3 protein-coding genes (1 of these 3 running past the window's edge) are annotated in these 57671 nt (G+C 51.9%); all 3 read right to left on the bottom strand.

Translation table 11 applies throughout. The features are described from left to right. Positions 1 to 21677 carry the 5' portion of a non-ribosomal peptide synthase/polyketide synthase gene (locus AACQ83_RS13735; RefSeq protein WP_112878116.1) on the bottom strand. Its footprint begins 14728 nt before the window's first position, so the window shows 21677 of its 36405 coding nt (coding positions 1-21677); the start codon lies at positions 21675 to 21677; its stop codon lies off the left edge, out of view. A 1192-nt stretch (positions 21678 to 22869) separates the two neighbouring features. Beyond that, a complete protein-coding gene (locus AACQ83_RS13730) occupies positions 22870 to 39240 on the bottom strand; it encodes a non-ribosomal peptide synthetase (RefSeq protein ID WP_112878115.1) in 16371 nt (5456 codons plus the stop codon). A 1323-nt stretch (positions 39241 to 40563) separates the two neighbouring features. Beyond that, positions 40564 to 57671 (bottom strand): non-ribosomal peptide synthetase (locus AACQ83_RS13725; protein WP_112878114.1); only part of this gene is annotated, 17108 nt, incomplete at its 5' end.

The raw sequence follows: 57671 nt of genomic DNA, 5'->3' as shown, positions 1-57671 counted from the left end.
ACCAGCTCCTGCCCGTCACGGATCAAGCGGATCTTGCCGCCACACAGTAAAGGCAGGTAAAGACTGGTGACGGTGGCATCAAAGGCTAGCGGTGACGAAACGATACTATCGAATTGCCTTTCTGTGAGGTAATCACTCAGCGCCCATCGCAGGTAGTTGCAGACCCCTCGATGTTCCAACATCACCCCTTTCGGTGTCCCCGTCGAACCCGAGGTATAAATGATATACGCCAGATGTCGTGAGGTTAATTCAGGTAGTTGCGGGTTGTAGTCCGGCTGGTTAAGCCGCGCATTTGGGTCAAGTACGGTGAGTTCTGCCAATGCCTGCTCACCCAACGCAGCGCGTCCGGCCTTATCCGCCAGCAAAATAGTTGGCGCGGCATCAGTCAGAACATACGCCAGACGCTCCGCCGGATAGGTTGGGTCCAGCGGTACATAAGCTCCCCCCGCTTTCAATACGGCCAACACTCCCACCACCATTGCCGGTGAGCGTGCCACGCAAATTACTACCCGCTGATCGGGGACGACACCCAATGCAATCAATTGGTGAGCCAGCCGGTTAGCTCGGGCATTCAGTTCCTCATAACTGAGGGTCTGTTCTTCATAAACCAGTGCCGTGGCATCAGGATTTTTCTCTGCCTGACACTCGAATAACTGATGAACGCATAACTGCTCAGGATAGACGGTTTCAGTCTCGTTCCACGTTTCCAGCAACAGCCTCCGTTCCGTTTCAGGCAGAATATTCAGTATCCGTACCGGCGTTTCCGGCACCTGTTCAAGCACCTCTACCAAACTTTCCAATGCCTGCTGCATATAACCGCATAGTCTCTCCGGCTCAAATGGCTGCACGACCTGAGCAGTCAATCCCAAAGTAGAGCCACCATCCTCCACCGACAGCACAAACGGATAGTTAGTGCGCTCTTGCCCTCCCAAGAACTCAATGCCCTGCACGGCCTCATGCGGGGCCATCGGGTTCGCATTATGCCGGTAGTTCAACAGGGTACTAAAGAGCGGAATATCACCCTGTACACGACTGCAACGCTGGGCCAATACCAGCGACGCATGCTCATGCACCAGCAATCCAGCCAGCCGGATATGTGTTATCTGTACGCTGTCTCGTACCGGGGTATCATCGATATCCAGCCGCAGCGGCAAGGTATTAATAAACAGCCCCATACCACTGTCGGCACCGTCTCCCGCCTGCATACGTCCAAACAGTACAGTGCCGAACACGACTTTCTTCTGACCACTCGTATGCGACAACACCTGAGCCCAAGCTAAATGACACAACGCCGCCAGACTGACGCCCAAATGTCTCGCCTGATGACGCAAACGGTCATTTAACTCGGCCGGCAACGTCCGATGGGATTCGACCACCAGCGAGCCATCACGATGCACTTCCGTCAGCCCAAACGGCAGGGTCGGTTCATCGACCTCCGCCAGCATGTCAGTAAAGAAGCGAGAGTGTTCTTCCTGACTCACCCCCAGCCGGACCTGGGCCACCAGATTGCGGAAAGGCGTCGGCGTAGGCAAGTTGTCCTCTTGATCCGTCAGATAGGCTTGGACTTCGCGGTGCATCACTTCCATCGTTTCATGGTCGCCGATCAAATGATGCTGCAATTCCTGCAACAACCAACGACCATCCGTTTCCTGAGCGATGACAAAGTGCAGCAATGGCGCCTGTCTCAAATCGAGACGATACCGACGCGGATCAAAACGCCGGGCTAGCTGCTCACTGACCGGACCGTCAGCCGGGTCCAGAACCAGTTCAGTCACTGATAATGGAGCCTGACGCCAGACTACTTGAGCCGGGACTGACAAGCCTTGCCAGATAAAGGAAGTACGTAAAATGTCGTGCCGATCAACAGCCTGTTGAATCGCCGCCAGATAACGATCCAACAGCGCCCGGTCAGCAAAGGCCATCTGCCCCGTCAACAGATACGGATCACCTTCATTCGCCAGTAGATGGTGGAACAAAATGCCATCCTGCAACGGCGACAGCGCATAGATATCCTGAATATTTTTGAGCCCGCCCGGTATCTGCTCAACGATAAAGTCAATCTCTGTCTGAGTCAGATCAATTAACGGCAGCAGATCCGGTGTCAACGCCACCGTATCCAGCGTAATACGGTTGTCAGGCACCGGGATTTCATCATGCTCAGCCAGAGACTGCGCCAGAACACGAAGTGTTGGGTTCTGGAATAGCGTTTGTACCGATATCCCCAGACCGATACGCCGCAATCGTTCAATCATCCGTACAACGAGCAATGAATGACCGCCGAGCGCAAAGAAGTTGTCATGTCGGCTAATCTGCCCAATGCCCAGCAACTCACGCCAAACAGCCGCCAGCATCGTCTCTATCTTCCCTTGCGGAGCTTCATAGACCTGACGAGCAAACGCTTCCTCTCCCGGCACCGGCAATGCCTGGCGGTCCAGCTTACCATTCGGGGTCTGCGGGAAAGTATCCAGACGTACAAAAGCCGCCGGTATCATGTAGCCGGGCAAAATAGCACTCAAATGGGTACGTAAGCTATTAACCAATTCATCATCTGCTTGCGCCGCCACATAGGCAACCAGCCGTTTGTCCTGCCCGTCATCCAGCGCCAATACCAGCGCTTCGCGTACCGCAGGATACTCTGTCAGCCGGGCTTCAATCTCTCCCGGTTCAATACGGAAGCCGCGAATTTTAACTTGATAATCATTACGGCCCAGGAATTCCAGCTCGCCATCCGGCAGGTAGCGGGCTAAATCCCCGGTGCGATACATCCGCGCACCGGATACCGCACTAAAGGGATCGGGCAGAAAACGCTCCGCACTTAATGCCGACTGGTTAAGATAACCCCGCGCCACCCCGACGCCGCCAATATACATTTCGCCGGAGCAGCCTAATGGCACCGGTTGCCCCTCTTTGTCCAGCAGATAGACGCAGGTATTTTTAATTGGCCGACCGATAGAACGATCATCCGCCGGCGAGACGACTTCTTTACAGGTCGCCGTCACGGTATTTTCCGTCGGACCATACGCGTTCAATAGCCGGGGCAGATGACCTTCCTGCTTAAACCAATCCTGAATGGCGTTCTTTTTGACCGCCTCACTGCCAATGATGATGAGCCTGAGACACTCCGGTAGCGGTGATCCGTTATCGCCGGCCGCCAGTTCAGACCAGAATAAGGTCGGCAGGAACATGACCGTGATACGATGTTGCCGGGTTAAGGCAATAAATTCCGGCATCGAAGTCAGCCAGCTATCATCTCGAATCACCAGCGTAGCCCCGTTGCATAATGACGAGAAGCACTCTTCCACTGAAACATCAAACGCAAAAGCAGCAAATTGCAACACTCGATCTTGTGCGCTGACGGCATAGTGTTCGTTAACGCCCAGATAACGTTGATACACCGCTTGATGTTCTACCATCACCCCTTTCGGCTGCCCGGTTGAGCCCGAAGTATAGATGACATAAGCCAGATGCTGTGGCGTCAACGCAGAGACCTGCGGGTCGCTGTCAGGCTGGTCAGGCAAGAGATTCGGGTCCAATACGGTCAACCCCGAAAGCGCCTCCTCACCCAATACTGTCCGCCCAGTACTATCCGCCAGCAAAATAGATGGCGCGGCATCAGTCAGGATATAAGACAGACGCTCACCCGGATAAGCGGGGTCCAATGGCACATAAGCTGCCCCGGCTTTCAACACCGCCAGCACGCCCACTACCATCGCAGGTGAACGTGTTACACAAATCACCACCTGCTGATCGGGTATTACACCGAGCGCAATCAGTTGATGAGCCAGTCGATTGGCACGGGCATTCAACTCTGCATAGCTGAGAGTTTGTTCCTGATACATTAGCGCTGTAGCATCAGGATTTTTCTTTACCTGTTGTTCAAACAACTGATGAATACATAACGGGTCAGGATACGGGGTTTCCGTGGCGTTCCAAGTTTCCAGCAATAACGTGCGTTCATCCTCAGGCAGAATGCCTAGTGTCCGTACCGGTGTCTCCAGAGCCGACTCAAGCGCCCCCACCAGATTTTCCAGTGCCTGCCGCATATAGCCGCATACTCGTTCCGGTTCATATGGCTGGACAACTTCAGCCGTTAACCCCAGTGCATCACCAAAATCTTCCACCGACAAGGAAAACGGATAGTTACTACTCTCTTGCCCACCAAGGAATTCGATACCACTCATGGTTTCATCCGAAACCACCGCCAATGAGTTATGTCGATAGTTCAACAAAGCACTAAAGAGTGGCATTTCACCCTGTACCCTGCTGCAACGCTGGGCTAATGCTAATGAAGCATGCTCATAATCTAACAATTCGGCTAATCGGGCGTGTGCTGCCCGTACACTGTCCTGTACCGGGGTATCATCGATATCCAGCCGCAACGGCAAGGTATTGATAAATAGCCCCATGCCACTGTCAGCGCCTTCCCCCGCCGCCATGCGCCCAAATAGCACGGTACCGAATACCACTTTCTCCTGACCACCGGTACGCGACAACACTTGTGCCCAAGCCAAATGACACAAAGTTGCCAAACTGACGCCCAGACGTCTCGCCTGACTGCGCAGACGATCATTCAACACCTGAGATAACATTTGGTGTGATTCCGTCATCTGCAAGCCATTACGATGCACCTCTGTCAATCCAAAGGGTAACGTGGGTTCATCCACCTCAGCCAGCATGTCGGTAAAGAAGCGGATATACTCTGCCTGATTAACCCCCAACCGTGCCTGAGCAATCAAATTACGAAAAGGTACCGGAACGGGCAGGCTATTCCCTTGCCCGATAAGATACGCTTGAATCTCCTGGTTCATGACCTCCATCGTCGTATGGTCGCCAATCAGGTGGTGCTGCAATTGCAATACTCGCCAGCGGCCATCGGTTTCCTGAGCCACCACAAACTGCAACAACGGCGCTTGATTCAGGTCAAGACGATAATGACAGGGATTAAAACGTTGAGTCAATTGATCACAAATCGCCCCATCAGCCGGGTCGAACATCAATTCAATGACCGATAAAGGTGCCTGACGCCAGACTACCTGAACCGGCACAGATAATCCCTGCCAGAGAAAAGCGGTCCGTAGGATATCGTGACGTTCAATCACCTGTTGCACCGCCGCCAAATAACGGTCTAGCAAAGAACGATCAGCAAACACCATCTGGCTGACCACCAGATACGGATCACCTTCGTTTGCCAGTAAGTGGTGGAACAAAATACCGTCCTGCAACGGTGACAGGGCGTAAATATCCTGAATATTAGCCACCCCGCCCGGCACTTGCCCTATGAGGCAATCAATATCAGCTTGAGTCAGATCTATCAGCGGCAACATCCCCGGAGTAAGTGTCGTCGTCGCTGGCGTAATCACATTCGGCGGCACCACCACAGCCCGGTGCTGTCCCAACGTTTGCGCCAGTTCAGACAACACCGGAGACTGAAATAGATCACGGACCGCCAGTGTCAGCCCCAGATGACGCAAACGTTCAATCATCCGTACCGCTAGCAGAGAATGACCACCCAGTGCGAAGAAACTATCGTGCCGACTGACCTGTTCAATATCTAACAACTCACACCAAATGGCCGCTAATGCAATTTCCGTTTCCCCTTGCGGTGCCGCATAAACCTGACGAGCAAAAGCTTCACCATCCGGTGCCGGCAAGGCTCGACGATCCAATTTACCGTTCGGCGTTAATGGAAACGCATCCAGCCGCACAAAGGCTGTTGGCACCATATAATCCGGTAAAATGGCGCTCAAATGGGTACGCAGGCTATTCGCCAGCCCATCATCCGCCGGCGCCACGACATAAGCAACCAGACGCTTATCTTGCCCTTGCCCCAATGCCAACACCACCGATTCACTCACTGCCGGGTGTTCCAGCAGTCGGGCCTCAATTTCCCCCGGTTCAATGCGGAAACCGCGGATTTTAACTTGTTGGTCGTTGCGACCCACAAACACTAAATCCCCCTCCGGCAGGTAACGGGCCAAATCTCCGGTACGGTACATGCGGGCACCCGATTGATCACTAAACGGATCAATCAGGAAACGTTCCGCCGTCAGTTCAGAGCGATTCAGATAACCTCGTGCTACACCGGCCCCCCCAACATACAACTCTCCTATTGTCCCCAACGGCACCGGCTGACCGTATTTATCCAACAGATAGAGAGTTAAATCTGGAATACGTGCACCAATAGGGCTGGTTATCTGTTCCACATCATGTGGATTCAGCTCCCGATAAGTCACATGAACCGTTGTCTCCGTGATGCCGTACATATTCACTAACCTTGGTGACGTCTCTTCACGCAGGTGATACCACGGTCGCAACATACCCGGATCGAGGGCTTCTCCCCCAAAGATGATATAACGCAACTGGTCTGACAATGGGTTGTCAACATAACTGGCAATAAAGGCTTTGAAAGCGCTCGGCGTCTGATTCAATACGGTGATACCGTGCTGACACACGAATTGATGTAGCTCTTGAGGGGAGCGAGCGATCGCGTGCGGCACCAGAACCAGTTTAGCGCCATAGCGTAACGCTCCCCATAATTCCCATACCGAGAAGTCAAACGCGATGGAATGGAACAGACACCAAACATCTTGCCGGGTAAAGTGATACCAGGATTCCGTCGCGTCAAACAAACGCTGGATATTACGATGCTCGACCATCACCCCCTTCGGCGTCCCGGTCGAACCCGAGGTATAAATTATATAAGCCAGATGTTGTGCGGTTAATGCCGGTACCTGTGGGTTACCATCCGGCTGATCAGGCAAAATATTAGGATCGAGCACAGTTAGCGCAGCAAGCGTCTTTTCATCCAGCGCACTACGTCCGGTATCATCCGCCAGCACAATAATCGGAGCGGCATCAGTCAGAATATGTGCCAAACGCTCCCCGGTATAAACCGGGTCCAACGGCACATAGGCACCACCGGCTTTCAGTATTGCCAATACTCCTACCACCATTGCCGGTGAACGCGACACACAAATCGCTACTGGCTGATCGGGTACAACGCCCAGTGCGATAAGCTGATGGGCCAACTGGTTAGCACGGGTATTTAATTCGGCATAACTGAGGGTCTGCTCTTCATACACTAATGCTATCGCGTCAGGGGTTTGCTCTACCTGTTGTTCAAACAATTGATGAATACACAATGTCTCAGGATAGGCGGTTTCCGTGGCATTCCAAGTTTCCAGCAACAACCTGCGCTCCGCAGGGGACAAGATATCAATTTCTCCGATGAGCTGTTGAGGGTTAGCCGCCATCGCTTGCAGCACCGCATGCAGATATTCCACCTGTCGTTCCATCGTCGCCGAATCAAACAGGGCGGTGGCATAATTCAACGCCCCAACAATCCTGCCCTCCTCTTCTGACAAGCCCAGTTCAAGATCAAACTTGACAACATCAACGGCTTGATCGACCGGTGAGACGGCCAGCTTCGGCAGTTCCCAGTCCGTGCTCTCATTGTTCTGCCAGGCAAATATCACCTGGAACAACGGCGTATGCGCCAACCGGCGCGGCGGCTGTACAATTTCCACCACCTGTTCAAACGGTAAATCCTGATGCTCCTGTGCCGCCAATGCGGTTTGTCGAACTCGCGCCAGCAACTCACTCACGGTCAACTCACCCGATAAATCCATGCGCAATGCCAGCATATTGACAAAGAAGCCAATCAACGGCTCCACTTCCTGACGACTACGGCCCGCGCTCGGTGTGCCAATCACCACATCGTCCTGATCTGACAAACGTGACAGAACCACCACCCAAGCTGACAACAACGTCATGAATAAGGTGACGCCCTGCTGCTCACTCAGACGTTTCAGGGCCGTTGTTAATTCCACATCCAGATCAACCAGCACGGCATCTCCGGCAAACGACTGCTCCAGTGGACGAGGCCGATCAGTAGGCAAATCCAACAGAACCGGTGCGTCAGCCAGCATTGCACGCCAATAGTCAGACTGAACCTGAATACGCTCAGCCGACAACCACTGACGCTGCCAGGCGGCGTAATCTGGGTATTGGATCGCCAACGGCGGCAATGGATCGGATTGCCCGTCCATAAATGCCGTATAGAGCGTGTTCAGTTCCTGTATCAGCACATTGGCAGACCAGCCATCGGAAATAATGTGATGCAAAGTCAGCAAAAACTGATATTCATCATCGGTGAGCCGGATGAGAGCCGCACGAATAAGTGGGCCACTTTCAAGATCAAATGATGCGTGGGCTTCCTCTACGCTCAGACGCTCAAGAATAACATCAGCATCCGGTATCCCGCGCAGGTCATATTGAGATAACAGTAAGCCACTATTTGGTGCCAACAACCGCATTTGCGGTTGACCATCAATAGAGACAAAGACAGAACGTAACGCTTCATGACGGGCAAATAAGGTATCCAATGCCTTCTGCCAAGCCATGATATCCAATTGACCACACAAGCGCAGGGCCATTGGGATATGATATGTCTCACTGACGCCCTCAAGCTGCGCCAAGAACCACAAGCGCTGTTGAGCAAATGATAATGGTAATTCTCCTTCACGGGATATCGGCACGATGGCGGGCAGGATAGTACCCGGTTGTCCCTTCCGGGCCTGCATAACCTCAGCAAATGCCTTTAACGAAGGAGACTTAAACAGGGTGGTTAATGGCAGTTCAATACCCAAAGCGGCTACCCGGTTCATTACCCGCACCGCCAGCAATGAATGGCCGCCCAGAGCAAAGAAATTGTCATGCCGGCTGATCTGTTCAACGCCCAAGACTTCACGCCAAATCGCCGCCAGCGCGATTTCCATTTCTCCCTGAGGCGCTTCATAAACCTGACGGGCCACGGCTTCATTGTCCGGCGTTGGCAACGATTGGCGATCCAGCTTACCGTTAGGTGTTAACGGAAACGCATCCAGCCGCACAAAGGCCGATGGCACCATGTAATCGGGCAATTGAATACTCAGATGTTCACGTACACTGTTAATCAACCCCTCGTGAGCTTCTGCCACCACATAGGCCACCAGCCGTTTTTCCTGCCCTTCCCCCTGTGCCAATACCACAGATTCACTCACCGCCGGGTGTTCCACTAATCGGGATTCAATTTCCCCCGGTTCAATGCGGAAACCGCGAATTTTAACCTGCTGGTCGTTACGGCCCAGGAACTCCAGATTACCATCCGGCAAATAACGGGCTAAATCTCCGGTGCGATACATCCGGGCATCCGGCACCTCACTAAACGGATCAATCAGGAAACGTTCCGCCGTCAAGTCTGGGCGATTAAGGTAGCCACGCGCCACTCCCACGCCCCCGATATACATTTCCCCCACCGTGCCCAACGGAGCCGGTTGACCATACTCGTCCAGTAAGTAAAGACAGGTGTTGGCTATCGGACGGCCAATACTTTCAATAATCCGGTCACCCCGCTGTATCGGCAACCAGGCAGAATAGGTTGTCGTTTCAGAAGGTCCATAGAGATTACATAACTGCTGTATTTGTGTTTCTGCAAAAATCTGCTCAATTAAGGCGCCCTTAAGCGGTTCCCCCGCCAGATTGACAGTATGAACCGATTCCATCAGCGCCTGAGCCTGCAATAACGGTTTCATCGCTGACGGAACTGAGTTGATCAAGGTTACCGGCAAGGCATGCTGCATCAATGACAGCGCATCTTCCACCAGATAAATCGCCGCGCCACGGGACAACGGCATAAAACATTCAAAAATGGACAGGTCGAAATTCATCGACGTTGAGAAAAGCACCTCGCGGATCGCTTCCGTTTCAAAAGCCTGCTGCGCCCAGTACAGGAAGTTAACCGTATTGCGGTGCTCAATCATCACCCCTTTGGGCACCCCAGTGGAACCAGAGGTATAAATCACATAGGCCAAATGCCGCGAAGTCAGCGCAGGTACCTGTGGGTTACTGTCCGGCTGTTCAGACAAGGTATTCGGGTCCAGCACTACGAGTCCGGTCAGCGTTTCCTCGCCCAATGCAGACCAGCCTGCCTTATCCGCCAGCACCACGGTAGGGGCAGCATCGGTCAAAATATGCGCCAGCCGCCCGCCAGGATAAGTCGGGTCTAGCGGCACATAAGCCCCGCCCGCTTTCATCACCGCTAACAATCCCACTACCATTGCCGGTGAACGCGACACGCAAATCGCCACCCGCTGATCCGGCTCTACCCCTAATGTAATAAGCTGATGGGCCAACCGGTTAGCATGAGCATTTAATTCGGCATAACTGAGGGTCTGCCCTTCACACACCAAGGCCACCGCCTCTGGCGTTTTCTCCACCTGTTGTTCAAACAATTGATGAACACATAACGTCTCAGGATAGACGGTTGCCGTGGCATTCCAAGTTTCCAGCAACAACCTGCGCTCTGCCGGAGATAGAATATCAATTTCTCCGACCGGCTTTTGAGGGTTAGCCACCATCGCTTGCAGCACCGCATGCAGATATCCCACTTGCCGTTCCATTGTCGATAGATCAAACAGAGCCGTGGCATAACTCAACGCCCCAACAATCCTGCCTTCCTCTTCTAACAGGTTGAGCTCAAGATCAAACTTGACAGCATCAACGGCTTGATCGACCGGCGACACCGCCAGCCCCGGTAATCCCCATTCCGTGCTTTCATTGTTTTGCCAGGCAAACATCACCTGGAATAACGGGGTATGCGCCAGTCGGCGCGGCGGTTGCACGATTTCCACCACCTGCTCAAACGGTAAATCCTGATACTCCTGTGCCGACAATGCGGTTTGCCGGACTCGCGCCAGTAATTCCGTCACAGACAGTTCACCCGATAAATCCATGCGCAACGCCAGCGTATTGACAAAGAAACCAATCAACGGCTCCACTTCCCGACGACTACGGCCCGCGCTCGGCGTTCCAATCACCACATCTTCCTGACCTGACAGGCGCGACAAGACTATCCCCCAGGCTGACAACAACGTCATAAATAAGGTGACACCCTGCTGTTCACTCAGGCGCTTAAGGGCCGTTGTTAATTCCACATCCAGATCAACCAGCACGGCATCTCCGGCAAACGACTGCTCCAGTGGACGAGGCCGATCAGTAGGCAAATCCAGCAGAACCGGCGCGTCAGCCAGCATTGCACGCCAATAGTCAGACTGAACCTGAATACGTTCAGCCGACAGCCACTGACGCTGCCAGGCGGCGTAATCCGGGTATTGAATCGCCAATGGCGGCAAGGGATCGGATTGTCCGGCCATAAACGCCGTATAGAGCGCATTCAATTCCTGTATCAGCACATTGGCAGACCAGCCATCGGAAATAATGTGGTGCAAAGTCAGCAAAAACTGATATTCGTCATCAGTGATCCGGATGAGAGCCGAACGGATAAGCGGGCCGCTTTCGAGGTCAAATGACGCGTGGGCCTCCTCCGTACTCAGGCGCTCAAGAACTTCATCAGCATCCGAAACTCCGCGCAGGTCATATTGAGATAACAGTAAGCCGCTATCCGGTTCCAACAGCCGTACTTGCGGCTGACCATCTACAGAGACAAAGATAGAACGTAACGCTTCATGACGGGCAAACAAGGTATCCAACGCCTTTTGCCAGGCCATGACATCCAACTCACCACACAAGCGCAGGGCCATCGGAATATGATAAGTTTCACTGACGCCCTCAAGTTGTGCCAAGAACCACAAGCGCTGTTGCGCAAATGACAACGATAATTCCCCTTCACGGGATATCGGCACAATGGCTGGCAGGATAGTATCCGGTTGCTCCTTTCGGGTCTGCATAGCCTCAGCAAATGCCCTTAACGAAGGGAATTTAAACAGGGTGGTTAGCGGCAATTCAATACCCAAAGCGGCTACCCGATTCATCACCCGTACCGCCAGCAACGAATGGCCGCCCAAGGCAAAGAAATTGTCATACCGGCTGATCTGTTCAACGCCCAGAACTTCACGCCAAATCGCCGCCAGAGCCATTTCCATTTCTCCCTGTGCCGCCTCATAAACCTGACGGGCCACGGCTTCATTGTCTGGCGCCGGCAGCGCTTGACGATCCAATTTACCGTTCGGCGTTAACGGAAACGCATCCAGCCGTACAAAGGCCGACGGCACCATGTAATCAGGCAACTGAATGCTCAGATGTTCGCGTAAACTGTTAATCAACCCCTCGTGAGCTTCCGCCACCACATAGGCCACCAGCCGTTTTTCCTGCCCTTCCCCCTGTGCCAATACCACCGATTCACTCACCGCCGGATGTTCCACCAACCGAGATTCAATTTCCCCCGGTTCAATGCGGAAGCCACGGATTTTAACCTGCTGATCGTTACGGCCCAGGAATCCCAGATTACCGTCCGGCAAATAACGGGCTAAATCCCCGGTGCGGTACATCCGGGCATCCGGCACATCACTAAATGGATCAATCAGGAACCGTTCTGCCGTCAAGTCAGGGCGATTGAGGTAGCCACGCGCCACGCCCGCTCCCCCAATATAAATTTCCCCCACCACCCCCAACGGCACCGGTTGACCATATTCGTCCAGTAAGTAAAGGTAGGTGTTGGCTATCGGACGGCCGATACTTTCAATGATCCTGTCACCCCGCTGTATCGGCAACCAGGCAGAATAGGTTGTTGTTTCAGAAGGTCCATAGAGATTACACAACCGCTCTATTTGCGTGTCTTCGAAAATCTGCTCAATTAAGGCGCCTTTCAGCGGTTCCCCCGCCAGATTGACAGTATGGACCGACGCCATCAGCGCCCTAGCCTGCAATAACGGTTTCATCGCAGACGGGACTGAGTTGATCAAGGTCACCGGCAGGGTATGCTGCATCAATGACAGCGCATCATCCACCAGATAAATCGCCGCACCGCGAGATAACGGCATAAAACATTCAAAAATGGACAGGTCGAAATTCATCGACGTTGAGAAAAGCACCTCACGGATCGCTTCCGTTTCAAAAGCCTGCTGTGCCCAATGCAGGAAGTTAACCGTATTACGGTGCTCAATCATCACCCCTTTGGGCACCCCCGTGGAGCCGGAGGTATAAATCACATAGGCCAAATGCCGGGAAGTCAGCGCAGGTACCTGTGGATTACAATCCGGTTGATCAGGCAAAGTATTTGGGTTAAGTACTGTCAGTCTGGTCAGCGCTTCCTCACCCAGTGCAACCCAGCCAGCTTCATCTGCCAGCACCACGGCCGGAGCAGCATCGGTTAGAATATGAGCCAGACGCGCGCCAGGATAAGCCGGGTCTAGCGGCACATAAGCCCCGCCCGCTTTCATCACCGCCAACAATCCCACCACCATGGCCGGTGAACGCGTCACACAAATCGCTACCCGTTGGTCAGGTACGACGCCCAGTGCGATAAGTTGATGGGCCAGGCGGTTGGCACGGGCATTTAATTCAGCATAACTGAGCGTTTGCTCTTGATACACTAACGCTGTCGCGTCAGGGGTTTGCTCCACCTGTTGTTCAAATAATTGATGAATGCACAACTGGTCAGGATAAGCGGCTTCCGTGGCATTCCAAGTTGTTAACAACAAGGTACGCTCCGCTTCCGGCAGAATTTCCAACTGTCGTACCGGCATTTGCGGGGCCTGTTCCAGCGCTGTCACCAAACTCTCCAGCGCTTGCTGCATATAACCGCACAAGCTTTCCGGCTCAAACGGCCGCACTACTTGAGCCGTCAGCCCCAGAGCATCACCAAAATCTTCTACCGATAGCATTAACGGATAGTTGGTCCGCTCCTGTGCGCCAAGAAACTCAATACCGTTCATCAAATCATCTGACGTTACCGGCAAAGTATTGTGCCGATAGTTCAGCAAGCTGTTAAAGAGGGGGATCTCACCCTGTACGCCGCTGCAACGCTGGGCCAGCGCCAGTGATGCATGTTCATGCGCCAATAATCCGGCCAATCGGGTATGGGCAACCTGCACACTCTCCCGTACCGGGGTCTCATCCATATCCAACCGTAACGGCAAAGTATTAATAAACAGCCCCATGCCATTGTCAGCCCCATCTCCCGCCGCCATACGCCCAAACAGCACCGTGCCGAACACCACTTGATCTTGCCCGCTGGTACGCGACAACACCTGTGCCCAAGCCAGATGACACAAGGTCGCCAGACTAACACTCAAACGTCGGGCCTGACTGCGCAAACGGTTATTTAGCTCAGGCGCTAACATCCGGTGAGATTCAGCCACCTGCGAGCCATCACGATGCACTTCCGTCAACCCGAACGGTAACGTGGGTTCATCCACCCCGGCTAACATGCCAGTAAAGAAACGGGTATGTTCCTCCTGACTCATCCCCAACCGGGCCTGCGCTACCAGATTACGGAAAGGTGCCGGTGTAGGCAGGCTCTCCTCCTGACCTGCCAGATACGCCTGCACTTCACGGTGCATCACTTCCATCGTTTCATGGTCGCCAATCAGGTGATGCAGCAGTTGCAACAGAACCCAACGGCCATCAGTTTCTTGTGCCACCACAAAACGTAATAGCGGTGCTTCCCTCAAATCAATACGATGCTGACGCGGATCAAAACGCTGGGTTAACTGCTCACTGACCGGACCATCAATCGGGTTTAGTGTTAGTTCCGTCACCGATAAGGTGGCCTGACGCCAGACTACCTGCGCCGGGACTGACAATCCTTGCCAGATAAAAACGGTACGCAGAATATCGTGGCGATCAACCACCCGCTGAACCGCTGCCAGATAACGATCCAACAGCGCCCGGTCAGCAAAGGCCATCTGACTGAACAATAGATAGGGATCACCTTCATTCTCCAGCAAATGGTGGAACAAAATGCCATCCTGCAATGGCGACAGGGCATAGATATCCTGAATATTGGTTACCCCTCCCGGCACCTGCCCGACGATGCAGTCAATATCAGCCTGAGTCAAATCAATCAGCGGCAACATTGCCGGCGTCAACTCTGTGGTTGCTGGCATAATGACGTTAGGCGGCACTTTCACAGCCTGATGCTGTCCTAACGTTTGCGCCAGATCTGACAGCACCGGCGACTGGAACAGATCACGCGCCGTCAGTGTCAATCCCAAGTGACGCAAGCGTCCAATCATACGTACAGCGAGCAACGAATGACCACCCAAGGCAAAAAAGCTGTCATACCGACTTATTTGCTCAATGCCCAATAATTCACGCCAAATCGCCGCCAGCGCTATTTCTGTTTCTCCCTGGGGCTCAGCGTAAACCTGACGGGCAACAATTTCATTGTCCGGCGCCGGTAACGCCCGATGATCCAACTTACCGTTTGGCGTCAACGGAAAAGCATCCAGCCGCACAAAGGCCGTTGGCACCATATAGTCAGGTAAAATAGTGCTCAGGTGAGTATGCAGGCTGTCCACCAGCCCGTCATCCTCTGATTCCACCACATAGGCCACCAGCCGTTTATTCTGACCTTCCCCCTGTACCAACACCGCCACTTCACGCACCGTTGGATGCTCGGCTAACCGGGCCTCAATTTCCTTTGGTTCAATGCGGAAACCGCGGATTTTAACCTGCTGATCGTTACGGCCCAGAAATTCCAGATTGCCGTCTGGCAGATAACGCGCCAAATCCCCAGTGCGGTACATCCGGGCATCCGGGTTATCACTGAATGGATCGACAAGGAAACACTCAGCGGTCAATTCAGGACGATTAAGGTAACCACAGGCCACCCCATCTCCCCCCACATAAATCTCTCCGACCACCCCCAGCGGCACCGGCTGACCATAGATATCCAACAGATAAACCCGCGTGTTGGCTACCGGTCGGCCAATCGGGATGTTGGTCGCTTCCGGTGCTACTGCATTGATACGGTATGTGGTCGTAAAGGTGGTGCCTTCACTCGGCCCATAACCATTTAATAGCTGCTGTGGCGGACTCGTGCGCAGTACCTGACCGATGACATGCGGATCAAGGGCATCTCCCCCAACAATCAAGAGCCTTATCTGCGGCAAAACCGGAGACAATTCTTCTACTAGCTGGTTAAACAATCCGACACTCAACCACAGAACAGTAATTTGTTGAATCTGTAGAACCTGTACAAACTCTAACGGCGTCAGCAAAGTGGCGTGATCAACGACCACTAACGCGCCACCATTAAGCAATGGAGCCCAGACTTCAAACGTGCTGGCATCGAAAGCAGGGTTAGCGGCAAAGGCCACTCGGTCATCTGGTTCGATTTCAGCATAGCCATTGTTGATCACCAGCCGGACCACCGCACGATGCGGCACCAATACGCCTTTAGGTATCCCGGTAGAGCCAGAGGTGTACATGATATACGCTAACTCAGTGCTGGAACGCGGTAAGTCAAGGTTAAGGCGATCTTCCTCGTTGTCTGTATCTGTCTCATCCGAGAGACGAAACAGCGGCACAGCCAGATCCGCCGGAATATCCACCCGCGTATCGGTGAGCAGTAACTTGGCTGCACAATCACTTATTAGCCAGTTTTTCCGCTCATCCGGCACATTGGGATCTATCGGCACGTAAACAGCGCCAGCTTTGAGAATTGCCAATTGGGCTATCACCAGTTCCACCGAGCGAGCGAGCAAAAGCGCAACATGCTCACCGGGACACACCCCTTGTTCGATGAGCTGACGAGCCAACCGGTTAGCGCGGGCATTTAATTCGGCATAACTAAGGGTCTGATCTTCATACACTAATGCTATCGCGTCAGGCGTTTTCTCCACCTGTTGTTCAAACAACTGATGGATACATAACTGATCAGGATAGGCGGTTTCCGTGGCGTTCCAGCTTTTTAACAGCAACGTCTGTTCCGCTTCTGGCAGAATTTCCAATGCCCGAACAGCCATATCCGGGGCTTGCTCAAGAGCCTCCACCAGACTTTCTAGCGTCCGTTGCATATAGCCGCATATCCGTTCTGACTCAAACGGTTGCACTACCTGAGCGGTCAGTCCCAGAGCATCGCCAAAATCCTCCACTGACAGCACTAACGGGTAGTTAGTTCGCTCCTGTATGCCAAGGAATTCAATACCGCCAATCAGTTCATCTGATGCTGCCGATAAGGCATTATGCCGATAGTTCAGCAAGGCACTAAAAAGCGGCGTACCGCTGGCAACCCCACTGCACCGCTGAGCCAGCGCCAGTGACGCATGCTCATGCGCTAATAATCCAGCCAATCGGGCCTGGGCAGCCTGTACACTTTCCCGTACCGGGGTTTCATCGATATCCAACCGCAATGGCAAGGTATTAATAAACAACCCCATGCCGTTGTCGGCGCCATCCGCTGCCTGCATACGCCCAAACAGCACGGTGCCGAACACCACTTGTTCCTGACCACTGGTACGCGACAACACCTGTGCCCAAGCCAAATGACACAATGCCGCCAGACTGACCCCTAAACGCCGAGCCTGACCGCGCAGACGATCATTCAACTCAGGCGCCAACATCCGGTGGGATTCCGTCACCTGTGAGCCGTCGCGGTGCACCTCTGTCAACCCGAATGGCAGCGTCGGTTCATCCACCTCCGCCAGCATTTCGGTAAAGAAACGGGTATGTTCTTCCTGACTTACCCCCAGTCGGGCCTGAGCCACCAGATTGCGGAAAGGTACCGGAACAGGCAGGCTCTCCTCCTGACCCATTAGATACGTCTGGACTTCGCGGTGCATCACTTCCATCGTTTCATGGTCGCCAATCAGGTGATGCAGCAATTGCAGCAGTATCCAACGGCCATCGGTTTCCTGCGCCACCACAAAACGCAATAACGGCGCTTCGTTCAGGTCGAGACGATGATGACGCGGATCAAACTGCCGGATTAACTGCTCACTGACCGGACCATCAACCAGGTTTAATGTCAGTTCAGTCACCGATAAAGTGGCCTGACGCCAGACCACCTGCGCCGGTACTGACAATCCTTGCCAGATAAAAGCAGTACGTAAGATATCGTGGCGATCAACCACCCGTTGCACCACCGCCAGATAACGATCCAACAGAGCCCGATCAGCAAAAGCCATTTGCCCCGTCAACAGATACGGATCACCTTCGTTTGCCAGTAAGTGGTGGAACAAAATACCGTCCTGCAACGGCGACAGAGCATAGATATCCTGAATATTAGCGATCCCGCCCGGCACCTGCCCGACGATGCGGTCAATGTCAGCCTGAGTCAAATCAATCAGCGGCAACATCGCCGGCGTCAGCGCCGTAGTTGCTGGCGTAATAACGTTAGGCGGTACGATCACAGCCTGATGCTGTCCCAACGTTTGAGCCAGATCTGACAGCACCGGCGATTGGAACAGATCACGCGCCGTCAGTGTCAATCCCAAGTGACGCAGGCGTTCAACCACCCGTATCGCGAGTAGCGAATGACCACCCAGAGCAAAAAAGCTGTCATACCGGCTTATCTGCTCAATTCCCAGTAATTCACGCCAAATCGCCGCCAGCGCAATTTCTGTTTCTCCCTGAGGCGCTTCGTAAGTCTGACGGGCAAAGGCTTCACTGTCAGGTGCCGGTAGTGCACGACGATCCAATTTACCGTTCGGCGTTAGCGGAAACGCATCCAGCCGCACAAAGGCTGACGGCACCATATAGTCAGGCAAAATAGCTTGCAGATGAGCACGCAGACTGTTCGCCAGCCCGTCATGGGCTTCCGCCGCCACATAGGCCACCAGCCGTTTATCCTGCCCGTCCCCCCGAGCCAACACCGCCGCTTCACGCACCGTTGAGTGCTCTGCTAACCGGGCTTCAATTTCCCCGAGTTCAACGCGGAAGCCGCGGATTTTAACCTGCTGATCGTTTCGGCCCAAGAATTCCAGATTGCCGTCCGGCAGATAGCGGGCCAAATCCCCGGTGCGGTACAGGTGAGCATCCGGGTTATCACTGAACGGATCGGTAAGGAAACGCTCGGCGGTCAATTCAGGCCGATTAAGATAACCACAGGCCACCCCATCTCCACCCACATAAATCTCCCCTACTCCCCCTAACGGCACCGGCTGACCACAAGTATCCAACAGATAAACCCGCGTGTTGGCTACCGGTCGGCCGATCGGGATATTGGTCGCTCCCGGTGCGACTGCATTGATTCGATATGTTGCCGTAAAGGTGGTGCCTTCACTTGGCCCATAGCCATTTAATAGCTGTTGTGGCGGGCTGGTGTTCAGTACCTGGCTGATAACATGGGGATCAAGAGCATCTCCGCCGACAATCAAAAGCTTTATCTGCGGCAAAACCGGAGACAGTTCCGCTGCCAGCCGGTTAAACAACCCGACACTCAACCACAGAACCGTCATTCGCTGAATCTGTAAAGCCTGTACAAACGCCTGCGGCGTCAGCAAAGTGGCATGATCAACAACCACTAATGCGCCACCATTAAGCAACGGCGCCCAGACTTCAAACGTGCTGGCATCAAAAGCCGGATTAGCGGCAAAAGCCACCCGATCATCCGGTCCAATTTCAGCATAGCCATTATTGATAACCAGCCGGACTACCGCACGATGCGGCACCAAAACCCCTTTAGGTGTCCCGGTAGAACCGGAGGTGTACATGATATACGCTAACTCAGTGCTGGAACGCGGTAAGTCAGGATTGATGCGATCTTCTTCACAGCTCGTGTCTGTCTCATCCGAGAGACAAAACAGCGGCACAGCCAAGTTAGCCGGAATATCCACCTGTGTATCAGTGAGCAATAATCTGGCGGAACAATCATTTATCAGCCAGTTTTTCCGCTCATCCGGCACACTGGGATCAATCGGCACATAAACGGCACCGGCTTTGAGAATCGCCAATTGGGCTACCACCAGCTCCATAGAGCGCGCAAGCAGAAACGCAACATGATCACCGGGGCACACCCCTTGTGCGATGAGTTGACGAGCTAACCGATTGGCGCGGGTATTCAGTTCCATATAACTGAAGATTCTATCTCCAGCTATCAGTGCCGTTGCCTCCGGTTTTTTCTCTACTTGTTGTTCAAACAACTGATGGATACATAACGCCTCAGGATAGACGGTTTCCGTGGCGTTCCAAGTTTCCAATAACAACTTGCGTTCAGCCTCAGGTAACAAATTAAGCTGCCCAATGGGGATTTCATCACTCATCCTTTTTGATGATGCCAGTACCTGCAAATGCTCACTCATCCGCAGAATAACTTCCGGACTCAAGCGATTTTCATCATAGATCCAGCGAAAACCGCCCTGCGCATTCATTTGGAACGTCAGCAATTCGCCAGAGACCGTCTGATCACACGATTTGTCATCCTGTATTACAGAAACGGCGATCTGCCATGGTCGGCTTGTTCTTAATTCCGGGATAGACCGCAGTGAAGGAGAACGGGAGAGAAGATCTCGACTAAATGTGCGGTGCCTTGCCAATCGAACAAGTTCATCATCAATCCAATCAGCTACTACAGACCACGGCTTATCAAACGCTACCTCGACAACCATCGGCACCACCGATGACAACCCAGCCAATATATCTGGTTTATCGTTTGCCTCATCCACACACCAACCGATTTGCAGTTCAGTCTGCTGAGTCAAACGCGCAAGATAGATAACGAATACCTGCAACAACGCCTGTAATGGATCTTCTCCAGCGTTTTTTAGCAATGGAGGCTGCCAGGGACTCATTCCCCATCGGGGTTCTGCCTGTTTCCCAATCATTTCAAAAGGCAACTGAAGTGGTTGCAGCGAGGCAAGACGCTTATACCAAAATGGTTCACTGGGTGCGAGTGTTTGCAGGGTATCTTTTACATTCTGCGCTTGTTGTGAGGAGAGTAAAGGAAGCTGTTTGCCCGGCCTAAGTTCCGATATATCGGCAAGCTCTCTGGCAGACAGCAAATCACCTTCAAGGGTAGCGAATCCCCCGATCCGCACATCCTCACTGCCAGTCGTCACCTGCCAGGCATCCTCCTCCACACTAATCAACGTACCGGGTATCCCCTCAGAGCCTGTGTTCAACCGCTCAAGCCAAGAAATTTGTACCGGGCCATGCCTCAGTAACAGTTTCGTGCAACCCAATGGATTTAAATAATTTTCCCCAAAATCCAATGCTCGCACTAAAGCTGACAGGACTTCTGCCGACTGCTCCCAACACAAATATCCCCCCCCATCGGGGCGACGCGACTGAGCATAAAAACTCCGTTGCGAGAGATCTTGAGGATAAGTCACCAGTGCGTCGCGCCCCAGATTTTTCAGTAGTTCAACAAATCCTTTCTGAGCCGCCTGATAACACTTCAGATTCAACGAGAAAGCGTTATCCTGTTCTTCAATCGATACCGGCCATTGCACAGCAATATCGCCAGTATCTACACCACCTTCAATGCAGTGCCAAGAAATAGCGTAATGAGTCTCCCGAGCTAACAACGCCCAGGAGGTTGCATGACTGCCCGCATAGCGTGGCAGAGGACTATTATGATAATTAAAAGCACTGCCACGAATTTGTTCAATGAGCGACCCCGGCAGGATGATTGGGTTGACGATTGAGAAAAGCCAATCGACAGGCTGTGACGTGATTTGTTCTTGTAATGCATCAACCGAGTTCACACAAGCAATCCCTTGCCGGGCAGCCCACGTTTGTAGAACCGTATCAGTAGGTAGCACTGCTTGTATGGTATGCCCTGCCGCCAGAATTTGCTCGGCGCAGAACACTGCAAGGGTCGTTCCCCCTACCACAACACATATTCGTGATGGAATCGATGTATCATACGTATTATGAATTATATTTTCACATGACATCTGAGAGAGAGCTTCATCTTTAAGAACATTTCCCGCTGTAGCAATGTTACCTTTCATCTATTACCTCAACGAATCTGTTAGAAATTTGAAAACTGTCATACCTGACAGCCATCACCAATATTTCTTTCTTACTTCTTGCCCCCAAGAAATAAAAACGGACACATCCGATATCAATGCAAGATATTCAGACACTGTGCCATCACTCAATTAATAACAACCAATCGGTCATTTTTTGATACAAATTCCACTAATAACCAAACAAATAACCCATCTTAATTACACAAATAAAAAATTTTATTCTTGTTCCTATAAGGACATTATTATATTCAATACCATAAAGAAACATTACAAATTACAATTAATTTCACTACATATTATTTCACAACAATAAAACAATATGATAGATATAATAAAATATTGATTGTAACGAGATGTATTGCAATTAGATCGCTTTGTGACGTTATTTTTCTGACGCCCAGTAACATTTACCAGCACGCGGGGAAATATAGGATAAAATTTAATATTATTCAATTATATACCTCTCACAACATATACATTTATACCCGTCATCTTTCAAGTTGCCTCTTTGTTGGCTGCACTCACTCACCCCAGTCACATAGTTAGCTATGCTCCTAGGGATTCGCTCCCTTGCCGTCGCGATGCATCTTGAAATCCATAGGGTATAGATTATTTTATTTGCTATTTTTTGCCATAAAGAATGAAGAGAATCACCCTTCAAATACTACGCGTATACACCGGATTCTCCACGCTTTCCATGCTGGCTGTTCATTTATAAGAACAGCTAAAAGCAATTACTCCTAATAAGTAGGCTTTTAATTATCACGGGTATTTAAAATAAACCTAATATATCCCAAAGCGAGCTGATGAAATTAAGGACAATTAAATCAGCCTATATCACCATCAAAAAACACATTACCACTCACACCTTCAATTATCTTCTCATAATTATCTATTACAATAAATATTCCCAACAATAACGCCACAATTAAAGATATAATTTTGATACCAAGGCAATCAACAAAACAAAATAAAATCAACAATAAAATCCGTTTGAGATCACACAATATAAAATAGCAACAATAATAACAAAGAAACCTAAAAAATAACTTATATGGGAATGATAACTTCTCTTATTCTATTTTAATGCATAAAAAATCCGGTATAATAAATACATACCGGATTATCACACCAGAACTAAATAATTGAGTACTTCCTTAATATATCAGTATTACGCCTCCTCGTCATAGCTGATTGTCAGCACCCTGTTCAAAATCCGAGCTAAGGCGGTTTTATTTTTATCATCCGCCAATAAACTAAAATGGTTACCCGGAGTAGCAATCAACTGAAGTGAAGTATCAGGCATTACTCGCTCCCAACCTAACGACGGTTCTATGTTCACGGACTCTGGTTTTTCATCCGCCGCAAAAAAAACAGCAGGAGAAGGTTCTACCGCATAGAACTGATGCAGCGTTATTGCTAATGCTGACGGCTCATAATCGGCAACGATTTGTGTGTAACGTTCGATCTGTTCCCAACATTTTGCAATCACATCAGCACGCAGGTTTGCGGGATATAACGTCAACTCTTGCGCCGCAGCAATAAACTGAACCAAATTCAACTCATCAATTCGCTGGTATAGCGCCGCAACCTCTTCTTTGTACGCCTCCCCTGCCTGCCGGGCCAGTTCAGTGAAGAAATGATGTTTGGACTGCATGGCCTCTTTGCCAAAATAATGAGGTGCAGGTGTATCAATCAACCCCAAGAAACTGACTCGCTCACCAGCACTCAAAAGCCGCTGAGCAATGGCATAAGCCAATATCCCACCAGAAGAGTAGCCACTTATCCGGTATGGGTCCGCCGGTTGAACGGCTTTCATCAAGGCGATCATTCTGGCTGCCTGCTCTTCCATCGTTACCATCGGTTCTTCACTGATGGATGGCCAAGGCAGCGCATAAATCGGATAGCCCAACGGGATATGTTGAGCCAATCCGAAGACATAGGAATAATCACCCATGCCACTGGGAACAAAGAATAGTGGCAATCCTGCTCCATCAGGCCGCACCGATATAGCACTGTTTTGCGGCTGAGACAGCAAATCCGAGGTAATTTTCGATGCCAATTCGGACAACACCGGAAATTGGAACAAGACATTCAGTGTAAAAATCAAACCCCGACCGGCGGCAAGATTCATCATTCGCATAGCAAGCAACGAGTGACCACCCAACGCGAAGAAATTGTCATACCGGCTAACCTGATCAATCCCTAGCAATTCACACCAAATCGCCGCTAATACGGTCTCCGTTTCGCCTTGTGGCGCTTCATAAGCCTGACGAGCAAACGCTTCATTGTCCGGCTCCGGTAGCGCACGACGATCTAATTTACCGTTCGGTGTCAATGGAAAAGCGTCAAGACGCACAAAGGCTGACGGCACCATATAGTCAGGCAAAATGGCACTCAAGTGGGTACGCAGGCTATTCGCCAACCTCTCATCCACTTGAGCCACCACATAAGCAATTAAGCGTTTGTCCTGCCCTTCACCCAACGCCAGCACCACAGATTGACTTACCGCAGGATGTTCCACCAACCGGGCCTCAATTTCACCCGGTTCAACCCGGAATCCTCGAATTTTCACCTGTTGATCATGACGTCCCAGGAATTCCAGATTGCCATCCGGCAAGTAGCGAACCAAATCTCCGGTTCGATACATCCGTGCATTTGGATTATCGCTAAACGGATCAGTCAGGAAGTATTCCGCAGTCAGTTCAGCACGGTTGAAATAACCCCGTGCGACACCAGCGCCCCCAATATACAATTCCCCCACAACGCCTAACGGTACTGGCTGCCCCTGAACGTCGAGCAGGTAAACCCGTGTATTCGGCAGCGGACGGCCAATGATATTGGCTTGCCCTACCCCCTCGTTTAGGCAGGATGTCGTTGTAGTAATCGTGGCTTCTGTAGGACCATAACAATTCGCCAGAACAGGGTATTCACCGTGAGTCGATAGCCAACGTTGTAACTCATGATCAGGTATCGCTTCCCCACCAATGCAAATAATCCTTAGGCCCTGATAGATATCGCCTTTATTAACATTTGATATTATCCGCCAGAATTGGGCCGGTATCGCCATGTAGGTAATTTTATAAGACTCGCACAGACGCCAGAACGCCTGCGCACTCAAGAGCCACTGATTTGTCCTTAAGACTAATTGTGCCCCCTGTGTTATTGCGCAAAATATTTCTGATGCACAAACGTCAAAAGAGGGGTTGCAAAATTGTAATATACGGTCAGATACGTTGAGCGACCACTTCATGTTCAGCGAAGTAATTTGACTGACCAGTTGCCTATGTTCAACCATCACGCCCTTTGGTGTGCCAGTAGAGCCGGAGGTGTAAATCACATACGCCAGATGTCGTGAGGTCAATTCAGGTATCTGTGGATTGCTGTCTGGCAGGTCAGGCAATGTATTCGGATCAAGTACTGTCAGCCCGGTAAGCACGTTTTCGCCCAACACTGTACGCCCGACGGCATCGGCCAGTAAAATAACCGGTGAGACATCAGCCAAAATATGCGATAGACGTTCACCTGGATAATCCGGATCTAACGGCACATAAGCCGCGCCAGCTTTCAGCACCGCCAATAATCCCACCACCATCGCCGGTGAACGTGCCACGCAAATCGCCACCCGCTGGTCCGGTTCTACACCTAGCGCAATTAGCTGATGGGCTAGCCGGTTAGCGCGGGCATTTAATTCGGCATAGCTGAAAGTTTGCTCCTCATACACTAACGCGGTCGCGTCCGGGGTTTGCTCCACCTGTTGTTCAAACAATTGATGAATACATAACAGTTCAAGATACGAGGTTTCCGTCGCATTCCAAGTTCTCAGCATCAACGTACTTTCAATTTCAGGTAGGATGTTCAATGTCCGTACCGGCGTTTCCGGGGTCTGTTCCAATGCCTCCACCAAGCTTTCCAGTGCCTGTTGCATATAGCCACATACCCGTTCAGGCTCAAACGGCTGGATCACTTGAGCAGTCAGCCCTAGCGCATCACCAAAATCTTCCACCGACAAGGCAAACGGATAGTTGGTAAATTCCTGCGCACCAAGGAATTCAACGCCGTCCATCGTTTCATCCAAAGGATCTGGTTGCTCATTATGTCGGTAGTTCAACAGGGCGCTAAACAGTGGAATGCCATCCTGCACACCACTGCAACGCTGGGCCAGCGCCAGTGAGGCATGCTCATGTTCCAACAATCCCGCCAACCGATTATGCGCCGCCCGAACACTATCACGCACCGGCGTATCATCCATGTCCAACCGCAATGGTAATGTATTGATAAACAGCCCCATGCCGCTGTCAACCCCTTTCCCCACCGCCATGCGTCCAAATATTACGGTACCGAACACCACCTGTTCCTGTCCGCTGGTACGCGACAACACCTGCGCCCAAGCCAAATGACATAAAGCCGCCAAACTTACCCCCAAACGCCGGGCTTGACTGCGTAAACGGTCATTCAGCTCAGGTGCCAACATCTGCTGCGATTCCGTCACTTGGGAGCCATCACGATGCACCTCCGTCAATCCGAACGGCAATGTAGGTTCATCCACCTCCGCCAGCATTTCGGTAAAGAAGCGGATATGCGCTTCCTGACTCACCCCCAGCCGGGCCTGCGCTACCAAATTGCGGAAAGGCGTCGGTGTTGGCAGGCTCTCCTCCAGTCCGTCCAGATAAGCTTGTACTTCACGGTTCATCACGTCCAGCGTGGTATGGTCGCCAATCAGATGATGCAGCAATTGCAGTACAATCCAACGGCCATCAGTCTCCTGTGCTACCACAAAGCGCAATAACGGTGCTTCGCTCAGGTCCAGACGATGGTGACGGGGATCAAAATGCTCAGCCAATTGCCCGCTAACCGGTCCATCGCCTGGGTTCAATGTCAACTCAGTCACCGACAAGGATGCCTGACGCCAAACCACTTGGGCAGGCACTGAAAGCCCTTGCCAGATAAAAGCGGTACGCAAGATATCGTGTCTATTTACCACCTGTTGCACCGCCGCCAGATAACGGTCCAGCAAAGTCCGCTCAGTAAAGACCATCTGACCGGTTAATAAATAGGGGTCCCCTTTGTTTGCCAATAAGTGATGGAACAAAATACCGTCCTGCAACGGCGATAAGGCATAGATATCCTGAATATTGGCAACTCCGCCCGGCATTTGCCCGACGATACGGTCAATCTCTGACTGAGTTAGATCAATCAGTGGCAACATTTCCGGTGTCAACGCCGCGGTTGCCGGGGTGATGACGTTAGCCGGCACGATTATGGCCTGATGCTGTCCCAACGTTTGGGCCAAATCTGACAGCACCGGCGACTGGAACAGATCACGCGCCGCCAATGTCAACCCCAAATGACGCAAGCGTTCAATCATGCGTACAGCGAGCAGTGAATGGCCGCCCAACGCAAAGAAGCTGTCATATCGACTAACCTGTTCAATCCCCAGTAATTCACGCCAAATCGCCGCTAGCGTCATTTCCGTTTCGCCTTGTGGCGCTACGTAAACCTGACGGGCAACGGCTTTACTGTCCGGTGCCGGTAACGCCCGACGATCCAGCTTACCGTTCGGCGTCAACGGAAACGCATCCAGACGCACAAAGGCTGACGGCACCATATAATCAGGCAGAATTTTACTCAGGTGAGTACGCAAGCTATTCACCAGCCCGTCATCCGCGAGTGCCACCACATAAGCCACCAGCCGTTTGTCGGGTCCATCACCTAACACCAACACAGCCGCTTCACGCACCGCCGGGTGCTCTACTAAACGCGCCTCAATTTCCCCCGGTTCAATTCGGAAGCCCCGGATTTTAACCTGCTGGTCATTACGGCCCATGAACTCCAGATTACCGTCCGGCAAATAGCGAGCCAAATCCCCAGTTCGGTACATGCGGGCATCCGGGTTATCACTGAACGGATCGACAAGAAAACGTTCGGCGGTTAACTCAGGACGATTGAGATAACCTTGGGCGACCCCATCACCACCGACATAAATCTCACCGATCACACCTGGCGGTACCGGCTGACCGTAAGCATCCAGCAGATAAACACGCGTATTCGCTATTGGCCGACCTATAGGTATCCGGCTCGCTCCTTGCGGTAACACCTCGATAGGATACATGGTGGTAAAGGTGGTGCCTTCACTCGGACCATAGGCTTGCAAGAGTTGTTGTGGTGGACGATTATCCAGAACCTGAGCAATCACCTGTAAATCGGGTATATCTCCCCCGAAAATCAGAATTTTAATTTGCGGAAGAATGGGAGATAACTCTGCCGCCAGCCGGTTAAACAACCCGATAGTCAGCCACAGAACTGTGATGCGGTGCTCCTGTAAAGTCAGCACTAACTCCTGCGGTGTCAATAAGGTGGCGCGGTCGATAACCACTAAAGCACCACCATTAAGCAACGGTGCCCAAACTTCAAACGTGCTGGCATCGAAAGCTGGATTAGCTGTAAAGGCAACCCGATCCTCCGGTCCGATGTTAGCATAGCCATTATTGATGACCAGCCGGACCATAGCACGATGCTGTACCAAAACCCCTTTGGGTGTGCCGGTAGAGCCGGAGGTGTACATAATATACGCTAATTCGGCGCTGGAACGCGGCAAATCAGGGTTGACATGATCTTGCTCTCTGTTCGTACTTTTCTTATCAGAGAGACGCAACAGCGGAATAGTCAAGTTAGCCGGAATATCAGCCCGTGTATCAGTGAGCAGCAACCGGGCGGAACAATCACTTATCAGCCAATGTTTCCGCTCATCCGGCATACTGGGATCAACCGGCACGTAAACAGCGCCGGCTTTGAGAATAGCCAATTGGGCCACCACCAGTTCTATCGAACGTTCTAACAGGAGCGCAATATGGTCATCCGGACGAATCCCCTGTTCGATTAACTGATAAGCCAATCGGTTAGCACAGGTATTCAGTTCCGTATAGCTTAGGGTTTTATCGCCCGCTATCAGCGCCGTCGCCTCTGGGGTTTTCTCCACTTGCTGCTCAAACAATTGATGAATACATAACGCATCAGGATAGGCGGTTTCCGTGGCGTTCCAAGTTTCCAGCAACAACCTGCGTTCCGTTTCAGGCAAGATGTTCAACCCCCGTATCGGTGTCTCCGGCGCTTGCTCCAAAGCTTCTACCAGACTCTCCAGCGCCTGTTGCATATAACCGCATAGGCTTTCCGGATCAAACGGTTGTACTACCTGAGCCGTCAGCCCCAGAGATTCACCAAAATCCTCCACCGACAGCACAAATGGGTAGTTGGTTCGCTCCTGTCCACCAAGAAATTCAATACCACTGATCAGTTCATCTGACGTTGCCGGCAAAGCATTATGCCGATAATTCAACAGCGCACTAAAGAGTGGCGTACCGCTGGCAACCCTACTGCAACGCTGAGCCAGTGCCAATGAAGCATGCTCATGCGCCAATAATCCGGCGAGTCGGGTATGGGCGGCCTGCACGCTGTCCCGTACCGGAGTCTCATCGATATCCAGCCGCAACGGCAAGGTATTGATAAACAATCCCATGCCATTGTCAGCACCGTCCCCCGCCTGCATACGCCCAAACAGCACCGTACCAAACACGACACTCTGCTGACCGCTGGTACAAGACAACACCTGTGCCCAAGCCAGATGACACAGCGCCGCCAGACTGACCCCCAAACGTCGGGCTTGACTGCGCAGACGGTCATTTAGCTCAGGAACCAACATCCGGTGGAATTCCGTCACCTGCGAACCGTCACGATGTACCTCCGTCAATCCAAACGGCAACGTAGGTTCATCCACCTCCGCCAGCATCTCGGTAAAGAAGCGGGTATGCTCTTCCTGACTGACACCCAACCGGGCCTGCGCCACCAAATTGCGGAAAGGAACCGGCACCGGTAAACTCTCCTCCTCACCCGTCAGATACGCCTGAACTTCGCGGTGCATCACTTCCATCGTTTCATGGTCACCGATCAAGTGATGATGTAATTCCAGTAACAACCAACGACTATCCGTTTCCTGCGCGATAACAAAACGCAATAATGGGGCTTGACTCAGGTCAAGACGATAGTGAGCGGGATCAAAACACCGGGTTAACTGGTCACTGACTGAGCCGTCAGCCGGGTTCATTGTCAGTTCCGTCACTGACAATGGGGCCTGACGCCAGACCACCTGCGTCGGCACTGACAATCCTTGCCAAATAAAGGCGGTACGCAGAATATCGTGCCGATCAATTATCCGTTGAATCGCCATCAAATAACGATCCAACAGCGCCCGGTCAGCAAAAACCATCTGGCTAATTAACAGATAGGTATCACCTTCATTCTCCAGCAGATGGTGGAACAAAATGCCATCCTGCAACGGTGACAGCGCATAGATATCCTGAATATTCGCCATCCCGCCCGGTACCTGTCCGACGATGCAGTCAATGTCAGCCTGAGTTAAATCGATCAGCGGCAACATCGCCGGTGTCAGTACCGTCGTATCCGGTGTAATACCGTTGTCAGGCACCTGGATTTCATCATGCTGAACCAGAGACTGCGCCAGAACACAGAGTGTTGGATGTTGAAATAGCGTTTGTACCGATATCCCCAGACCGATACGCCGCAATCGTTCAATCATGCGCACGGCGAGCAGTGAATGGCCGCCCAACGCAAAGAAGCTGTCATATCGACTAATCTGCTCAACACCCAACAATTCACACCAGACAGCCGCTAGCATCGTTTCTATCTTCCCTTGCGGGGCTTCATAAACCTGACGGGCAAACGCCGCTTCCCCCGGTGCCGGCAATGCTCGGCGATCTAACTTGCCATTCGGCGTCTGCGGGAAGCTATCCAGACGTACAAAGGCCGCCGGTATCATATAGTCAGGTAAAACTGCACTCAGGTGTTCACGCAAACGGGCAGCCAAACCCTCATTCGCTTCCGCCGCCACATAGGCGACCAGCCGTTTGTCTTGCCCGTCATCCAGCACCAGCACCGCCGCCTCTTGCACCGCCGGGTGTTCCACCAGCCGGGCTTCAATTTCCCCTAGCTCAACCCGGAAGCCGCGAATTTTAACCTGTTGGTCGTTACGCCCCAGGAATTCCAATTCACCGTCCGGCAGGTAGCGGGCCAAATCTCCGGTGCGATACATCCGCGCATCGGACATCGGATTAAAGGGATCCGGTATAAAACGTTCCTCGCTCAATGCCAGCCGGTTCAGATAACCCCGTGCCACCCCCACGCCACCAATATATATTTCTCCAACGCAGCCCAATGGCACAGGTTGCCTGTTTCTATCCAGTAAGTAGACACGAGTATTCCTAATCGGCCGACCGATAGAACGATCATCTGCCGGGGATAATATTTCTTTACAGGTCGCCGTCACGGTATTTTCCGTCGGGCCATAAGCGTTCAATAGCCGGAGTTGGTAGGTTTCCTGCTTAAACCAATCCTGAATGGCGCTCTTTTTGACCGCCTCACTGCCAATAATGATGAGCCTGAGACCATCCGGCAACGGCAATCCGTTATCTCTGGCCGCCAGTTCAGACCAGAACAAAGTCGGCAGAAACATCACCGTGATACGGTTTTGCCGGGCTAAGGCAATAAATTCCGCCATTGAAGCCAGCCAGCTATCATCACGAATTACCAGCGTGGCTCCGTTGCATAATGACGAGAAGCACTCTTCCACTGAAACATCAAACGCAAAAGCGGCAAATTGCAACACCCGGTCTTGCTCGGTGACGGCATAGAGTTCATTAACACCCAGATAACGTTGATACACCGCCTGATGTTCTACCATCACCCCTTTCGGCTGCCCGGTTGAACCAGAGGTGTAAATCACATAAGCCAGATGCTGTGGCGTTAATGCAGTCACTAATGGATTGCTGTCCGGTTGGTCAGGCTGGATATTCGGGTCAATTACCGTCAGCCCAGCCAGCGCTTCGTCACCCAGTGCGGCCTGTCCGGTCGCATCCGCCAATACCACTGATGGGGCAGTATCATTCAGGATATACGTCAGACGCTCCCCCGGGTAAGTTGGGTCCAGCGGCACATAGGCCCCACCCGCTTTCAGTACCGCCAACAATGCCACCACCATCGTCGGTGAGCGTGCCACGCAAATCGCCACCTGTTGTTCCGGTGTTACGCCACATGCAATCAGTTGATGGGCCAACCGGTTGGCGCAGGTATTTAATTCGGCATAACTCAGCGTCTGCTCTTGATACACCAACGCCGTCGCATCAGGGGTTTTCTCCACCTGTTGTTCAAACAACTGATGAATACATAACGCGTCAGGATACGGGGTCTCCGTGGCGTTCCAAGTTTCCAGTAACAACGTGCGTTCCGTTTCAGGCAGGATGTTCAGTGTTCGTACCGGTACCTCTGGAGCCTGCTCAAGGGCCTCTACCAAACTCTCCAGCGCCTGCTGCATATAACTGCACAAGCTTTCTGGATCAAACGGTTGCACCACATGAGCGATCAGCCCCAGCGTGGCGCCATCGTCCTCCACCGACATTCCAAAGGGATAGTTAGTGCTCTCCTGTTCGCCTAGGAATTCAATCCCCTCTATCGTTTCATCCAAAGGATCAAGCTGATCATTATGTCGGTAGTTCATTAAGGCACTAAAAAGCGGCGTACCGCTGGCAACCCTGCTGCATCTCTGAGCCAACGCCAGTGAAGCATGCTCATGTTCCAACAATCCCGCCAGCCGGGTATGTACGGCCTGTACACTATCGCGTACCGGCGTATCATCCATATCCAGCCGTAACGGCAGAGTATTGATAAACAGCCCCATACCATTGTCAGCCCCTTCTCCCGCAGTCATGCGCCCAAACAGCACGGTGCCAAACACCACTTTCTCCTGACCACTGGTACACGACAGCACCTGTGCCCAAGCCAAATGACACAACGCCGCCAGACTGACCCCCAAACGTCGGGCTTGGCTACGCAGGCGGTCATTCAAGCTGGCCGTCAGCAGCCGGTGGGATGCTATCTCCTGAGAGCCATCACGATGCACATCCGCCAGCCCGAACGGCAGCGTAGGCTCATCCACCTCCGCCAACATGTCAGTAAAGAAGCGGATATGCGCTTCCTGACTCACCCCTAGCCGGGCTTGAGCCACCAAATTGCGGAAAGGAGCCGGGTCAGGCAGGCTATTCCCTTGCCCGGCAAGGTACGCCCGCACTTCACGGTTCATCACTTTCATTGTGGTATGGTCACCAATCAGGTGATGTTGCAATTCCAGTAAGAACCAGCGGCCATCGGTCTCCTGCGCCACCACAAAACGTAACAGCGGTGCCTGACCCAAATCGAGACGATAATGACGGGGATCAAAACGTCGAGCCAGTTGATCGCTAACCGACCCATCAACCGGGTCCAGCATCAATTCAGTCACTAATAAGGACGTTTGACGCCAGACTACCTGTGCCGGCACTGACAACCCTTGCCAGATAAAGGCAGTGCGCAGAATATCGTGGCGATCAATCACCTGTTGCACTGCCGCCAAATAACGATCTAGCAGAGACCGGTCAGCAAAAGCCATTTGACTGACCACCAGATACGGATCACCTTCGTTTGCCAATAAATGGTGGAACAAAATACCGTCCTGCAACGGTGACAGGGCATAGATATCCTGAATATTAGTCATCCCACCCGGCACCTGCCCGACGATACGGTCAATCTCAGCCTGAGTCAGATCAATTAGCGGCAACATTTCCGGGGTGATTTTCGTCGTCGCTGACGTAATCACATTCGATGGCACCACCATAACCGGGTGCTGCCCCAATGTTTGCGCCAATTCAAACAACACTGGCGACTGGAACAGGTCACGCACTGCCAGCGTCAACCCCAAGTGACGCAGGTGTTCAACCATCCGCACAGCCAGCAACGAGTGGCCGCCCAACGCAAAAAAGCTGTCATACCGACTGACCTGCTCAATCCCCAGTAATTCACGCCAAATCGTCGCCAGCGCCATTTCCGTTTCGCCTTGTGGCGCAACATAAACCTGGCGGGCAAACGCCTCTTCGTCCGGTGCCGGTAACGCCCGACGATCCAGCTTACCGTTCGGGGTTAACGGGAAAGCATCCAGACGCACAAAAGCTGACGGCACCATATAATCAGGTAAAATGGCACTCAGATGATCACGCAGAGTAATCGCCAGCCCCTCATGGGCTTCCGCCGCCACATAGGCCACCAGCCGTTTGTCCGACCCATCACCCAGCGCCAACACAGCCGCCTCACGCACCGCCGAATGCTCCACCAGACGCGTCTCAATTTCTCCCGGCTCAATGCGGAAGCCGCGGATTTTAACCTGTTGGTCATTGCGGCCCAGAAATTCCAGATTACCGTCCGGCAGATAACGGGCTAAATCCCCGGTCCGGTACATACGCGCATCCGGTTGATCACTAAATGGATCTGTCAGGAAACGTTCCGCAGTCTGGTCAGGGCGATTAAGATAGCCGCAAGCAACCCCATCTCCCCCCACATAAATCTCACCGATCGCACCTGTCGGCACCGGCTGACCGTAAGCATCCAGCAGATAAATACGTGTATTGGCTATCGGTCGGCCAATGGGGATACGAGTCACTCCCTGCGTTAATGCCACGATAGGATACATAGTGGTAAAAGTGGTTCCCTCACTGGGACCATAAGCCTGCAAGAGTTGTTGTGGCGGGCGATTATTTAGAACCTGAGCAATCACCTGTAAATCGGGTATATCTCCCCCGAAAATCAGAATCTTTATCTGCGGCAGAACCGGAGATAACTCTGCCGCCAGTCGGTTAAACAACCCGATAGTTAGCCACAGCACTGTGATGTGGTGAGCCTGTAAAACCGGTACTAACTCCTGTGGTGTTAATAACGTGGCGCGGTCAATAACCACTAACGCCCCGCCGCTGAGCAACGGTGCCCAAACTTCAAACGTACTAGCATCGAAAGCCGGATTAGCCGTAAAGGCAACTCGGTCATCCGGTCCGATTTCAGCATAGTCATTATTGATGACCAGTCGGACCACCGCACGATGCGGTACCAAGACCCCTTTGGGTGTACCGGTAGAACCGGAGGTGTACATGATATACGCTAACTCGGTACTGGAACACGGCAAATCAGGGTTGAGGCACTCTTCCTCTCTTCCGTCCGTGTCTGATTCATCCGAGAGACGCAACAGCGGAACAGTCAGGTTCGCCGGAATATCAGCCTGTGTATCAGTGAGCAGCAACCGGGCGGAACAATCACTTATCAGCCAGTTTTTCCGCTCATCCGGCATACTGGGATCAACCGGCACGTAAACGGCACCGACTTTAAGAATGGCCAACTGGGCCACCACCAGTTCTATCGATCGTTCTAGCAGAAGCGCAATATGATCACCGGAACAAGCTCCTTGTTCGATTAACTGATGAGCCAGCCGGTTAGCACGGGTATTCAGTTCCGTATAGCTTAGCGTTTTATCTCCTGCGATCAGCGCTGTCGCCGCTGGAGTTTTCTCCACCTGCTGTTCAAACAACTGATGGACACATAACTGATCTGGGTAGACGGTTTCCGTCGCGTTCCAGGTTTCCAGCAACAAAATACGCTCCACTTCCGGCAGGATATCCAATACCCGAACGGGCATTTCCGGGGTTTGCTCCAGCGCTTCCACCAGACTCTCCAGTGCCTGTTGCATATAACCGCATAGACTTTCCGGATCAAACGGCCGCACGACTTGAGCGGTCAGACCCAGCGTAGAGCCACCGTCCTCTACCGACAGCACAAACGGATAGTTAGTTCGCTCTTGTTCACCCAGGAATTCAATCCCGGTCATTGTTTCATCCAAAGGATCCGGCTGCTCATTATGGCGATAGTTCAACAAGGCACTAAAGAGCGGCGTACCGCTGTCAACTCCACTGCATCGTTGAGCCAACGCCAATGGAGCATGCTCATGCTCCAACAATTCAGCCAGCCGCAGATGCGCCTCCCGCACACTGTCCCGTACCGGGGTCTCATCGATATCCAGCCGCAGCGGTAGGGTATTGATAAACAACCCCATTCCTTCCCCCACTGCCATGCGCCCAAATAGAACGGTACCAAACACCACTTTCTCCTGTCCGCTGGTACGCGATAACACTTGCGCCCAAGCCAGATGACACAACGCCGCCAGACTGACGCCCAAACGCCGGGCCTGACTGCGCAAACGGTCATTTAGCTCAGGAACCAACATCCAGTGGGATTCCGTCTTCTGAGATCCATCACGATGCACACCTGTCAGCCCAAACGGCAACGTTGGCTCATCCACTGCCGCCAACATGTCGGTGAAGAAACGGGTATGCGCTTCCTGACTCACTCCCAACCGTGCCTCAGCCACCAGATTACGAAACGGCACCGGCGCAGGCAGATGCTCCCCCTGTCCGGTAAAATAGGCCTGCACTTCACGGTGCATCATTTCCATCGTTTCATGGTCGCCAATCAAATGATGCTGCAATTCCAGTAAGAACCAGCGGCCATCGGCTTCCTGAGCGATAACAAAATGCAGTAGCGGCGCTTGACTCAAGTCAAGACGATATTGAACGGGATCAAAACGCCGAGTTAACTGATCAATGACTGGACCGTCCGCCGGGTCTAGCGTCAGTTCTGTCACGGGCAACCGTGCCTGACGCCAGACCACCTGCGCTGGAACTGATAATCCTTGCCAAATAAACGCCGTCCGCAAGATATCATGGCGATCAACCGTCTGTTGTACCGCCGCCAGATAACGTTCCAGTAAAGACCGGTTAGCAAAGGCCACCGGATAGAGCACCAGATAGGGGTCACCTGCCTGTTCCAACAGGTGGTGGAACAAGATACCGTCCTGCAACGGCGACAACGCATAGATATCCTGAATATTGGTTATCCCGCCCGGCACTTGCTCGACGATACGGTCAATGTCAGTCTGACTCAAATCAATCAGCGGCAACATCTCCGGCATCAGCGCAGTAGTTGTCGGCGTGATGACGTTAGGCGGGACTATCACAGCCTGATGCTGTCCCAACGTTTTAGCCAATGCTGACAGCACCGGCGACTGGAACAGATCACGCGCCGTCAGTGTCAAACCCAAGCGACGCAGACGCTCAATCATCTGCACGCCGAGTAGGGAATGACCACCCAACGCAAAGAAACTGTCATGCCGGCTTATTTGTTCAATACCCAATAACTCACGCCAGATGTCCGCCAGAGTGATCTCAGCCTTCCCTTGTGGGGCTTCATAAATCTGACGGGCAAAATCGTCTTCCCCTGGCGCAGGCAACGCCCGGCGATCTAACTTGCCACTCGGGGTCTGCGGGAAGCTATCCAGACGCACAAAGGCCACCGGCACCATATAGTCAGGCAAAATGGCACTCAGGTATTCACGCAAATCAGCAGCCAATCTCTCATTCGCTTTCGCCTCCACATAAGCCACCAGCCGTTTGCCCTGATCGCCATCCAATGCCAGCACCGCTGCCTCTTGTACCGCCGGGTGTTCCATCAGTCGGGTTTCAATTTCCCCCAGTTCAATCCGGAAACCGCGAATTTTAACCTGTTCATCGTTACGGCCCAGAAATTCGAGGTCCCCATCCGGCAGGTAGCGGGCCAAATCCCCAGAGCGATACATCCGTTCGCCGGACACCGGACTAAAATTATCCAGCATAAAACGTTCCACGCTCAACGCTAGCCGGTTGAGATAACCCCGAGCCACGCCCACGCCACCAATATACATCTCGCCCACGCAACCTGCGGGTACCAGTTCGCCATATTTGTCTAGCAGGTAGATACGGGCATTTTTAGCTGGTCGGCCGATAGAACGGGCATCGTCCGGGGATAACACGTCCTTATAGGTCACCGTCACGGTGTTTTCCGTCGGGCCATAACCATTCAACAACCGAGGCCGATGGCCTGCTTGTCTAAACCACTCCTGAATGGCACTCTTTTTCACCGCCTCACCCCCAATGATGATGAGCCGGAGACAATCCGGCAGCGGCAATCCATTATCTCTAGCTGCCAGTTCAGACCAGAATAAAGTCGGCAGTGACATCACCGTAATACGATATTGTCGGGTTAAGGCAATAAATTCCGGTATCGAAGCCAGCCAGCTATCATCCCGGATAACCAGTGTGGCGCCGTTGCATAATGACGAGAAGAAATCCTCCACTGAAACATCAAACGCAAACGCGGCAAATTGCAATAGCCGGTCTTGTACAGTGACGGCATAGGTGTCATTAAAACCCAGATAACGTTGATAAATCGCCTGATGTTCCACCATCACCCCTTTCGGCTGTCCGGTTGAGCCGGAGGTGTAAATCACATAGGCCAGATGCTGTGGTGTTAATGCCGGGATCTGCGGATTGCTGTCGGGCTGGTCAAGTTGGATATTCGGATCAAATACCGTCACTCCTACCAGCGCCTGTTCGCCCAGCGCCGCACGGCCAGCTTTATCAACCAGCACCACTGACGGTGCACTATCGCTCAGGATATATGCCAGACGTTCCCGCGGATAAGTTGAATCCAACGGCACATAAGCCCCACCGGCTTTCAGCACGGCCAGCAATGACACCACCATCATCGGGGAACGTTCCACACAAATCGCGACCCGCCGGTCTGGTGTGACGCCCAGCGCAATCAATTGATGAGCCAGCCGGTTAGCACGAATATTCAATTCCGCATAACTGAGGGTCTGTTCTTGGTATTCCAACGCCGTGGCGTGCGGGGCTTGCTCTGCCTGTTGTTCAAACAATTGATGAATACATACCGGGTCAGGATAAGGGGTTTCCGTGGCGTTCCAGGTTTCCAATAGCAAGGTACGTTCAGCCTCAGATAACACATTAAGCTGCCAAATAGGAACTTCCTCTCCCTGCCTTTTTGACGCTGCCAGCATCTGTAAATGTTCACCCATGCGCAGAATCACTTCCGTGCTCAGGCGATTCTCATCGTAGATCCAACGAAAACCACCCTGCGCATTGATTTGGAACGTCAGCAATTCGCCCGGCACCGTCTGATCACACGGCCTATCCTCCGCTATGACAGCAATGGCAATTCGCCACGGCCGGTGGTTTGTCAACGCAGGAATAGCCCACAATGAAGGAGCGCTCGCGAGGAGATCTCGACTAAATGTGCGGTGCCGGGCCAACCGGGCTAGCTCACCATCCAGCCAATTCGCTACCACATGCCAGGGCTTATCAAACTCCATCTCAACGACCATTGGCACCACTGGTGCCAAATCTACCGACTTATCGTTTACCCCATCCACGTACCAACCGATTTGGAATACCGTCTGCTGAGTCAAACGCGCAAGGTAGATAACGAATGCCTGCAACAATGTTTGTAATGGTTCCTCTTCACCGTTTTTTGGCAACGGGAGCTGCCAGTCGCTTATTACCCAACTGGGTTCTACTTGCTCTCCGGCGGTTTCAAAAGGTAATTGGAGGGGTTGCAAAGCAGCAAGACGTTCGCACCAAAATGATTCACTGGATGTCAACGTCTGGGGAATATTCTTTACATTTTGAGTCGGTGGTAAAGTGTCATTTACGTTGGTTATATTTTCTGACGTCTGAGAGAAGAGTTCAGCTTTAAAATCACTTCCTGCTTGAGCGATACTATCTTTCATTTACTACCTCAACGAATCTGTTAGAAATTTGAAAACTGTCATTTCTGACAACCATCACCAATATTTCTTTCTCACTTCTTGCCCCCAAGAAATAAAAACGGACACATCTGATATCAATTCAAGATATTCAGATACGGGATGCTATAGCCTCGTCAACAACAAGCAATTAACAATTTCTTGACATTAATTTTCCTGACAACGGAATAAATAACTTATTTTATGCTTCGGAATAAGACATTCCATTTTTGTTCCCGTTTTTTAGATAAGTTCGATTGATTTACTGCAATTTTAATTGGCTAATATTGAATTCCATCATTTAAAATGGAACCGTTAACTGCATTTAATTATGCATAAATACCAAATCACCATTGTATTTTATCTATTCTCTATTAATATCTAATTGAAATTATTTCAAAAACAAATTATATATTTATAAAGATAAAATAAATAAATTATCAAAAAAGTTTACTTTGATAATTACTTATAAAATAAATTCTTTATCTTAATAATTAACTAATAGCTCAATTACAAATGTAACTTATTCAACATTTACAAACCACCCTATATATTCAATTATTTGAAAATATAAGACTGGGTTAAAAGTAATTCATAACACACTATTTTTCAACAAATAAATAATATCGTTAATGTAAATACCGTAAACGAACCAATACAAATTCAAATTAAATCCATTATATTTTTTTATAATAATAAGATTATAAAGTCGATATAAATGTGATTATATTTAATACCGTATAGAAACAATTTAAAACTAGAAATGGCTTTATTACACACTATCTTACAATAAACATTATTGTTTAAAACAATAGGTTACATAATGAACCATTAATTACAAAACAATATATCTCAAGTAAATCGTTCTACAGGGTAATTTATTTTACACCCTACTACATTTATTAACCTGTAGTTTTATTCCAATATTATCTAATTTCCATACAGCAGGAAAACATATAGAGATTACATTATTCAATTTTCATGTTAATTATCACTCATTATTTTAATGTCAAAACCAAATTTTTTAATTAAATTAGCCAACATTAACAACGAAAAATATATGGCTATTCTTAAAACTTACATTAATTATCCTTAACGATTTATGAAAACAAAAACCACACAATGAAATATATTTTTATATATAGAAAAAACCAGATTAGATTAAACCCCAATCAATAATAGTAAAAACTTGACTAAATAACTCATATGGTAATTATCACTTCTCTTATTTTTTGAAATAAAAACAATCCGGCATAAATAATATATACCGGATTGTCAAACCAACGTTAAATTATCAATATATTAATATTACACCGATCCCTTATCACAATCGATTACTAACGCCATATTCAAGGCATGAACTAAAGCAATTTTATTCTCATCATTTTCCAATAAACTAAAGTGGTCACCCGGAATAGCTATTAACTTAAGCGAAGTATCAGATATTATCTGTGCCCAACCTAGCGATGGATCGATATTTAAAGACTCTAACTTTTTATCCGTCACAAAAGAAATAGACGAGTAAGTTTCCATCGCATAAAACTGATGCAACGTTACCGCTAATACTGGTGGCTCATAATCTCTGACTATTTGCTCATAATGCTCTATCTGTTCCCAACGTTTTGCCATTAAGTCAGCACTCAGATTGGCGGGATATAATGCCAGTTCCTGAGCTGCTTCAATAAACTGCGCCAAATTCAATTCATCAATACGCTGGTACAACATCGCAATCTTTTCTGGACACTCCTCTGACTGCCGGGCCAACTCAGTAAAGAAATGGTATTTGGGTTGCATGGCCTCTTTCCCAAAATAATGAGGCGCTAACGTATCAATCAATCCGAGAAAATTAACTATCTCACCGGCGTTCAAAAGTTGCTGCGCAATAGCGTAAGCCAGTACACCACCCGAAGAATAACCGCATATCCGGTACGGGCCAGTCGGTTGAACAACCTTTATAAAGGTGACCATCCTGATAGCTAGCACCTCTATCGTTGACATTAGTCCTTCATTGATGGAAGGCCAAGGCAACACATAAATCGGGTAACCCGATGAAATATGCTGAGACAGCCCGAAGACATACGAATAATCTCCCATACCACTAGGAACGAAGAATAGCGGCAACCCTGTTCCACCAGACCGTACTGATATGGCGCTACTTTGCAGTTGAAGCAGAGGATCTGAGGTGATTTTTGCCGCCAATTCAGTCAACACGGGGAACTGGAACAAGATATTTAACGTGAAACTCAAACCCTGCCCAGCGGCAATATTCATCATTTGCACCGCTAACAGTGAATGTCCACCCAGGGCAAAGAAATTGTCATGTCGGCTGACTTGTTCAATTCCCAGCAGTTCACGCCAAATCGCCGCCAACACTGTTTCGGTTTCCCCTTGCGGCACCTCATAGCGTTGACGGGCAAACGCTTCTCTATCCGGTGCTGGCAATGCCCTTCGGTCAAGTTTGCCGTTAGCGGTTAACGGGAAGCTATCCAGACGCACAAACGCCGCCGGCACCATATAATCCGGCAGAACCGAACTTAGGTGGGTACGCAAATTGTTGACCAACTCCTTTTCCGCATCCGCCACCACATAGGCCACCAACCGTTTTTCCGTCCCATCATCCAGTGCCAGCACTACTGATCCATGCACTGCCGGGTGTTCTGCCAACCGCACTTCAATTTCCCCCGGTTCAATGCGGAAGCCACGGATTTTCACCTGCTGATCATTGCGGCCCAGAAATTCCAGATTGCCGTCCGACAGGTAGCGCGCCAAATCGCCAGTGCGGTACATCCGTGCATTAGGTTTATCACTGAATGGGTCGACAAGAAAACGCGCCTCTGTCAGTTCAAGACGGTTCAGATAGCCATTGGCTACCCCGTCTCCGCCAATATAAATTTCACCGACTACGCCAAGAGGGACAGGTTGTCTAATAGGATCGAGAATATAGATCTGGGTATTGGCAATTGGTCGGCCAATCACTGATACTTCCGGTATCCCTGCCTGAGCATTGTATTCATACCAGATAGCATCACCATTGACTTCTGATGAACCATAGAAATTTAACAAACGGAGCCAAGGGTAATCCGTCACAACTTGTCGGGCCAGTTCAGGAGCCAGCCGTTCTCCGCTGCAAACCAACGTCCTGATGGATTTTAACTCATCTCTATGGCCTTGAATTAAGTGTTGTAACAGCGAAGGCACCACCACCAGATAATTGACGCCAAAACGGCGCAAACCATCACTGAAACGGTTGAGATCTTTCACTTCATGATCACTGAAAACTACCAGTTTGCCACCGGACAACAACACGCCTAGCATCTCGGTTACAGAATCAACAAAGCTGATGTTGGTTTTCAGTGCCGCTACCAATGGAGCCGTTACGATATCACGGACGAACCATAATAGGCGGTTACACAAGGCTTGGTGGCTGTTCATCACTCCTTTGGGCAGTCCCGTAGAACCGGAGGTGTAGATCACATAGGCCAGATGGTGTGATGTCAGTCCCAGCGCCTGAGTGTCTGGGTTATCGGTGGAATGTGACATCAAGAATGCTGCCTGGGCATCGAGTACCACAGTGGGCACAGTGCTAGCTAGCCGGTCAACCCACTCGGTTTGGGTCAGTACCGCAACGGGTGCTGCGTCTTCGAGCATATACGCCAGCCGATCGGCCGGATAAATGGGATCGAGCGGCACATAAGCCCCACCCGCTTTCAGTATGGCTAATACCCCAACCACCATGGCCGATGACCTTGACACACAAATTGCTACCCGTTGCTCCGGTTCAACACCCAACTCAATCAACTGATGGGCCAACTGGTTAGCTCGGGCATTTAATTCAGCATAACTGAAGGTCTGCTCTTCATACACTAGGGCGATAGCATCCGGGGTTTTCTCTGCCTGCTGTTCAAATAACTGATGGAGACACAATGTCTCAGGATACGGCGTTTCCGTGGCATTCCACGTTTCCAGCAATAACCAGCGCTCTGCCGGGGCCAGAATATCCATTTCACCCACCTTCTGTTGGGCATTTGCCACCATCGCTTGCAGCACGGTCTGCAAATAATCCCTGTGCCGTTCGATGGTGGGTCGATCAAACAGGGATGTACTATAATTCAGTGCCCCACTAATCCCGCCAGCTTCCTCATACAGTTCCAGCTCAAGATCAAACTTAACGGTATCAACAGCGTCAAAAGCCTGATCAACCGGTGTGACGGTCAGTCCCGGCAATACCCAGTCAATGTGTTCATTATTCTGCCAGGCAAACATCACTTGGAACAGAGGGGTATGCGCCATCTGGCGGGGCGGTTGTACGATTTCCACCACCTGCTCAAATGGCAGATCCTGATGCGCCTGTGCCATCAATACCGTCTGTCGGACTTGTTCCAGTAATTCCGCCCCCGTTAATTCGCCCGAAATAGCCATCCGCAATGCCAACGTATTGATAAAAAAGCCAATCAGCGGCTCCACTTCCTGCCGGCTGCGGCCGGCACTAGGGGTGCCGATAATGATATCTTCCTGACCGGACAGACGCGATAAGACGACGGCCCAGGCCGACAGTAATGTCATAAACAGCGTGACGCCGTGCTGTTGGCTTAAGTGTTTGAGGGCGACGGTCAATTCCGGATCCAACCGGACAGGAACAACCTGACCGGCAAATGACTGCTCTGACGGCCGTGGCCTGTCGGTGGGCAAATCCAGCAGCACCGGGGCATCCGCCAACACGGATCGCCAATAGTCAGACTGCGCCTGGGTACGCTCGGCGGAAAGCCACTGATGCTGCCAGGAGGCATAATCCGGATATTGGATTGTCAGAGGTGGCAAGGGGTCAGGTTGCCCGGTCAAAAAGGCCGTGTAAAGCGCGTTCAGTTCACGTATCAGCACCGAGACTGACCAGCCATCGGACACTATGTGATGCAGGGTCAGCAAAAACTGATAGTCCTCATCCGCCAACCGGATAAGCATCGCCCGGATAAGCGGCCCCCGACTGAGTTCAAACGGCTCAGACACAGCTTCGGTGTACATCTGTTCCAGTGCCGTGTCCGCCGCCGAATGCCCGCGCAAATCATACTGCACCAACGGCAACCTACTCTCTTTTGCCAGCAGCCGGACCTGCGGCTGACCGTCAGCGGAAACAAATACCGTGCGCAGCGCTTCATGGCGGGCAAAGACGGTATTCAATGCCTGCTGCCAAGCCGCCATATTCAACTGACCGCGCAAATGCAGCGCAAGGGGAATATGATACGTTTCACTGATGCCTTCGAGCTGAGCCAGGAACCACAAACGCTGTTGTGCGAATGATAACGGCAGTATCCCCTCCCGGGAGACAGGTATTATGGCGGGCAATGCAGTGCTGTCTTGTTTATCAAGCCAAGTCTGAACTACCTGAGCTAAGGCCGTCAGCGAAGGCGAGTTAAACAGCTCCGCCAGCGGTAATTCCACGCTCAATACCGCCATTATTCGGTTTATTATCCGCACCGCAACGAGGGAATGTCCGCCCAGCGCAAAAAAATTGTCGTGCCGGCTGACTTGCTCAATCCCCAGCAGTTCACACCAAATCGCCGCCAACACCGTTTCGGTTTCTCCCTGCGGCGCTTCATAACGTTGGCGGGCAAACGCATCACGGTCCGGTGCCGGCAGAGCCCGTCGGTCCAGCTTGCCATTCGGTGTCAACGGCAAGCTGTCCAGATGCACAAACGCCGCCGGCACCATATAATCCGGTAACTGGGCACTCAAGTGCGCCCGCAGGCTATTCACCAGCCCCTCCGCTACGTCTGCCACCACATACGCTACCAGTCGCTTCTCCGATCCATCACCCTGTGCCAACACCGCCGATCCACGCACCGCCGGGTGTTCTGCCAGACGGGCTTCAATTTCACCCGGCTCAATACGGAAACCGCGGATTTTCACCTGCTGATCATTACGCCCCAGAAATTCCAGATTGCCGGCCAGCCAGTAGCGCACTAGATCCCCAGTGCGGTACATCCGCGCATCCGGTTTATCACTAAACGGGTCAGCTAAGAAACGTTCTGCCGTCAATTCAGGCCGGTTCAGATAACCCCGTGCGACACCAGCACCGCCGATATACAGCTCTCCAGTGACTCCCTCCGGCACTGGTTGACCATATTTGTCCAGCAAATACAGTGTTAGATCCGGAATACGTGTGCCAATAGGGCTGACGGTTTGCGCCACATCATGGTGATTTAGTACCCGGTAAGTCACATGGACGGTCGTTTCCGTAATGCCATACATATTCACCAACTGTGGCGAAGTGTCTTTTCGCAAGCGATACCACGGCTTCAATATACTTGGGTCCAGGGCTTCGCCACCAAAAATGATATAACGCAACTGATCCGGTGAGGGGTTATCAACATAGTTGGCAATAAAGGCTTTGAAAGCACTTGGTGTCTGATTCAGTACGGTGATGCCATGCTGGCACACAAATTGATGGAATTCCTGTGGAGAACGAGTAATCGCGTGGGGGACTAAAACCAATTTAGCGCCGTAACGCAACGCTCCCCATAATTCCCATACCGAAAAATCAAAGGCGATGGAATGAAAAAGGCACCAACTGTCTTGTTGGTTAAAATGATACCAGGATTCAGTCGCATCAAATAAACGCAGGATGTTACGATGTTCCACCATCACCCCTTTCGGCGTGCCAGTCGAACCGGAGGTGTAAATGACATAGGCCAGATGACAGGAGGTCAATGCCGGTATCTGTGGATTACTGTCTGATTGTTCAGGCAGGCTATTCGGGTCAAGCACCTTCCGTCCGGCCAATGCCTTCTCTCCCAAAGCTGTCCGTCCAGTCTCATCCGCCAGAATAATAGCCGGGGCAGCATCGGTGAGAATATGTGCCAGACGCTCACCGGGATAAGCCGGATCCAGCGGCACATAAGCTCCACCTGCTTTCAGTATGGCCAATACCCCGACCACCATTGCGGGTGAGCGTGATACACAAAGAGCCACTAACTGGTCTGGCTCTACTCCCTGCATCATTAATTGATGAGCCAACCGATTAGCACGGGCATTGAGTTCGGCATAACTGAAAGTCTGCTCTTCATACACTAGAGCGGTGGCAGTCGGGGTTTTCTCTGCCTGTTGTTCGAATAACTGATGGATACATAACGTTTCAGGATACTCCGTTTCCGTTGCATTCCGGGTTGTTAACAACAATGTGCGTTCCGCTTCTGGCAGGATTTCCAACGCCCGAACCGGTATGTCCGGGGTATGCTCCAGCGCTTCAGCCAGGCTCTCCAGTGCCTGCTGCATATAACCGCATATCCGCTCTGACGCAAATGGCTGAACCGTCTGCGCCGTCAGCCCCAGCGATCTACCAAAATCCTCTACCGACAGCACAAAGGGGTAACTAGTCCGCTCTTGTCCGCCAACAAACTCAATCCCACTTATCCCCTCATCAGATATGGCTGACACATTATTATGCCGGTAGTTCAATAAGGCACTAAAGAGGGGACTTGCGTTGTCAATACCACTACATCGTTGAGCCAGCGCCAGCGACGCATGCTCATGCGCCAATAATCCGGCCAGTCGGGTATGAGCCTGCTGTACACTCTCCCGTACCGGCGTGTTATCTATATCCAGCCGCAACGGCAAGGTATTAACAAACAGCCCCAGCCCGCTGTCCGCCCCGGCTCCCGCCGCCATACGCCCGAACAGTACGGTACCGAACACCACGTTTTCCTGACTACTGGTCCGGGACAATACCTGCGCCCAGGCCAAATGACACAACGCCGCCAGACTGACGCCCAACTGCCGGGCCTGACGGCGCAAACGGCTATTCAGCTCAGCGGATAACATCCGGTGGTATTCTGTCACCTGCGAGCCGTCACGATGGACCTCCGCCAAGCCGAACGGCAGTGTCGGCTCCACCACATCCGCCAGCATTTCAGTAAAGAAACGGGTGTGTTCTTCCTGACTGATGCCCAACCGCGCCTGAGCCACCAGATTACGGAACGGCACCGGTGCCGACAGCGTCGGCGCCAGTCCCGTCAGATACGCCCGGATTTCATGATGCATCACTTCCTGTGTCGTGTGGTCGCCAATCAGGTGGTGCTGCAATTCCAATAAGAACCAACGACCATCCGCTTCCCGAGCAATAACAAATTGCAGTAACGGGGCCTCACTTAAGTCAAGACGATAACGGCGGGGGTCAAAACGCCGGCTTAGCTGCTCACTGACCGGCCCTTCAGCCGGATCTAACGCCAGCTCGGTTACAGATAAGGTGGCCTGACGCCAGACTACCTGTGCCGGCACAGATAACCCCTGCCAGACAAAGGCAGTCCGCAGGATATCGTGGCGATTAACCACCTGCTGCACGGCTGCCAAATAACGGTCCAGCAAAGCCCGGTCCGCAAAAACCATCTGAATGGTCAACAGGTATGGATCCCCCTCGTTTGCCAGTAAATGGTGGAATAAGATCCCGTCCTGCAAGGGTGACAGGGCATAAATGTCCTGAATATTGCTCATGCCGCCCGGCACTTGTCCGACGATACGATCAATATCAACCTGAGTCAGGTCTATCAGCGGCAACATCGTCGGCGTGATCGTTGTTGTATCGGGGATAATTACATTGACAGGCACAGGCACGGCCTGGTATTGCCCCTGCCTCTGCGCCAGACTGGATAACACCGGAGTCTGAAACAGGTCGCGCACCGCCAGTTTAAGCCCCAGATGGCGCAAATGTTCAATCATCCGTACCGCCAGCAGGGAATGCCCGCCCAGCGTAAAGAAATTGTCGTGCCGGCTGATTTTTTCGATGCCCAATAACTCACGCCAGACAGAGGCAAGTGCAGTTTCTGTTTCCCCTTGGGGTGTCGCATAAATCTGACGAGAGAAAGCATCCTCACCGGGCACAGGCAGAGCCTTGCGGTCCAGCTTGCCATTCGGGGTCAACGGGAAACTGTCCAGGCGCACAAACGCCACCGGCACCATGTAATCAGGCAAAACCGCACTCAGGTGCGACCGCAAGCTGTTCACCAGCCCTTCATCCACTTCCGCCACCACATAAGCGATCAGCCGTTTCTCCGTCCCATCACCCTGTACCAGTACCACCGATTCACGCACAGCCGGGTGTTCCATCAACCGGACTTCAATTTCCCCCGGTTCAATGCGGAACCCCCTAATTTTCACCTGCTGGTCATTGCGCCCCAGAAATTCCAAGTTACCGTCCGGCAGGTAACACGCCAAATCCCCAGTACGGTACATGCGGGCATCTGGGCTATCACTGAACGGATCAATAAGGAAATGTTCCGCCGTCAATTCAGGGCGGTTCAGATAGCCCCGTGCGACTCCTACTCCACCAATGTATATTTCACCCACGCATCCTAACGGCACGGGTTGCCTCTTTTTATCCAGCAGATAAATGCGAGTATTCTTGATCGGCCGACCGATAGAACGATCTTCGATCGGAGATAATATTTCCTGACAGGTTGCCGTTACCGTATTTTCCGTCGGTCCATAAGCGTTTAACAGCCGGGGTCGATAACCTTCCTGTCTGAACCAGTCTTGAATGGCATTCTTTTTGATTGCCTCACTCCCGATGATGATAAGTCTAAGGGCATCAGGCAGTCGCAGTTCCTTCTCACTGGCCGCCAGTTCAGACCAGAACAGCGTTGGCAAGAACATGACCGTGATGCGGTTTTGCCGAACTAAGGCAATAAATTCCGGTATGGAAGCCAGCCAGTCATCATCGCGAATCACCAATGTGGCGCCATTGCATAATGCTGAGAAACATTCCTCTACTGAGACATCAAATGCAAAAGTAGAGAATTGCAGTACACGATCCAGTGCAGTAACAGCGTAAAGTTCATTAACCCCCAAGTAACGTTGATACAACGCCTGATGTTCCACCATCACCCCTTTCGGGGTCCCTGTCGAACCGGAGGTGTAAATGACATAGGCCAGATGATAGGGTGTCAATGCCGCTATCTGTCGGTTACTGTCCGGCTGGTCAAAGCAGGCATTCGGGTCAAGCACCTCCCGTCCGGCCAGTAACTTATCTCCCAAAGCTATCCGCCCGATCTCATCCGCCAAAACAAGAGCCGATGCAGTATCGGAGAGGATTTGTGCCAGACGCTCACCGGGATAAACCGGATCCAACGGGACATAAGCCCCGCCGGCTTTCAGTATGGCTAATATCCCGACAATCATTGCCGGTGAGCGTGATACACAAATGGCTATTAACTGATCTGGCGCTACGCCCAACGTCATTAACTGATGAGCCAGCCGGTTGGCTCGGGCATTAAGTTCGGCATAACTCAGGCACTGTCCCTGATACTCCAGTGCCGTGGCATCCGGAGTTTTCTGTACCTGCTGTTCAAATAACTGATGGAGACACACCGCGTCAGGATACGGCGTTTCCGTGGAATTCCACGTTTCCAGCAATAACCGGCGCTCTGCCGGGGCCAGAATATCTATGTCCCCCACCTTCTGTTGGGCATTTGTCACCATCACTTGCAGCACGGTCTGCAAATAACCAATGTGCCGTTCAATCGTGGTTCGATCAAACAGGGCGGTACTGTAATTCAATGCCCCACTAATCCCGCCTGCGTTCTCATACAGTTCCAGTTCGAGATCATACTTAACGGCCTTAACGACCGTGACAGCGTCAAAAACCTGATCAATCGGTGTGACGGTCAGGCCCGGCAATACCCAGTCAGTCTGTTCATTGTTCTGCCAGGCAAACATCACCTGGAACAGTGGGGTATGCGCCATCCGACGTGGCGGTTGAACGATTTCCACCACCTGTTCAAACGGCAGATCCTGATGCGCCTGAGCCGCTAATGCGCTTTCCCGCACCCGTGTCAGGCATTCCGTCACAGTCAGTTCACCCGAAACTGCCAGCCGCAAGGCCAGTGTATTGACAAAAAAGCCTATCAACGGCTCCACTTCCTGTCGGCTGCGGCCGGCACTGGGAATACCGATAACGATATCCTCCTGACTGGACAATCGTGATAAAACGACGGCCCAAGCCGACAGCACAGTCATAAACAGGGTAACACCGTGCTGCTGGCCTAATTGTTTGAGGGCGGCGGTCAGTTCCGGATCTAAGTGGACAGGCATCGCATGACCGGCAAACGACTGCTCTGGCGGCCGTGGCCTATCGGTAGGCAAGTCCAGCAGCACCGGCGCATCCGCCAACACGGTTTGCCAATAGTCAGTCTGCACCTGGGTGCGCTCTGCGGAAAACCACTGATGCTGCCAGGCGGCATAATCCGGATATTGGATTACCAACGGTGGCAGCGGGTCAGGATGCCCAGCCAGAAAGGCCGTGTAGAGAGCGTTCAGTTCCCGTATCAGCACCGTGACTGACCAACCATCGGACACAATGTGATGCTGGGTCAGCAAAAACTGAGAGTCCTCCTCCGTCAGCCGGATAAGCTCCGCCCGGATAAGCGGTTCCCGGCTGAGGTCAAACGGCGCAGACACCGCTTCGGTGTACAATTGTTCCAGCACCGTGTCCACCGCCGGGTGCCCACGTAAGTCATGCTGCACCAACGGCACCCCGTTCTCTTTCGCCAGCAGCCGAACCTGTGGCTGACCGTTAACAGAGACAAATACTGTGCGCAGCGCTTCATGGCGGGCAAAGACGGTATTCAGTGCCTGCTGCCAGGCTGTTATATCCAGCCGGCCACGCAAATGCAGTGCGAGGGGGATATGATACGTTTCACTGACGCCCTCAAGCTGGGCCAGGAACCACAAGCGCTGTTGTGCAAATGATAACAGCAATTTCCCTTCACGGGAGACAGGCAGTATGGCGGGCAATACAGTGCTGTCTTGTTTATCCAGCCAGGCCTGAATCGCTTGCGCTAAGGCCGCCAACGAAGGAGAATTAAACAGCACCGTCAGCGGTAATTCCACGCCCAATATGGCCATTATCCGGTTCATCACACGTACCGCCAGCAGGGAATGCCCGCCCAGCGCAAAGAAATTGTCGTGTCGGCTGATTTTTTCGATGCCCAATAACTCACACCAAATCGCCACCAACGCGGTTTCTATTTCCCCTTGTGGGGCTGCATAAATCTGACGGGAGAATGCATCCTCACCGGGCACAGGCAGAGCCTTGCGGTCCAGTTTGCCATTCGGTGTCAACGGGAAGGCGTCCAGACGAACAAACGCCGACGGTACCATGTAATCCGGTAAAACCGCACTCAGGTGCGCCCGCAGGCTGTCCACCAACTCTTCCGAGGCGTCTGCCACCACATACGCCATCAGCCGTTTGTCCGTTCCCTCCTCCAGTGCCAGTACCACCGATTCACGTACTGCCGGATGTTCTGTCAACCTGACTTCAATTTCTCCCAGCTCAATGCGGAAACCGCGAATTTTGACCTGTTGATCGTTACGCCCCAGAAATTCCAGATTACCATCCGGCAGATAGCGACCTAAATCCCCGGTGCGGTACATCCGTGCATGGGGTTTATCACTGAATGGATCGGCAAGGAAACGTTCTGCTGTCAGCTCTGGTCGGTTCAGATAACCCCGCGCCACACCAACCCCGCCAATATATAACTCGCCTATCGATCCTAATGGTACTGGCTGAGCATAAGCATCCAACAAGTACATTTGCATATTGGGAAGTGGACGGCCAATGAGATTGGACTGTCCTGTTTTTTCATTTAGGTAAGAAATCGTCGTGGTAATCGTCGCTTCTGTCGCTCCATAGCAATTCACCAAAACAGGACATTCACGGTAAACAGATAACCAGCATTCTAATTCATTTTGGGGTATCGTTTCCCCGCCGATACAAATAATTCTTAAGTCCTTATAGATATCACCTTTATTAGAATCAGCAAGTATCCGCCAAAATTGAACCGGAATTGATATATAAGTAACGTTATATAGCTCACACAGAGACCAAAATTCCTGTGCACTGGATGTCCACTGATTTGTCCTCAATATGAGTGCTGAACCATTGGTCATTGCAAAAAATATTTCTGATGCACATACATCAAAAGAAGTATTGCAGAACTGTAATATCCGATCAGAAGTGTTAAACGACAATGTCGTACTCAGTACAGTAATTTCCTGCACCAGTTGATTATGTTCCACCATCACCCCTTTTGGCGTCCCCGTTGAACCGGATGTGTAAATCACATACGCCAAATGCCGGGGAGTTAATGCCCGTATTTGTGGGTTACTATCCGGCAGTTCAGGCAGGCTATTCGGATCAAGCACCACCCGTCCGGTCAGTGCCTTGTCTCCCAAGGCTGCCCGTCCAGTCTCATCCGCCAAAACAATAGCTGGAGCGGCATCGGTGAGCATTTGTGCCAGACGTTCACCGGGATAATCCGGGTCCAGCGGCACATAAGCCCCACCGGCTTTCAATATGGCCAATATTCCCACCACCATGGCTGGTGATCGTGACACACAACTGACTATTAGCTGGTCTGGCGCTATCCCCAATGCAATCAACTGATGGGCCAGCCGGTTGGCACGGGCATTGAGTTCGGCATAACTGAGGGTCTGTTCTTCATACATTAAGGCGATGGCATCCGGGATTTTCTCTGCCTGTTGTTCAAACAACTGATGGATACACACCGTTTCAGAATACGGCGTTTCCGTCGCGTTCCACGTTTTCAGCAATAACCGGCGCTCTGCCGGGGCCAGAATGTCTATTTCACCTACTTTCTGTTGGGCATTTGCCACCATCGCTTGCAACACAGCATGCAGATAACCTACCTGCCGCTCTATTGTCGATTGATCAAACAACGCAGCAGAATAGCCAAGATCGCCAACAATCCCGCCTTCTTCTTCAAACAAATTCAGCTCAAGATCAAATCTGACAATATCCAACTCTTGATCAACGTGTGACACTATCAGACCCGGTAATTCCAAGTCTGTGCGTTCATTGTTCTGCCAAGCAAACATCACCTGGAACAGCGGGGTATGCGCCAACCAACGTGGCGGTTGGACAATTTCCACCACCTGCTCAAACGGCAGATCCTGATGCGCCTGGGCCGCTAACGCGGTTTCCTGAACCTGTGTCAGGCATTCCGCCACAGTCAGTTCACCCGAAACCACCATCCGCAAGGCCAGTGTATTGACAAAAAAGCCTATCAGCGGCTCCACTTCCTGCCGGCTGCGGCCGGCACTGGGGGTGCCGATAATGATATCCTCCTGACCGGATAACCGTGATAAAACGACGCCCCAGGCCGACAGCAATGTCATAAACAACGTGACACCGTGCTGCTGGCTTACGTGTTTGAGGGCGGCTGTCAGTACCGGATCTAGCCGGACAGGCACTGTATAACCGACAAACGACTGCTCTGGCGGCCGTGGCCTGTCGGTAGGCAAGTCCAGCAGCACCGGTGCATCCGCCAAAACGGTTCTCCAATAGTCAGACTGCGCCTGGGTACGCTCGGCGGAAAGCCACTGATGCTGCCAGTCAGCATAATCCAGATATTGGATTGCCAACGGTGGTAGCGGGTCTAGGTGCCCGGCCAGAAAGGCCGTATAGAGCGCGTTTAGTTCACGTATCAGCACAGTGACCGACCAGCCATCGGACACAATATGATGCTGGATCAGCAAAAACTGATAATCCTCATCCGTCAGCCGGATAAGCTCCGCCCGGATAAGTGGCCCCCGACTGAGTTCAAATGGCGCAGACACGGCTTCGGTGACCATCTGTTCAAGTATCGAGTCCGCCTCTGAGTGCCCGCGTAAATCATGCTGCACCAACGGCACGCCGTTTTCTTTTGCCAGCAGCCGGACCTGCGGCTGACCGTCAACGGAAACAAATACCGTGCGCAGCGCTTCATGGCGGGCAAAAACGGTATTCAATGCCTGCTGCCAGGCTGTTATATCCAGCCGGCCGCGCAAGTGCAGCACAAGGGGGATATGATACGTTTCACTGATACCCTCAAGCTGGGCCAGGAACCACAAGCGCTGTTGTGCAAATGATAACGGTAATCTTCCCACCCGGGAGACTGGCAGTATAGCGGGCAAAGCAGCATTGTCTTGTTTATCCAGCCGAGCTTGGACCACCTGAGCTAAGGCCGCCAACGAAGGCGAATTAAACAGCACCGCTAGCGGTAATTCCACGCCCAATACGGTCATTATCCGGTTCATCACCCGTACCGCCAGCAGGGAATGCCCGCCCAGAGCAAAGAAATTGTCGTACCGGCTGATTTTTTCGATGCCCAGTAACTCACGCCAAACAGCAGCAAGGACAATTTCTATTTCCCCTTGGGGGGCTGCATAAATCTGGCGGGCAAACGCGTCCTCACCGGGCACAGGTAATGCCCGTCGATCCAGTTTACCGTTCGGGGTCAACGGGAAACTGTCCAGGCGCACAAACGCCGCCGGTACCATGTAATCCGGTAACCGGGCACTCAAGTGTCCCCGCAGGCTGTTTACCAGCTCCTCCTCTGCGTCTGCCACTACATACGCCACCAGCCGTTTGTCCGAACCCTCCCCCTGCGCCAGTAATGCTGACTCACGCACTGCCGGGTATTCAGACAGACAACTTTCAATTTCTCCCGGTTCAATGCGGAAACCGCGAATTTTGACCTGTTGATCGTTACGTCCCAGAAATTCCAAATTGCCATCCGGCAGATAACGGCCTAAATCCCCGGTTTGGTACATGCATGCATCTGGGCTATCACTGAACGGATCAATAAGGAAACGCTCCGCCGTCAATTCAGGGCGGTTCAGATAGCCCCGTGCGACTCCTACTCCACCAATGTATATTTCACCCACGCAGCCTAACGGCACGGGTTGCCTCTTTTTATCCAGCAGATAAATGCGAGTATTCTTGATCGGCCGACCGATAGAACGATCTTCGATCGGAGATAATATTTCCTGACAGGTTGCCGTTACCGTATTTTCCGTCGGTCCATAAGCGTTTAATAGCCGGGGTCGATAACCTTCCTGCCCGAACCAGTCTTGGATGGCATTCTTTTTGATCGCCTCACTCCCGATGATGATAAGTCTAAGGGCATCAGGCAGTCGCAGTTCCTTCTCACTGGCCGCCAGTTCAGACCAAAACAGAGTCGGCAAGAACATGACCGTGATGCGGTTTTGCCGAGCCAAGGCAATAAATTCCGGTATGGAAGCCAGCCAGCCATCATCGCGCATCACCAACGTGGCGCCATTACATAATGCTGAGAAACATTCCTCTACTGAGACATCAAATGCAAAAGTAGAGAATTGCAGTACACGATCCTGTGCAGTAACAGCGTAAAGTTCATTAACCCCCAAGTAACGTTGATACAACGCCTGATGTTCCACCATCACCCCTTTCGGTGCGCCTGTCGAACCGGAGGTATAAATGACATAGGCCAGATGACAGGGGATCAATGCCGCTATCTGTGGGTTACTGTCTGGCTGCTCAGGCAAACTATTCGGGTCAAGCACCTTCCGTCCTGCCAGCGCCTTATCTCCCAAAGCTGTCCGTCCGATCTCATCCGCCAAAATAATAGCCGATGCAGCATCGGTGAGAATATGTGCCAGACGCTCACCGGGATAAGCCGGATCCAGCGGGACATAAGCCCCTCCCGCTTTCAGCACCGCCAACAGCGCCACCACCATTGCCGGTGAACGTGATACACAAATCGCCACTAACTGATCTGGCGCTACCCCCAAGGCAATCAACTGGTGAGCCAGCCGGTTAGCACGGGCATTGAGTTCGGCATAACTGAGGGTCTGGTTTTTATATATCAGTGCAGTGGCATCTGGGGTTTTCTCTGCCTGCTGTTCAAATAACTGATGGAGACACAACGTCTCAGGATACGGCGTTTCCGTGGCATTCCACGTTTCCAGTAATAACCGGCGCTCTGCCGGGGCCAGAATATCCATTTCACCCACCTTCTGTTGGGCATTTGCCACCATCGCTTGCAGCACAGTCTGCAAATAACCCCTATGCCGTTCGATGGTGGGTCTATCAAACAGGGATGTACTATAATTCAGTGCCCCACTAATCCCGCCGGCTTCCTCATACAGTTCCAGCTCGAGATCAAACTTAACGGCGTCAAAAGCCTGATCAACCGGTGTGACAGTCAATCCCGGCAATTCCCAGTCAGTGTGTTCATTGTTCTGCCAGGCAAACATCACCTGGAACAGCGGGGTATGCGCCAGCCGGCGGGACGGTTGAACGATTTCCACCACCTGTTCAAACGGCAGATCCTGATGCGCCTGTGCCGCTAACGCGGTTTCCCGAACCCGTGTCAGGCATTCCGCCACGGTCAATTCACTCGGAACAACCATGCGCAACGCCAAGGTATTGACAAAAAAGCCTATCAGCGGCTCCGCTTCCTGTCGGCTGCGGCCGGCACTGGGGGTGCCGATAATGATATCCTCCTGACCGGACAAACGCGATAAGACGACGGTCCAAGCTGCCAATAATGTCATAAACAGCGTGACACCATGCTGGTTGCTCAGATGGTTAAGGGCGACGGTCAGTTCCGGATCTAAGTGGACAGGAACAGCATGACCGGCAAACGACTGCTCTGGCGGCCGTGGCCTATCGGTGGGCAAGTCCAGCAGCACCGGGGCATCTGCCAACACGGTTCGCCAATAGTCAGACTGCGCCTGGGTGCGCTCGGCGGAAAGCCACTGATGCTGCCAAGCCGCATAATCCGGATATTGGATTGCCAGAGGTGACAGAGGGTCCGAGTGCCCGGCCAGAAAGGCCGTATAAAGCGCGTTCAATTCACGTATCAGCACATTGACCGACCAACCATCGGACACTATGTGATGCTGGATCAGCAAAAACTGATAGTCCTCATCCGCTAACCGGATAAGCACCGCCCGGATAAGCGGCCCCCGACTGAGTTCAAATGGCGCAGATACGGCTTCGGTGCACAACTGTTCCAGTGCCGTGTCCGCCGCCGAATGCCCGCGCAAATCATACTGCACCAACGGCAACCCGCTCTCTTTTGCCAGCAGCCGAACCTGCGGCTGACCATCAACAGAGGTAAATACCGTGCGCAGCGCTTCATGGCGGCCAAAGACGGTATTCAATGCCTGCTGCCAAGCCGTCATATTCAACTGGCCGTGCAAATGCAGTGCAAGGGGGATATGATACGTTTCACTGATGCCTTCGAGCTGGGCCAAGAACCACAAACGCTGTTGTGCGAATGATAACGGCAGTATCCCCTCCCGGGAGACAGGTATTATGGCAGGCAATGCGACGCTGTCTTGTTTATCAAGCCGAGCTTGAACCACCTGTGCCTGAGCCGCTAACGAAGGGGTGTTAAATAGCGCAATCAGTGGCAATTCCACACCCAATACCGCCATTATCCGGTTTATTGCCCGCACCGCGACGAGGGAATGTCCGCCCAACGTGAAGAAATTGTCATGCCGGCTGATTTGCTCAATCCCCAGCAGTTCACACCAAATTGCCGCCAACACCGTTTCGGTTGCTCCCTGCGGCGCCTCATAACGTTGGCGGGCAAACGCTT

The organism is Photorhabdus sp. S10-54 (assembly GCF_963878145.1).
GTDB classification, from domain to species: domain Bacteria; phylum Pseudomonadota; class Gammaproteobacteria; order Enterobacterales; family Enterobacteriaceae; genus Photorhabdus; species Photorhabdus kayaii.
This window is presented reverse-complemented; position numbering and strand designations above follow the sequence as displayed.

What these genes read in the sequence shown, in the direction of transcription:
- AACQ83_RS13730 (WP_112878115.1), bottom strand. Translation starts at nt 39,240, where the DNA reads ATGAAAGATAGTATCGCTCAAGCAGGAAGTGATTTTAAAGCTGAACTC.